The organism is Amycolatopsis sp. NPDC028719, assembly GCF_055565395.1.
The window spans coordinates 115,923-173,593 of sequence record NZ_JBVHUL010000008.1 but is presented as its reverse complement, the minus strand read 5'-3'; the positions used below and the strand labels follow the sequence as shown (position 1 = coordinate 173,593).

At 73.6% G+C, this 57,671-nt stretch carries 18 protein-coding genes and 1 pseudogene (2 of these 19 cut by a window edge); 13 read left to right on the top strand and 6 right to left on the bottom strand.

Annotated features, from left to right (window positions below; genetic code table 11):
* Both ACZ4TR_RS33450 and ACZ4TR_RS33445 read left to right on the top strand, forming a co-directional pair.
* Positions 1-8,458, top strand: the 3' portion of a protein-coding gene (locus ACZ4TR_RS33450) for an SDR family NAD(P)-dependent oxidoreductase (protein ID WP_465291669.1). The gene continues 7,358 nt to the left of window position 1, outside the view; 8,458 of the gene's 15,816 nt are visible here — the last part of the coding sequence; its start codon lies beyond the left edge, outside the window; the stop codon is at positions 8,456-8,458.
* Positions 8,455-13,740 (top strand): type I polyketide synthase, encoded by a 5,286-nt coding sequence (locus ACZ4TR_RS33445; protein WP_465291667.1) that lies wholly within the window; start codon positions 8,455-8,457, stop codon positions 13,738-13,740. The genes ACZ4TR_RS33450 and ACZ4TR_RS33445 overlap by 4 nt, the downstream gene beginning before the upstream one ends.
* Before the next feature lie 279 nt (positions 13,741-14,019).
* Here the strand turns inward: ACZ4TR_RS33445 and ACZ4TR_RS33440 are convergent, their stop codons facing one another.
* Both ACZ4TR_RS33440 and ACZ4TR_RS33435 read right to left on the bottom strand, forming a co-directional pair.
* Positions 14,020-14,286, bottom strand: coding sequence for a hypothetical protein (locus ACZ4TR_RS33440; RefSeq protein ID WP_364515405.1), 267 nt, complete (start codon positions 14,284-14,286; stop codon positions 14,020-14,022).
* Positions 14,287-14,403: 117 nt separating this feature from the next.
* Positions 14,404-15,171, bottom strand: a complete 768-nt coding sequence (locus ACZ4TR_RS33435) for a thioesterase II family protein (RefSeq protein ID WP_465291666.1) — start codon at positions 15,169-15,171, stop codon at positions 14,404-14,406.
* 163 nt (positions 15,172-15,334) lie between these two features.
* Here ACZ4TR_RS33435 and ACZ4TR_RS33430 point away from each other — a divergent pair, with 163 nt between their 5' ends.
* A complete protein-coding gene (locus ACZ4TR_RS33430) occupies positions 15,335-17,920 on the top strand; it encodes a helix-turn-helix transcriptional regulator (RefSeq protein WP_465291664.1) in 2,586 nt (861 codons plus the stop codon).
* On the top strand, positions 17,917-18,078 hold the full coding sequence (locus ACZ4TR_RS33425; RefSeq protein WP_465291662.1) for a hypothetical protein: 162 nt from the start codon (positions 17,917-17,919) through the stop codon (positions 18,076-18,078). Before ACZ4TR_RS33430 ends, ACZ4TR_RS33425 begins: the two co-directional genes overlap by 4 nt.
* Positions 18,079-18,285: 207 nt before the next feature.
* Here ACZ4TR_RS33425 and ACZ4TR_RS33420 read toward each other — a convergent pair whose 3' ends face one another.
* The 3 genes from ACZ4TR_RS33420 to ACZ4TR_RS33410 are packed head-to-tail and all read right to left on the bottom strand — an operon-like array spanning position 18,286 to position 21,269.
* The gene (locus ACZ4TR_RS33420) at positions 18,286-19,248 is read right to left on the bottom strand and encodes an NAD-dependent epimerase/dehydratase family protein (protein WP_465291660.1); all 963 of its coding nucleotides are present in this window, start codon (positions 19,246-19,248) and stop codon (positions 18,286-18,288) included.
* An 11-nt stretch (positions 19,249-19,259) separates the two neighbouring features.
* Entirely contained in the window at positions 19,260-20,552 is a 1,293-nt protein-coding gene (locus ACZ4TR_RS33415; RefSeq protein ID WP_465291658.1) for a nucleotide sugar dehydrogenase, read from the bottom strand.
* Between the two features lie 33 nt (positions 20,553-20,585).
* Positions 20,586-21,269, bottom strand: coding sequence for a PIG-L deacetylase family protein (locus ACZ4TR_RS33410; RefSeq protein WP_364515388.1), 684 nt, complete (start codon positions 21,267-21,269; stop codon positions 20,586-20,588).
* A 292-nt stretch (positions 21,270-21,561) separates the two neighbouring features.
* Here ACZ4TR_RS33410 and ACZ4TR_RS33405 point away from each other — a divergent pair, with 292 nt between their 5' ends.
* The gene (locus ACZ4TR_RS33405; protein WP_465291656.1) at positions 21,562-32,421 is read left to right on the top strand and encodes an SDR family NAD(P)-dependent oxidoreductase; all 10,860 of its coding nucleotides are present in this window, start codon (positions 21,562-21,564) and stop codon (positions 32,419-32,421) included.
* Between the two features lie 54 nt (positions 32,422-32,475).
* Here the strand turns inward: ACZ4TR_RS33405 and ACZ4TR_RS33400 are convergent, their stop codons facing one another.
* Positions 32,476-33,201, bottom strand: coding sequence for a TetR/AcrR family transcriptional regulator (locus ACZ4TR_RS33400; RefSeq protein ID WP_465291654.1), 726 nt, complete (start codon positions 33,199-33,201; stop codon positions 32,476-32,478).
* Between the two features lie 76 nt (positions 33,202-33,277).
* Here ACZ4TR_RS33400 and ACZ4TR_RS33395 point away from each other — a divergent pair, with 76 nt between their 5' ends.
* From ACZ4TR_RS33395 to ACZ4TR_RS33360, 8 genes and pseudogenes are all read left to right on the top strand, one after another.
* Entirely contained in the window at positions 33,278-33,724 is a 447-nt protein-coding gene (locus ACZ4TR_RS33395) for a hypothetical protein (protein WP_465291652.1), read from the top strand.
* 97 nt (positions 33,725-33,821) lie between these two features.
* On the top strand, positions 33,822-34,058 hold the full coding sequence (locus ACZ4TR_RS33390; protein ID WP_465291650.1) for a hypothetical protein: 237 nt from the start codon (positions 33,822-33,824) through the stop codon (positions 34,056-34,058).
* A 5-nt stretch (positions 34,059-34,063) separates the two neighbouring features.
* A complete protein-coding gene (locus ACZ4TR_RS33385) occupies positions 34,064-34,822 on the top strand; it encodes an ABC transporter ATP-binding protein (protein ID WP_465291648.1) in 759 nt (252 codons plus the stop codon).
* On the top strand, positions 34,819-37,374 hold the full coding sequence (locus ACZ4TR_RS33380; protein ID WP_465291646.1) for an FtsX-like permease family protein: 2,556 nt from the start codon (positions 34,819-34,821) through the stop codon (positions 37,372-37,374). The genes ACZ4TR_RS33385 and ACZ4TR_RS33380 overlap by 4 nt, the downstream gene beginning before the upstream one ends.
* Before the next feature lie 98 nt (positions 37,375-37,472).
* Positions 37,473-38,318, top strand: a complete 846-nt coding sequence (locus tag ACZ4TR_RS33375; RefSeq protein ID WP_465291644.1) for a nucleotide disphospho-sugar-binding domain-containing protein — start codon at positions 37,473-37,475, stop codon at positions 38,316-38,318.
* A 160-nt stretch (positions 38,319-38,478) separates the two neighbouring features.
* A pseudogene (locus ACZ4TR_RS33370) lies at positions 38,479-43,611 on the top strand (type I polyketide synthase); the annotation flags it as partial.
* Entirely contained in the window at positions 43,596-48,320 is a 4,725-nt protein-coding gene (locus ACZ4TR_RS33365; protein ID WP_465292003.1) for a type I polyketide synthase, read from the top strand. The pseudogene ACZ4TR_RS33370 and the gene ACZ4TR_RS33365, both read left to right, overlap by 16 nt.
* A gap of 14 nt (positions 48,321-48,334) precedes the next feature.
* Positions 48,335-57,671 carry the 5' portion of an SDR family NAD(P)-dependent oxidoreductase gene (locus ACZ4TR_RS33360; protein WP_465291642.1) on the top strand. 971 nt of this gene lie beyond the right edge of the window, so 9,337 of the gene's 10,308 nt are visible here — the first part of the coding sequence; its start codon is at positions 48,335-48,337; its stop codon lies off the right edge, out of view.

Here is a 57,671-nt window from a genome sequence, read left to right as displayed (position 1 = left end):
GGCGGCGCTAGTGGCCGCGCGCGGCCGCCTGATGGGCTCGCTGAGCGAGCCGCCGGGTGCCATGGTTTCGCTGGCCACGACCGAGGAAGCCGCGCGGGAGCTGCTGCGCGGGCACGAGGACGAGGTCAGCATCGCCGCCGTCAACGGCCCGGAGTCGGTCGTCGTCTCCGGTGTCGCCGAGGTCGTGGCCCGGATCGAGCGGGCGGCCACGGTCGCCGACGTCCGGACGCGCCGGCTGCGCGTCAGCCACGCGTTCCACTCGCCGCTGATGGCCCCGATGCTCGACGAGTTCCGCGAGATCGCCGCCGGGCTGACGTTCCACGCGCCGGCGATCCCGATCTTCTCCACGGTCTCGCCCGGCGCGGACCTGACGTCGCCGGAGTACTGGGTCACCCACGTCCGCGAAGCCGTGCGCTTCGGGGACGCGGTCGCGGCCCTGGAAGCCGACGGCGTCGAGACGTTCCTCGAGCTGGGACCGGACAGCGTGCTGTCCGCGCTCGGCCCGCAGAGCGTCGCGAACCCCGACGCGGTCGCGTTCGTGCCGTTCGGCCGCCGCGACCGGGACGAGGTGCGCACGGCGCTGGCCGCGCTCGGCCGGCTCCACACGCGGGGTGCGGCCCAGCTGGGCCGCGTGCTCGGCGACGGCCCGGTCCGGCTCGACCTGCCGACGTATGCCTTCCAGCACAAGCGCTTCTGGCTCGACGCGACACCGTCCGGCGACGTGACGGCGGTCGGCCAGCAGCCGCTGCCGCACCCGATGCTGGGCGCGGTCGTGCCGCTGTCCGGTTCGGACACCACGGTGCTCACCGGCCGGCTGTCGGCGGGGTCGGTGCCGTGGCTGGCGGACCACGTCGTCAAGGGCGCGATCCTGGTGCCCGGCACCGGGTTCGTCGAGCTCGCCATCGCGGCCGGCGACCAGGTCGGCCACTCGACGGTCGAAGAGCTCACGCTGCAGGCGCCGCTCGTCCTGCCGCCCGATGGTGCCGTCGCGCTCCAGGTCGTGGTCGGCCCCGCCGACGGCGACCGCCGCCCGGTCACCGTGTTCTCCCGCGCGATCGACGGCGACGAGTGGACCCAGCACGCGATCGGCACGCTGTCCGCGGCGCCGCGGCCCGAGCCCGCCGGGCTCACCGAATGGCCGCCGGCCGGGGCGACCCCGATCATCGTCGAGGGTGCCTACACCCTGCTCGTGGAGCGCGGCTACGGCTACGGCCCGTCCTTCCAGGGGCTCAAGGCCGCCTGGAAGCGGGGCACCGAAGTCTTCGCCGAGGTCGCGCTGCCGGAACCAGCGGCGGCCACGGCGAACCTGTACGGCCTGCACCCGGCGTTGCTCGACATCGCCATGCACGCCGACCTCCTCGGCGACCCGGGCGGCGCGACGCTGCTGCCCTTCGTCTGGAACGGCGTCACGCTGCACGCCGCCGGCGCTTCGGTGCTGCGGGTGCGGATCGAGCGGCTGAACGGCGACGAGGTGTCGGCCATCGAGGTGGCCGACAGCGAGGGCCGTCCGGTCGCGACCATCGACTCGCTCGTCTCGCGTCCGGTCCGCCGGGAGCTGACGGCGTCGTCCGAAGTGGACGGATCGCTGCTCAAGATCGCCTGGCAGCCCGTCTCCGTGCCGCAGTCCGACGCCGAAGTGGTCGCCATCGGCCGCGGCCGCGTCGGGGTGGCCGCCACCTACGCCGGCTTTGCCGACCTCACCGCGGCGATCGACCGCGGCGAGCCGGTGCCGACCCTGATCACGCTGACCGTGCCGGGCGCCGAGGGCGACGTCCCGGCCGCGGCTCGCGAGAACGCCGCGTGGCTGCTCGCCGAGCTGCAGGCCTGGCTGGCCGAGCCCCGGTTCGGGATCACCAAGCTGGCCGTGGTGACGCAGGACGCGGTGCCCGCCGGTCAGTCCACTGTGGACGTGACGCAGGGGCTGCTGTGGGGCCTGACCCGCGGGGCCCAGGCCGAGCACCCCGGGCGCGTGTTCGTCGTCGACGCCGACGAAGCCGCGACGGCCGGGTCCCTCGCGGCGGTCATCGCCTCCGGCGAGCCGGAGGCCGCGATCCGCGACGGCGCGGTGCTCGTGCCGCGCTACGCCAAGACCGAGTCCGGCGACGCTTCGCCGTGGCAGGGCGGCGGTGCCGTGCTGATCACCGGCGGCACCGGCGGGCTCGGCAGCCTGCTGGCCCGCTACCTGGTGGCCGAGCACGGCGTCACCGACCTGGTGCTCACCAGCCGGCGCGGGCTCGGCGCGCCGGGCGCCCGGCAGCTGGTCGAGGACCTGGCCGACCTGGGGGCCCGGGTGCGGGTCGCCGCGTGCGACGTCACCGAGCGCGCCCAGGTCGAGAGCCTGCTCGGGGCGATCGACAACCTCACCGCCGTGGTGCACGCGGCGGGCACGGCCGACAGCGGCGTCTTCGACTCGCTGACCCCGGATCGGCTCGACTCGGTCCTGCGGGCCAAGGTCGACGCCGCCTGGCACCTGCACGAGCTGACGCAGGACCTCGCCGCGTTCGTGCTGTTCTCCTCTGCCGGCGGCCAGGTGCTGCCCGCGGGCCAGGCGAACTACGCCGCGGCCAACGCGTTCCTCGACGGCCTCGCCGCGCACCGGCGGGCCGCGGGCCTGCCGGCGACGGCGCTGGCCTGGGGCCTGTGGGCCGAGAACACCGGCCTCGGCGGCGACCTGGCCGAGGCGGACCTCGCCCGGATGGCGCGGCTCGGCCTCCCCGCGGTCACCGCGGAGCAGGGGCTCGCGCTGTTCGACGCGGCGACCGCCACCGAAGACGCCGTGATCGCCCCGCTGCGGGTGGACGTCGCGGCGCTGCGGGCCCGGACCGACGACCTGCCGGCGCTGCTGCGCGGGTTCGTCCCGCCGAAGGCGCGCCGGACCGCCAAGGCGGCGAAGGCGGCCGACAACGCGCTGGCCGCCGAGCTGGCCTCGCTGGCCGACAACGAACGTGACCGCGTGCTGCTGGACATCGTCCGCACCCAGGTCGCCACCGTGCTCGGCTACGCGGACAAGTCCGAAGTGGACGGCACCCGCGCGTTCAAGGAGCTCGGCTTCGACTCCCTGGCCGCGGTCGAGCTGCGCAACCTGCTCGGCACCGCGACCGGCCTGACCCTGCCGGCGACGCTGATCTTCGACCACCCGACCGCCAAGGCGGTGGCGGACTTCGTCAAGGGCAAGCTGCTCGGCGCGGTCGCGAAGGTCCCGGCCACCACGACCCGGACGAACGCGTCCATGCAGGAGCCGATCGCGATCGTCGGCATGGCCTGCCGGTACCCCGGCGGCGTCCGGTCGCCGGAGGACCTCTGGCAGCTGCTGGTCGACGAGGTCGACGCCGTGTCGGAGTTCCCGACCAACCGCGGCTGGGACATCGAGAGCATCTACGACCCCGAGCGCGGCAAGCGGGGCAAGACCTACGCCCGCGAAGGCGGCTTCCTCCACGAAGGCACCTTGTTCGACCCGGCGTTCTTCGGCATCGGCCCGCGCGAGGCGCTGGCCATGGACCCGCAGCAGCGGCTCCTGCTGGAGACGGCGTGGGAGGCCATCGAGCGGGCCGGCATCGACCCGACCGCGCTGCGCGGCAGCATGACCGGCGTCTTCACCGGCGCGATGTACGACGACTACGGCAGCCGCGTCCCCGGCGCGCCCCTCGACGTCGCCGCCTACATCCCCAACGGCAGCTCGGGCGCGGTCGTCTCCGGCCGCATCTCCTACCTGCTGGGGCTGGAAGGCCCGTGCATGACGGTCGACACCGCGTGCTCGTCCTCGCTGGTCACGCTGCACCTCGCGGTGCAGGCGCTGCGGGCGGGGGAGTGCGGGCTGGCGCTCGCCGGCGGCGTCACGCTGCTTTCGCAGCCGGATCTCTTCGTCGACTCCAGCCGGCAGGGCGTGCTTTCGCCCAACGGCCGGTCGAAGTCCTTCTCCGCGGCGTCCGACGGCGTCGGCTGGGCCGAAGGCGCGGGCCTGCTCCTGCTGGAGCGGCTGTCCGACGCGCAGCGCAACGGGCACGAGGTCCTCGCCGTGGTCCGCTCCAGCGCTGTCAACCAGGACGGCGCGTCCAACGGCCTCACCGCGCCGAACGGGCCGTCGCAGGAACGCGTGATCCACGCTGCCCTCGCGGCCGGCGGCCTCACCCCGTCCGAAGTGGACGCCGTCGAGGCGCACGGTTCCGGCACGAAGCTCGGTGACCCGATCGAGGCGCAGGCGCTGCTGGCCACCTACGGCCAGGACCGTCCGGACGGGCGGCCGCTGTACCTGGGCTCGGTGAAGTCCAACATCGGCCACGCGCAGGCCTCCGGCGGCGCGGCGGGCGTGATCAAGGTCGTCCAGGCGCTGCGGCACAACACGCTGCCGAAGTCGCTGCACATCGACGCGCCGTCCCCGGTCGTCGACTGGACCACCGGCGACATCGAGCTGCTGAGCGAGGCCCGGCCCTGGCTGCCCAACGGCCGCCCGCGCCGCGCCGGCGTGTCGTCGTTCGGTATCAGCGGCACCAACGCGCACATCATCATCGAGGAAGCTCCTCCGTCCACTGTGGAGCGCCCGCGCCGGACCGCCGCGCCGCTGCCGTCGGTGCCGCTGCCGATCGCCGGGGCCACGGCCGCCGCGCTCGCCGACCAGGCGGCCCGGATGGCCGCGTGGATCCGGTCCAACCCGGAGCTGGACCTGACCGACGTCGGCTACTCGCTCGCCACCGGACGGGCCGCGCTCGACCACCGCTCGGTGGTCCTGGCGGCCGGCCGCGAGGCCGCGCTCAAGGCCCTCGACGGTCTCGCCACCGGCGGGAGCCCGGCGGGCACGGTGACCGGCACGACCAGCGCGGCCGACCTGACCGCGTTCCTCTTCACCGGCCAGGGCGCGCAGCAGCCGGGCATGGGCCGCGAGCTCTACGAGGCCTTCCCGGTCTTCGCCGGTGCCTTCGACGAAGCGTGCGGCCTGCTCGACACCGACGTCCCGCTCAAGCAGGTCATCTGGGCCGAGAAGGGCTCCGAAGACGGCGAGCTGCTGAACAAGACCGCGTACACGCAGTGCGCGCTCTTCGCGATCGAGGTGGCGCTCTACCGCCTGGTCGAGTCGTGGGGCCTCGTGCCGGACTACGTCGCCGGGCACTCGATCGGCGAGCTGGCCGCGGCGCACGTCGCCGGGGTGCTCTCCCTGGCCGACGCGTGTGCGCTGGTCGCGGCTCGCGGCCGGTTGATGCAGGCCCTGCCTTCCGGCGGGGCGATGGCAGCCATCGCGGCGACCGAGGACGAGGTGCGCGCCGCGCTCCCGGCCGAAGGCGACACTGTGGACATCGCCGCGGTCAACGGCCCGCGCTCGGTGGTCATCTCCGGGCCCGAGGACGCGGTGAAGGCGGCCATGGCGGCCTTCAAGGCAGCCGGACGGCGCGTCAAGCAACTGGTCGTCTCGCACGCCTTCCACTCCTCGCTGATGGAGCCGATGCTGGCCGACTTCGCCGTGGTGGCGGAGAAGCTGACGTACTCGGCCCCGACCATCCCGGTCGTCTCCAACGTGACCGGCCGCATCGCCACGGCCGGGCAGCTCTGCTCGCCGGAGTACTGGGTCGACCACGTGCGGGAGGCCGTCCGGTTCGCCGACGGCGTCGGCGCGCTCCTCGCGGCCGGGGTGACCCGGTTCGTCGAGCTGGGCCCGGACGCGGTGCTGACCGGCATGGCCCGCGAGTGCGACACGTCGGCCGCCGACCGGCCCGACCGCGTCGTGGGCGTGCCCGCGCTGCGCCGGGGCCGCGACGAGGTCCAGACGCTGTTCACCGCGGTGGCCACGCTGTACTCGCGCGGCGCGAAGCCCGACTGGAGTGCGGTGTACGCCGGACGCGGTGCGTCCACTGTGGACCTGCCGACGTACGCCTTCCAGAACAAGGAGTACTGGCTCAACGCGACGAAACGGGCCGGCGACGTCGGCTCGCTGGGCGCCAAGGCCGCCGGGCACCCGCTGCTGGGCGCGCTGGTGGAGCTGCCCGACGGCGGCGCCGTGCTCACCGGCCGGCTCGCGGTCGACCGGCAGACCTGGCTGGCCGACCACGTGGTGCTGGGCCGGACGATGCTGCCGGGCACCGCGTACGTCGAGCTGGCCCTGCACGCCGCCGACCAGGTCGGCTGCGACGTCCTGGAGGAGCTGACCCAGCAGGCCCCGCTGCTGCTGCCCGAGGAGGGCGGCGTCGACCTCCGCGTCGTCGTCGGCGCTCCCGGTGCGGACGGCCGCCGTGAGCTGTCGGTGCACTCCCGCACCGAGGACGCCTGGACCCAGCACGCGGCCGGCACCCTGGCCGCCGGTGCGCGGCCGGCGGAGTTCGACCTCTCGGTGTGGCCACCGGAGGGCGCCGAAGCCGTCGACCTCACCGGGCTCTACGACGACCTGGCCGGGCTCGGCTTCGGCTACGGCCCGGTGTTCCGGAACCTGCGCGCGGTCTGGCTGCGTGACGGGGAGGTCTTCGCCGAGGTGGCGCTGCCCGAGGGCACCGCGGCGAGTGAGTTCGGGCTCCACCCGGGTCTGCTCGATTCGGCGCTGGGCGCGACGGACTTCCTCGTCCCCGGTGGCCCGAAGGCGCTGACCGAGACGACGATCCCGTTCGCCTGGAACCAGGTCTCGCTGCACGCTTCCGGGGCCACCGCGCTGCGGGTGCGGGTCCGCAAGGAAGGAAAGGACGCGTCGCTCGCGCTGGCCGACGCGACCGGTTCGCCGGTCGCCTGGATCGAGTCGCTGGTGACGCGGCCGGTGTCGGAAGGGCAGCTGGGCGCGAAGGTGCCCGACTCGCTCTACCGGATCGACTGGCAGCCCGCCGCGGGTGTCCGGCTGGTCAAGTCCCTCGAGGGCTGGGCCGTGCTCGGCACCGACGACCTCGGCTTGGGCGTTCCGACGCACGAGCAGCTGGTGGCGGCCGACGTCCTGGTCCTGCCGGTCGGCTCGGCCGAAGGCGATGTCCCGGCCCGGGTCCACGCGACCGTCCAGGAAACCCTGGGACAGCTGCAGACCTGGCTCGACGGGCCTTCCGACGGCAAGCTCCTGGTCGTCACGCGCAACGCCGTGGCGGACAGCCCGGACCTCGCGCAGGCGCCGGTCTGGGGACTCGTGCGGGCCGCGCAGGCGGAGAACCCCGGCCGGATCCAAGTGGTCGACGTCGACGACCTGCCCCAGTCCATGCGGGCGCTGCCCGCGGTGGTCGCCTCCGGCGAGCCGGAAGCGATCGTCCGGGTCGGCGAGGTCCGCGTGCCCCGGCTGGCCAAGGTCACCACGGTCGGTGACCCGGTCGAGTGGAACACCGGCGGCACGGTGCTCATCACCGGCGGCGCCGGCCTCCTCGGCGGGCACCTGGCCCGGCACCTGGTCGCCCGCGGCGCCCGGAACCTGGTCCTCACCAGCCGTCGGGGCCTGGACGCCCCGGGGGCGCGTGAACTGGTCGAGTCGCTGGACGCTTCGGTGACCGTCGCGGCCTGCGACGTCACCGACCGGGACGAGCTGGCGGCCCTGATCGGGTCGCTGCCCGGCCTCACCGCCGTGGTGCACGCCGCCGGCCAGATGGACAGCGCGGTGCTGAGCGCGCTCACCCCGGAGCAGGTCGGGAACGTCCTGCGGCCCAAGGTGGACGCGGCCTGGCACCTGCACGAGCTGACCGCTTCGCTGGATCTCGAGGCGTTCGTCCTCTACTCGTCGGCGGGCGGCCTGCTGCTCGCCGCCGGGCAGGCGAACTACGCCGCCGGCAACGTCTTCCTGGACGCGCTGGCCGAGCACCGCACGGCGCTGGGCCTCCCGGCGACATCGCTGGCCTGGGGTCCGTGGGAAGGCAGCGGCGACGCCGTCGACCTGACGCACGTCGCCCGGTACGGGGTCGCGGAACTGGCCGTCGCCGACGGGCTCGCGCTCTTCGACGCCGCGCTCGCGGCCGGCGAACCGGCGCTGGTGCCGGTGAAGCTCGCCGACCTGCGCGAGGCCGACCGGATCGCGCCGCTCCTGCGAGGCCTGGTCACGGCCACTCCGCGACGCGCCGCCGCGGCGGCGGGCGGTGTGACGGCGGCACCCGAAGCCGGGTTCGCCGAGAAGCTGACCGGGATGTCGGCCGACGACCGGGAATCGGCTCTGCTGCAGCTGGTCTGCGAGCACGCGGCGGCCGTCCTCGGCTACGACGACGCTTCGGCCGTCGGCGTCGAGAAGGGCTTCACCGACCTGGGCATCGACTCCCTGGCCGCGCTCGAACTGCGCAACCGGCTCGGAGCCGCCTGCGGGCTGCGCCTGCCGGCGACGCTGATCTTCGACTACCCGAGCCCGCTGCCGCTGACCCGGTTCCTGCTCGGGGAGCTGCTGCCCGAGCTCGGCGAGCCGGTCGGAGAGGTGGCCGAGGCCAACGGAACCGACGAGGTGGCGGCGATCGCCGGGATGGACCTGGCCGACCTGGTCCGGTCCGCGATGGCCGGCACCGACACCGACGAACGAGGGGACTCCCAGTGACTCAGGCGCCGTCCACCGAGCAGATCGTCGCCGCGCTGCGCCAGTCCATGATGGACAACGAGCGGCTCAAGGCGGACAACCAGAAGCTCACCGCGGCGATGAGCGAGCCGATCGCGATCATCGGGATGGGCTGCCGTTACCCGGGCGGAGTCACCACGCCCTCGCAACTCTGGGACCTCGTCGCGAGCGGCACCGACGCCGTCGGCGAGTTCCCGGAGGACCGGGGCTGGGACACCGCGTCGCTCTTCGACCCCGCCGGCCGGCCCGGGACGACGTACTCGAAGGAGGGCGGCTTCCTCTACGACGCCGCCGACTTCGAGCCGGAGTTCTTCGGGATCTCCCCGCGCGAGGCCCGCACGCTCGACCCGCAGCAGCGGATCGTGCTGGAGACGGCGTGGGAGGCCGTGGAACGCGCCGGCATCGTGCCCTCGACGTTGCGGGGCAGCAAGACCGGCGTCTTCGCGGGTGTGATGTACCACGACTACGGTGCCGGCAGCAGCGACGGCAGTCTCATTTCGGGCCGCATCTCCTACACCCTCGGGCTGGAAGGCCCGTCGGTGTCGGTGGACACGGCGTGCTCGTCGTCGCTGGTCGCCCTGCACTGGGCGGCGCAGGCGCTGCGCCGCGGCGAGTGTTCGCTGGCGCTGGCAGGCGGCGTGACCGTGATGGTGACGCCGGACATGTTCGTCTACTTCAGCGAACAGCAGGGGCTGTCGCCGGACGGCCGGTGCAAGGCGTTCGGCAGCGGCGCCGACGGCGTCGGCTGCTCCGAGGGCGCCGGGATGCTGCTGCTGGAGAAGCTTTCCGACGCGCGGCGCAACGGCCACCACGTGCTGGCCGTGCTGCGCGGCAGCGCGGTGAACTCCGACGGCGCGTCCAGCGGCATCACCGTGCCGAACGGGCCCGCGCAGCAGCGGGTGATCCGCGCGGCGCTGGCCGACGGCGGGCTGGAGCTGTCCGATGTGGACGCCGTCGAGGCGCACGGCACCGGCACCAAGCTGGGCGACCCGATCGAGGCGCAGGCCCTGATCTCGACCTACGGCAAGGCGGCGACGCCGGAGCGGCCGCTGCACGTCGGGTCGTTCAAGTCGAACGTCGGCCACACGCAGGCGGCCGCCGGCGTCGGCGGCGTGATCAAGATGGTGGAGGCGCTGCGGCGCGGCGTCCTCCCGCGCACGTTGCACGCCGAAGAGCCGTCGCCGCACGTCGAGTGGACGGACACGATCTCGCTGCTCACCGCGGAACGACCGTGGCCGGAGACCGGACGGCCGCGCCGCGCCGGGGTGTCGTCGTTCGGCATCAGCGGGACCAACGCGCACGTGATCGTCGAACAGGGCGACCCGGTGCCGGTCTCTTCTTCTCCGGAAGAAGGCCCGGTGGCCTGGCTGCTGTCCGCCAACGACCCGGAGGCCCTGCGGGCGCAGGCGGCCAAGCTCGCCGCGTCCGTGGGTGACGAGTCCGCGGTGGACGTCGGGTATTCGCTGGCGACCACCCGCGCCCTCGCCGAGCACCGCGCCGGGGTCGTGGCCACCGACCGGGCGGGCGCGATCCGCGCGCTCACCGAATACGCGGCGGGCCGGCCGGCGGGTGTCGTCGAGGGGGTGGCGGGAACCGGCCGCACGGCGTTCCTGTTCACCGGCCAGGGCGCGCAGCGCGCCGGGATGGGCCTGGAGCTGGCGGCCGTGTTCCCCGCGTTCTCCGAGGTCTTCGACGTCGTGGCCGCCGAGCTGGACAAGCACCTGGACGTGCCCCTGAAGACCGTGCTCGGCTCCGACGAGACCGGGTACACGCAGCCCGCGTTGTTCGCGATCGAGGTCGCGGTGTTCCGCCTGCTCGAGTCGTGGGGCGTCCAGCCGGACTACCTGCTCGGACACTCGATCGGTGAGCTGGCCGCGGCGCACGTCGCCGGGGTGCTCTCGCTCGAAGACGCGTGCACGCTCGTTACGGCCCGGGCGCGGCTGATGCAGGCGTTGCCCACCGGGGGAGCGATGGTCGCCGTGGCGGCGGCCGAAGCGGACGTCCTGCCGCTGCTGACCGACGGCGTGTCGATCGCCGCCGTCAACGGGCCCACGTCCGTGGTGCTCTCCGGGGACGAGGACGCGGTGCTCGCCGTGGCGTCGAAGTTCTCGAAGACCACGCGGTTGAAGGTTTCGCACGCGTTCCACTCGGCGCTGATGGAGCCGATGCTGGCGGACTTCGCGTTCATCGCCCGGAACCTGACCTACCGCGCGCCGGAGATCCCGATCGTCTCGACGGTTTCGCCGGACGCGGATCTGACTTCGCCGGAGTACTGGGTGAGCCAGGTCCGCGACGCCGTCCGGTTCGCCGACGGGATCCGCACGCTGCTCGACGCGGGCGTCACGACGTTCGTCGAGGTCGGCCCGTCGGCGGTGCTCACCGCGATGGGCCAGACGTGCCTGGACGCGGACGACCACGCCACGTTCGTCCCGGTGCTGCGCAAGGACCGGCCCGAGGCCGAGTCGGCGGCGGCCGCGGTGGCGGCGCTGTTCGCCAGCGGGTCCACTGTGGACTTCTCCGCGTTCTACGCCGGGGGCACGGTGGTGGAACTGCCGACGTACGCGTTCCAGCGCAAGCGTTACTGGCTCGAGAATCCGACCGGCGCCCGCGTCCGCGGCGTCGCCGAGGTGGGGCAGCGCGACGCCGGGCACCCGCTGCTGGGTGCCGTCGTCGTCGCGGCCGACTCCGGTGGTGCCGTGCTGACCGGCCGGCTTTCGGCGCGGACGCAGCCGTGGCTCGCCGACCACGTCGTCCAGGGCTCCCTGGTGTTCCCCGGCACGGCGTTCGTCGAGCTGGCGGTCCGCGCCGGTGACGAGGTCGGCTGCGGACGGCTCGACGAGCTGACCCTGGCCGCGCCGCTGATCGTGCCTCCGGAAGGGGCGGTCCGGCTGCAGGTGGTCGTCGGTGCTCTCGAATCGGAGCAGCGCTCTCTGTCGATCTATTCCCAGGCCGAGGACGCCTCCGAGTGGGTGCAGCACGGCACGGGCCGGCTGTCTTCCTTCGTCTCGAGTCCGGCGGCCTCGCCGGAGTGGCCGCCCGCGGGGGCGGTCGAGATCGACGTGACCTCGCGCTACGACGACCTCGCCGCCCAGGGCTTCGACTACGGGCCGGTGTTCGCCGGGCTGCGCCGCGTGTGGCAGGACGGCGACCGGCTGGCCGCCGAGGTGGCCCTGCCGGCGGACGCGGACGCCTCGGCGTTCGGCCTGCACCCGGCGTTGCTCGACGCCGCACTGCACACGATCGGCCTGGCCGGGCCGACCGAGGACAAGCCGGTGCTGCCGTTCGCGTGGTCGGGCGTGTCACTGCACGCGGCCGGGGCCTCCGAGCTGCGGGTGCTGATCTATTCGGACGTCGAGAACACCGTCTCGCTGAGCGCGACGGACGCCACCGGTGCACCGGTGCTCAGCGTCGAATCGCTGTCGCTGCGGCCGATCGCGGCCGACGCGTTCCGCGCCACGCGCTCGGCGGTCGACGACTCGCTCTTCCGCGTCGAATGGCAGCCGTTCGCGGGCGACGCCGTGCCGGGAGTCTCGTCCGCGGTGCTCGGTGCGGGATTCGGGCTGCCAGGTGAGTCCTATGTGGACCTTCCGGCTCTGGTCTCCGCCGAGGTGGCGCCGGATGTGGTGTTCGCGCCGTTCGTGGCGCCGGACTCCGCTTCGCCGGTGACGGCCCGTGCGGCGACGCACCGGCTGCTGGCCCTGGCCCAGGCCTGGGTCGCCGAGGAGACTTTGGCGTCTTCCCGGCTGGTCGTGGTCGCTTCGCACGCGATCGGGACGCGTCCCGACGAGGGTGTCGACGACCTGACGCACGCTGCCCTGTGGGGCGTGATCCGGACCGCTCAGCTGGAGTACCCCGACCGGTTCATGATCGTTGATGTCGATGGTGGTGAGCTGCCCCTCGATGAGGTGCTCGGGGCGATGTACGCCGACGAGCCCGGTGTCGCGGTGCGGAACGGTGCGGTGCTGGTGCACCGGCTGGCGAAGTTCGTGCCCACGCCGCTCGTCACCGGCTTGGACCCCGCCGGCACGGTGCTGGTCACCGGCGGTACCGGGGTGCTGGGGCAGCTGATCGCGCGGCACCTGGTGACCGAGCACGGCGTCAAGAACCTGCTGCTCACGAGCCGTCGTGGTGCTTCGGCGCCGGGCGCCGCGGAGCTGGTTTCGTCGCTGACCGCGCTGGGTGCGTCCGTTGCCTTGGAGGCGTGCGATCTCGCCGACCGGGACGCGGCGGCCGAGCTGCTCGCGGGAGTCGAGCCGGCGGCGGTCGTGCACACGGCGGGTGTCGTCGACGACGGCGTCCTGCTGGCGTTGACGCCGGAGCGGATGGACGCGGTGCTGCGGCCCAAGGTGGACGCGGCGTGGAACCTGCACTCGCTCACCGCTTCACTGGACATTCCTTTCGTCCTGTACTCGTCGGCGGGCGGCACGCTCGGCGCGGCGGGGCAGGCGAACTACTCGGCGGCGAACGTCTTCCTCGACGCGCTGGCCCACCACCGGGCGGCGTCCGGGCGGCACGCGGTGTCGCTGGCGTGGGGGCTGTGGTCCGAGGGCGGCATGTCGAACGAGCTGGCGGACACCGACCTGATCCGGATGGCGCGCTCGGGCGTGCTGGGCTTGTCGTTCGCGGACGGGCTTTCGTTGTTCGACGCGACGTTCGGCACTTCGGAGCCGTCGCTGGTGCCGGTCCGGCTGGACATGTCCGGGGTGCGAGCCGACGCGCACAGCGTCCCGGCGATGCTCCGGGGCCTGGTCCGCGGCGGCACTCGACGTCGCGCGGAGGCCGTCGACGACTCGTGGGCCCGGGTGGTGGCGTTGCCGGCGGCGGAACGGGACCGTGCGCTGCTGGACGTGGTCTGCGGCACGGCGGCGGTGGTCCTCGGCCACGAACGCCGCGACGCGATCGACCCGCGCAAGGGCTTCATCGAGCTGGGCTTCGACTCCCTGACGGCGATCGAGCTGCGCAACCGGCTGGAATCCCTGACGGGGCAACGGCTCCCGGCGACGCTGATCTTCGACCACCCGTCGGCTTCGGCGCTGGCCGGGTTCCTCGGTGCGGGACTGGCCGACCCGCCGTCCGCGGTGGAGGTCCGGCTGGCGGACCTGGAGACCGAGCTGCGTGCTCTGGACTCCTCGGCCCGGGCGTCGGTCGTGGGCCGGCTGCGCGAGCTGGTGGCGACGTTCTCCCCGGCCGACCGCGAGCTCGAGGAAGCGGGCGCGGACGAGTTGTTCGCGATGCTGGACGAGGAACTGGAGTCACAGGGCTGAGGCTCCCGGCCACCTCCCCCGGCCGGGTCCAGGGACCGCTTCCGCCAACGGCGTCGGAAGCGGTCCCTTTTCGTTGTCCGTGAAGGCTTTCTCGTGGGGGCGCGAGGGCCGCGGAGCGCCGGGGTGGGCGCTCGACGCGGGGGAGGGCACGCGGCTGGAGCGGTAGCGCTGTCGCAGACCTTCGTCGGCCGGGCTCGCGGATCGCCGCACGAACAGGGGCGCTCGACGCGAGCCGAAACACTCCCGGACGAACGCCCCCAGGCGTCCGCCGCGGGATCGTCACACCTCGGCGAGCAGCCCCAGCGAGCACAGCGAACCCGCCAGCAGCACCATGTCGTAGCGGGTGTCCTCGACGTCGGTCTCCCACAGCGCCGCCAGCACCGCGCTGGCCCGGTCCACGTCGCCGTTGTGCTGCTTCAGCGCGATCCACATCGCCGCGGCCACCGGCTCGCAGTCGATCTGGCGGCTCGTGGCGCGGCAGCTCAGCTGGAGGTGACCGTTGGGGAGCATCCGCTGGGTGACACCGGGAACGGTCTGGATCGCCATCATGACTACCTCCGAGGGGCGGGTCGTTTTCTCGATGTACTCAGTTTCGCGGACCGGGGCCCGCCGGACCATGGGGTCCGCACCTGAACTCCGCCTGGGGTTTCCCCACCCTGCCCCCTAGGGGCTCCAGTCACCCAGCCGGGCCTTGACACTGGCCAGAACGCCCTCGAGCTGCGCGTTCAGGTAGAAGTGCCCACCGGGGAACACCTCCACGACGCAGCCGCCGGTCGTGTGGGTGCGCCAGGCGTCCGCCTCGGCGATCTCCGTCACCGGGTCGTCGTCGCCCACCAGCACGTGGATCGGGCACGCCAGCTCGCGTCCCGCGCGGTGGCGGTACGTCTCGACCGCGGTGTAGTCGCCGCGGACCGCGGGCAGCACCATGCGCAGCAGCTCGTCGTCGCCCAGCACCGCGCTGTCGGTGCCGCTGAGCTCCTTGAGCGCCGCGATCAGGCCGTCGTCGTCGCGCTGGTGGACGTACTCGATGCGCTGGGCCGACGGCGCCCGGCAGGCGGACGCGAACAGCCCCAGCGGCCGCGCGCCCCGCGCTTCGAGCCGGCGGGCGACCTCGTAGCCGAGCGTCGCGCCCATGCTGTGGCCGAACAGCGCCACCGGCCGGTCGAACCACGGGCCGAGGTCGTCGGCGATCGCGTCGGCCATGGCGCCGACGTCGTCATAACACCGTTCGCCGAGCCGGTCCTGGCGGCCGGGGTACTGGACGGCGACGACGTCGGCGTCCAGCCCGGCGGCGACGGCCGCGCGCGAGAACGGGAAGTACGCCGTCGCGGACCCGCCCGCGTGCGGCAGGCAGACGAGCCGCACGGCGGCGTCGTCGGCCACGTGGAAGCGCCGGATCCACCGGCTCGTTCTTTCGTTCAGGGCAGTCACAGTTTCCGAAGTGTTCGGGGCTTTCCCCGGCCTGGCAACCCCTACCGGAACTGTGTCGGATTCACTCCGTTGGGTGACTTTAGATTGCGGTTGGCCCTGCTTAGGCGCCTGCTGCGAACGTCGTAGGGGCAGGAAGACAACCGCCTGCTTCGAGGAGCTTGCGATGGGCGCGATCTGGGGGCAGAACCGCCGCGAAAATCCGCAGGGGGCCTTGGCTTTTCTCGAGGACCTGTTGATCGAATGCGACGCCGGTGTGGGAGAGACGGTGCTGGTCGGTGGGGGACCGGCCAGCGGGAAGACACACCTGCAGCACCAGGTGGTGGTGCGGGCCAAGGAACTGGGCATCGTCACGCTGACCGCGTCCGGTGCCGCCGACGAGCGTGCCGTGGACGGCGGGGTCATCGACCAGCTGCTGGCGAGCCCGCTGCTGCCGCCGTCGCTGACCGGCAGTCCAGCCGGCGGCGACGGCAGGGATGTCGACGAACGGATTGCCGCGCTGTGCAACGCGATCCACCGGCTGGCCCGCGAACGCGCGGTGCTGGTGGCGGTCGACGACCTGCACCACGTGGACGAGACCTCGGCGCGGCTGCTGCTGCGCCTGCAACGGCGGGCGCCGTCCGCCGCGCTGCTGCTGGTCCTGAACCACGCTGACGGGTCGTACGCGGATTCGCCGTTCACGTCGCTGCCGCACCGGCACGTCGAGCTGACGCCGCTGTCGGTCCAGGCCATCGCGGAGCTGGTGCAGGGCGACGGGCTGCCCGAGCGGATCCACGAGCTGAGCGCCGGGAACCCGCTGCTGGTCCGGGCGCTGGTCGACGCCCACCGCGGCAGCGCGGACACCGGCTCGGCGTACTCCGAGGCCGTGCAGCGGCTGCTGCACCGCTACGGCTCGCCGCTGCGCGAGGTGGCGACCGCGATCGCCGTGCTGGACAGCGACGTCACGACCGAGGCCGTCGCCATCGTCGCCGGGGTCGACCCCCTGGAGGCCGAGGCGTCCACCGGGCGGCTCGCCGACGCGGGACTGGTCGCGGGCGTCCGGTTCCGGCCGCCGGCCGCCGCCGCGGTGGTGGGCGGGCTGCGCGGGCCGGAGAAGGTCCGGCTGCACGCCCGGGCCGCCGAGGTCAAGCACGCCCGCGGGCTCAGTCCCGCCGAAGTCGCCCGGCACCTCGTCGCCTCAGGCGAGGCGGAGGCCGACTGGGCGCTGCCGGTGCTGGTCGCGGCGGCGGAGCAGGTGATGCTCGCCGACGACATCGACTTCGCCACCCGCTGCCTGGTGCTCGCCGCGTCGGTCGCGAAGGCGCGCTGGGAGCAGCAGACGATCTCCCAGCTGCTCGCCAAGATCACCTGGCGCGTCAACCCGGCCGCCGCCGCGCCGCACCTGAGATCCCTGCGCGAGGCGGGTTCCCTGGACTCCTCCGACCGGCTCGGGCTCGCACGGCAGTCGCTGTGGCTGGGCGACCGGGACACCTTCGAGCGCTCGTTCGCCGCGCTCGAGAACGACGTCGAACCGCTCGACCCGCGCACCTCGGCGGAGCTCATCCTCGCCGGCTACTGGCACTACGGCGTCTCGACGACGACGGCCGACCCGGGCGATCCCTGGCTGCACACGGCGAACACGCTGGCTTCGATGTGGCGCACCGGCGGCACCGAGGCGACGTCGGCGTGCGCGGAGCGGATCCTGCAGAACTGCCGGCTTTCGGACACCTCGCTCGAAGCGCTGGCCACGGCGATCCTCGCGCTGGCCCACGACGACAAGGCCGACCGCGCGGAAGGCTGGTGCACGTCGCTCAGCGAGGAAGCCGAATACCGCGGCGCGATCACGTGGAAGGCGATGCTCGACGCGATCGGCGCGAGCCTGCGGCTGCGCCGGGGCGACGTCCCCGGTGCCGTGGACCTCGGCACCCGGGCGCTGGGCATGCTGGACGCGCCGAACTGGGGCGTCGCGATCAGCTACCCGCTGGCCACGCTGCTGATCGCGCACACCGCGGCCGGGGCGTTCAAGGACGCGGCGGCGGTGCTGCGGCACCCGCTGCCGGAGGCGGCGTGGACGACCCTGGGCGGCGTCCGGTACCTGCGCGCCCGCGGGCACTTCCACCTGGCGACCAACCGCGGCCTCGCGGCCGTGAGCGATCTGCAGCAGTGCCGGCGGATCCTGCACGAGCAGGACCTCGAGCTGCCGGCGGTCCTGCCGTGGCAGGCCGACCTCGCGGAGGCGAACCTCGGCCTGGGCAACACGGCCATCGCGGTCGAGCTGGCCAGGCAGTCGCTGGCCGGCCCGGCCGACGCGTACTCGCGCGGGTCGGCCCTGCGGGTGCTGGCCCTGGCCGGCGACGCGGCGGCCCGCCCGGGCCTGCTGAACCGGGCGGCGGAGGCGTTCAAGGCGTCCGGCGACCGGCTGGAGCTGGCGAAGACGATGCGCACGATCAACCACCTCAGCCAGCGCGCGGAGCGGGCGGGCAGCCTGGTGAAAGCGGTCCACGTACCGCGCCAGGGCCGCTCCCGGCCGCCGGTCCCCCGGCCGGTGCCGCGCCCGGAGCCGGCGTCGCCGTCGGCGTCCGTGCTGAGCGAGGCGGAGCTGAGGGTGGCCGAGCTGGCCGTCGAGGGCCGGACGAACCGGCAGATCGCGGAGACGCTGTACATCACGGTGAGCACGGTCGAGCAGCACCTGACCCGCGTGTACCGCAAACTGGGCGTCGGCGGCCGGGCCGCGCTGGCGGGCGAGTTCGCCGACGCCGAGGGCGGGCAGTGAAGGTGCTGCTCACCGAGACCGAGCTGCGGGTCGCCGAGCTCGCCGCGGACGCGACGGAGATCGACGCGATCGCGGCGGTGCTGGGGGTGCGGCCGGCGGAAGCGGCGGGGCTTTTGGAGACGGTGTACCGGAAGCTGGGCCGGGCTGGGAGCGCGTGAAAGGGTCGTTCACGGCGTTTCCGCGGCGTGCGAGCGGGCGGGAGCGCGCGGCTCGAACGTCTTGAATGACTCATTCCTGGCGTCGGATGAGGTGAATGACTCATTCAAGGCATCGGGGCCGGCCGCCACCGAAGAACCCAGGGAACCCGAAACGCAGCGAAGGCCACCCCGGGCGAAACCCGGGATGGCCTCCGAAAGCAAAGCGGCTCAAGAACCGCGCTGATCCGCGACCACCGCCGCGATGATGTCGTCCAGCGTCCGCTTGGGCGAGAACCCGATCTGCCCCAGCGCCTTCGTGCAGTCCGGGATGCGGCGCTGCATGTCCTCGTACCCGTCGCCGTAAGCCTCCTCGTAAGGCACCTTCGCGATCGTGCTCGAAGAACCCGTCGCCGAGATCACGCGCTCGGCGAGCTGGGCGATCGTCGTCTGCTCGGTGCTGCCGAGGTTGAACACCTTGCTGTACGCCGACTCGTCGGCCAGCAACGCCACCAGCGCCGGCACGACGTCGTGGACGTGGCAAAAGCACCGCGTCTGCTGGCCGTCGCCGAAGACCGTGATCGGTTCGCCCGCCAGGGCCTGCTTCACGAACCGGGGGATCACCATGCCGTAGCGCCCGGTCTGGCGGGGGCCGACCGTGTTGAACGGGCGGACGATCACCGTGCGCAGGCCGTGCTCGACCGCGTACAGGTAGGCGAACGTCTCGTCCAGCGCCTTCGCCTCCGCGTACGACCAGCGGTTCTTCAGCGGCGAGCCGATGATCCGGTCGGCGTCCTCGGTGAGGCCGTCGGCCGTGTTCTTGCCGTAGATCTCGCTCGTGGACGCGACCAGGATCGGCACGTCGTGCTGCAGCGCCGCGTCCAGCATGGTCTCCGTGCCGTGCAGGTTGGTGCGCAGGCTTTCCATCGTCTTGTCGAGGATGGTGAAGACGCCGACCGCGGCCGCGAGGTGGAAGATCGCGTCGATGCCGGCCATGCACGCCTCGACCGCCGAGGGGTCGGTCACCGAGCCGCGCACGAAGCGGAACGCCGGGTTGTCCCGGACGCCGGCGAGGTTGTCGAGCGTGCCGGTGCTGAGGTTGTCGAGCGCGACGACCTCGTGGCCGTGCTCCAGGAGGTGCTCGGTCAGGTGGGAGCCGATGAAACCGGCGCCGCCGGTGATGAGGTAACGCACGTCGTGTCCTCTCAGTTCGCGAACAGCGAAGGGTCGAAGCGGTACGTGGCATCGATGACGACCGGGCACTGCCCGAGCCAGTCGTACCCGTGGCCGGGCTGGACGGTGTGGATCAGCGCGACGTCCCAGCCGTCGCCCTCAGGCTCGGCGACGCTGTCCAGCTGGCCGCCGGTGACGCGGATGGTCGGCACCAGCGGGTCGTGGTAGCCGACCTTCGCGCCCTTCGCCGCCAGCAGGTCGATGATGTCCAGCGCCGACGACGACCGGACGTCCTGGACGCCGGGCTTGTACGTCACGCCGACCACCAGCACCCGCGCGCCGGCGAGCCCCTTTCCGTTGCGGGACAGGGTACTCACGACGCGGTCGACGACCTGCTTCGGGCGTTCGGCGATGGCGTGCATGGCCTGCGTGACGAGCGGCGCGTTCTGCTGCGTCGCGCGCAGCTGCCAGAGCAGGTAATGCGGGTCGCACGGGATGCAGTGCCCGCCGACACCCGGGCCGGGGTGGAAGGCCATGAAGCCGTACGGCTTGCTCGCCGCCGCGTCGATCACCTCGATCGGGTCGATCGAGAAGCCGTCGCTGATCTCCGCGAACTCGTTGGCCAGCGCGATGTTCACCGCGCGGAAGGTGTTCTCGTACAGCTTCGTCAGTTCGGCGACCTCCGCCGAGCTGACGCAGTGCACCGCCGGGGTCAGCAGGTTGATCACGCGCTGCGCCATCGCGGTGCACGCCGGCGTCACGCCGCCCAAGACGCGCGGAGTCTCCTGCTGCGTGTGCGTGACGTTGCCGGGGTCGATGCGCTCGGGGCTGGACGCGACGAAGATGTCGCGGCCGACCTTGAACCCCTTGGCGGCCAACGGCTTCACCAGCAGCCGGCCGGCGGTGCCGACGTAGCTGGTGGAGGTGAGGATCAGGGTCTGGCCGGCCCGGGCGTGGGCGATCAGCGCGGTGCAAGCGCTTTCCAGCGGGCCGAGGTCGGGCATCAGGTACTCGTCCAGCCCGGTCGGCACGCACACCAGGACCGCGTCGGCCTCGGCCATCCGCGCCAGGTCGGCGGTGAGCTGGAAGTCCTCCTGGTGCACGGCTTTCTCCAGCCGGCGGTGGTCGGCCTCGATCAGGTCGACCTCGCCGGAGCGGATCGCGTCGAGGCGGTTCTGCGAGAGGTCGATGCCGATGATGCCGACGCCGCTCTCGTGCAGGCCGAGGGCGGTCGGCAGGCCGACGTACCCCATCCCGATGACGGCGACGGAGGTCAGTTCGTTCAGCTCGGCCAGGATTTCGTATTCGGCGACAGTACTCGTCATTGCGGTTCACCCGTCTCTTGCACGGTGGAAGGGTCAGTGCACGACCCGGACGATTTCGAAGGCTTCGGCGAGTTCGGTGGAGATCTGCGAGCCGCGGTACTCGGCCAGGGCGCGGACGCCCCGCTCGCTGCGCGGGTGGGGCCAGGGCTCGAGTTCCTTGCCGTACGCGCGCAGCGCTTCGATCTTGCGCTCGACGTGCGTCTCCTCGAGGCGCTGCCAGCAGTTGGGGCGGAAGGTGACCGGCAGCCCCGACGCCTCGCCGACGTCGGTGGCGGAGCGGATTTCGAAGGTCCGCACTTCCTGCACGCTGCCCTTGCCCGGCCGGCCCGCGACCCGGGCGGCGCGGCTGACCAGCGCGTGGTCGGTGCTCAGGTCGCACATGCTCGTGGTGAGGATGGTGTCGGGCTCGAAGTCCCGGACCTCGTTCTCCACCGTGCGGTTGAGCTCGAGGTGGCTGACGGTGTCGAGGCGGTTGTCCCCGAACTCGTGGATGCGCACGCGTTCGATGCCCAGCGTCTTCGCGGCCAGCTCGATCGCGGCGGTGCGGTTGACGACCCCGGCGCCGGTGGACGAGCGCGAGCCGTCGTCGTTGGTGAGGATGCAGAGCGAGATCGTCACACCCTCGTCGGCGAGCCGGGCGATGGTGCCGCCCGCGCCGAGCGTCTCGTCGTCGCCGTGCGCTCCCACGACCAGCAGCTTGCCAATTTTCCTGTGCATACCGGATCCCCAGTCTTCGTGCTGATGGAAGTGCCTTCGTACGGCCGTCACGAGCAACGGAAGTGTCTTCGCAGAAATCTGACATCCGCCGGTCGCGACCGACAACCCCTAAAGACCGTCTAAAGCGGACCTTGGCGGGGCCGCGGGACGGCGGCTAGGGGCGCGGTTCCCGCGTCATCCGGGGCCATTAGGGGTGGGGGTGCCCGCGGCGCGCTCGTATCGTCAGCCGTATTGCTGTGGGGGCGCGCGATCCCCCTTTCCAGCGCAGGCGACGTGGAAGGAAAGAGGACTCGTGGGCAACTCCGAAGACAAGCTGGTCGGTGCGCTCCGTGCCTCCCTCAAGGAGAGCGAACGGCTGCGCGAGAAGAACCGGCGGCTGACCGAAGCCGCGCGGGAACCGATCGCGATCATCGGCATGGCCTGCCGGTTCCCGGGTGGCGCCACGACTCCGGAAGAACTCTGGCGGCTGCTGGACGGCGGCGTCGACGCGATCGGCGAGTTCCCCGCGAACCGCGGCTGGGACCTGGACCGGCTCTACGACCCGTCCGGGGAGCGCCCGGGCTCCAGCTACGTCCGCGAAGGCGGTTTCCTCCACGACGCCCTGGACTTCGACGCCGACCTCTTCGGCATCAGCCCGCGCGAGGCCCTGCTCATGGACCCGCAGCAACGGCTCCTGCTGGAAACCTCGTGGGAAGCCTTCGAACGCGCGGGTATCGCGCCGCATTCGGTGAAGGGCAGCGCCACCGGTGTCTTCGCCGGCACGATGTACCACAACTACCAGGGCAGCTACGGCTCTTCCGGCGTCATCTCCGGCCGGCTCGCCTACACCTTCGGCCTGGAAGGGCCCGCCGTCACCATCGACACGGCGTGCTCGTCGTCGCTCGTCGCGCTGCACATGGCCGTGCAGGCCCTGCGTTCCGGCGAGTGCTCACTCGCGCTCGCGGGCGGCGTTTCGGTGATGTCGACGCCGCGCACCTTCGTCGAGTTCAGCCTCGACGGCACGCTCGCGCGCAGTGCCCGCTGCCGCGCCTTCGCCGACTCCGCCGACGGCACCGGCTGGTCCGAGGGCTGCGGGATGCTGCTGGTGGAAAAGCTGTCCGACGCCCGCCGCAACGGCCACCCGGTGCTCGCGATCGTGCGCGGCACCGCGATCAACCAGGACGGCGCGTCCAACGGCATGACCGCGCCCAACGGTCCCGCCCAGCAGCGCGTCATCCGCCAGGCGCTCGCCAACGCCCGCGTCAGCGCGGACGAGGTCGACGTCGTCGAGGCGCACGGCACCGCCACCAAGCTCGGCGACCCGATCGAGGCCGGCGCGCTGCTGGCCACCTACGGCCAGGAGCGCACTTCGCCGCTGTGGCTGGGTTCGGTGAAGTCCAACCTCGGCCACACGCAGGCCGCGTCCGGCGTCGCCGGCGTGCTGAAGATCGTGCTGGCGTTGAACAACGAGGTGCTGCCACAGACCCTGCACGTCGACCAGCCGACGACGCAGGTCGACTGGAGCGCCGGACAGGTCGAGCTGCTCACCGAACGGCGGCCGTGGGAGCGGGGCGGCCACCCGCGCCGCGGTGCCGTCTCCTGCTTCGGCTTGAGTGGCACCAACGCCCACGTCATCCTCGAAGAAGCCCCGGACCCCGACGACGCCGCCGAGGAGACGCCGCGCGACGACGCCGCGATCCCGTTCGTGCTGTCCGGCCGGACGCCGCAAGCCCTGCGGGCGCAGGCCGTGCGGCTGCTCGCGGACCTCGACGGGAACCCCGCCGGGCCGCTCGACGTCGCCGCGACGCTGGCCGCCGGGCGCACGCACCTCGACCACCGCGCCGCCGTCGTGGCCCGCGACCGCGACGAGCTGATCGCCGCGCTGCGCGGGTTCGCCGACGGCGAGCCGGGTGCGCTGACCGGCGTCGCCCGCGGCGAGACGAACACGGCTTTCCTGTTCTCCGGCCAGGGTTCCCAGCGCGCCGGGATGGGCGCGGTACTCGGCGCGAAGTACCCGGCGTTCGCCCAGGCGTACGCCGAGACCTGCGCCGAACTGGACAAGCACCTGGATCGCCCGATCCGCGAAGTGATCGACACCGACGCGGAAGCCCTGTCGCAGACCGGGAACACCCAAGCCGCCCTGTTCGCCTTCGAAGTCGCGCTGTTCCGGCTCGTCGCGTCGTGGGGCCTGGTCCCGGACGCGGTGTGCGGCCACTCCATCGGCGAGCTGGCCGCCGCGCACTGCGCCGGCGTGCTTTCCCTCGCCGACGCGGCGAAACTCGTCGCCGCCCGCGGCCGGCTGATGCAGGCGTTGCCCACCGGGGGCGCGATGGTCGCCGTCGAGGGCACGGCCGAGGAGGTCGCCGCCCACGATCCCCACGGGACCGTCGACATCGCCGCCGTCAACGGCCCGCGATCCGTCGTCATCTCCGGCGCCGAAGACGCGGTGATCGCGATCGGTGACCGGTTCGTCGACGCGGGACGCCGGACGACGCGGCTGAAGGTTTCGCACGCGTTCCACTCGCGGCTGATGGAGCCGATGCTCGCCGAATTCCGCGCTGTGGCCAAGAGTCTCACCTACGCGCAGCCCGAGCTGACCGTCGTCTCGAGCGTCACCGGCGGCGAGGTCTCCGCCGAGCTGACCGATCCCGAGTACTGGGTGACCAACGTCCGGCAGCCGGTCCGGTTCGCCGACGCCGTGCGCGCGCTGGCCGCCGAGGGCGTCAACCGGTTCCTGGAGCTGGGCCCGGACGCGCCGCTGACCGCCGCCGTTCCGCAGTCCGCCGACGCCGCGGTCGCCGTCGCGGCGCAGCGCCGGGACGTCCCGGAGGACGTCGCGCTGGCCACCGCGCTCGCGACGCTGCACGTCCGTGGCGTCGTGCCCGGCTGGGCCGCGCACTTCGCCTCCCGCGGCGCGGGCCGCGCGGACCTGCCGACCTACGCCTTCCAGCACCAGCGGTACTGGCTGGAGGTGTCGAACGAATCCGGCGACGTCTCCTCGATCGGCCTCGACCCGGTCGACCACCCCCTGCTCGGCGCGGCCACGCTGCTGGCCGACGCCGACGGCGTGCTGCTGTCCGGCCGGATCTCCGCCGCCACCCACCCGTGGCTCGACGACCACGTCGTCGGCGGCGCGATCCTGTTGCCCGGCACGGCTTTCGTCGAGCTGGCCGTCCGCGCCGGCGACGAAGCCGGCTGCGGCCGCGTCCGCGACCTGACCCTGCACGCGCCGCTGGTGCTGCCCGCGAAGGGCGCCGCGCGGATCCAGGTGCGGATCGGCAAGCCCGCCGCCGACGGCTCCCGCCCGATCAGTGTCCACTCGCGACCGGACGACCTCGCCGCGGCCGCCGGCTGGACCCGGCACGCCGACGGCACCCTCGCGCCCGCCACGGCCGCCGCCGCGTTCGACCTGAGCGCGTGGCCGCCCGCCGGTGCCGAGGTCGTCGACCTCGACGGCATGTACGACCTGCTGGCCGAGGCCGGCATGGCCTACGGCCCGGTCTTCCGGGGCCTGCGCGCGGCCTGGCGGTCCGGCGACGACATCTTCGCCGAAGTCGCCCTGCCCGAGCAGGACCGGCTCGGCGCCGAAGCGTTCGGCCTGCACCCCGCGGTTTTCGACGCGTCGCTGCACGCCGTGGGCTTGAGCAGCGCCGCGGGGGAGGGCACCACGCTGCCGTACTCCTGGTCCGACGTCGAGCTGCTGGCCGCGGGCGCCGCTTCGCTGCGGGTGCACGTCCACCCGACCGGGCCGCAGACGGTCGAGCTGCGCCTGGCCGACTCGACCGGGGCACCCGTCGCCCGCGTCGGGCAGCTGGGACTGCGCCGGATCAGCGAGGAACAGCTCGCCGCGGCCCGCGCGAAGCCCGGCGGCACCGACTCCCTCTACCGCGTCGACTGGGTTCCGGCGACACTGCCGGACGCGGCCGAAGCGGACTTCACGGTGTACGAAGTCAAGCCCGGCACGACCGCCGCCGCGGCGAAGAAGGCCGTCCACAGTGCACTGGCCGAACTCCAGGCGTGGTCGTCCGGCCTGCTGGTCGTCGTCACCCCCGCCGACCTGGCCGGGGCCGCCGTCGCCGGGCTCGTCCGCTCGGCCCAGGTGGAGAACCCGGGCCGGATCGTGCTGGTCGAGGGCACCGCGACGGCGGAGCAGCTCGCCGCGATCGCCGTCGCCGACGAGACTTCCGTGCGCGTCTCCGATGACCAGGTGACCGTGCCGCGGCTGACCCGCGCGACGCCCGAAGCCGGGGAGACGCCGGACTGGGGCACGGTTCTCGTCACCGGTGGCACCGGCGCGCTGGGCAAGCTCGTCGCGAAGCACCTCGTGCGGCAGCACGGCGTCAAGGACCTCGTGCTCGTCAGCCGCCGTGGCCCGGAGGCCGGAGGCGCGGCCGAGCTCGTCGCCGAACTGGCGGAGCTGGGCGCCGAGGCGACCGTCGTCGCCGCCGACCTCTCCCACCGGCCGAAAGTCCGCACGCTGCTGAAGAAGTACCCGGTGAACTCGGTCGTCCACGCGGCCGGCGTGCTCGACGACGGCGTCCTCGCCTCGATGACACCCGAGCGCGTCGACGGCGTCTTCGACCCGAAGGCCCTGGCCGCCTGGCACCTGCACGAGCTGGCCGGCGACCTCACCGCGTTCGTCACGTTCTCCTCGGCCGCCGGCGTGCTCGGCGCGCCGGGCCAGGCCAACTACGCCGCCGCCAACGCCTTCCTCGACGCGCTCACCGCGGTCCGCCGGGCCGAAGGCAAGCCGGCGCACTCGCTGGCGTGGGGCATGTGGGAGTCGGCGGCCGGCATGGCCGGCGAGACCCACGGCAAGCGCGGCCTCGGCGCTTTCGGCGTCGACGAGGGCCTGGCGCTGTTCGACGCCGCGGTCGGCGCGGCCGGCGACCTGTACGTCCCGATCAAGCTCGACCTGCCCGCCTTGCGCGACGCGGGTGGCGGGGTCCCGGACCTGCTGCGCGGCCTCGTCCCGGCGTCCCGGCGGACGGTGTCCGGACGCGAAGCGGGCGCGGACTCGTTGCTGGGCAAGCTGATCCGGCTGCCCGCCGAGAAGCGCCTCGACCACCTGCTCGAGCTGGTGGTCCAGCACTCGGCCGCGGTCCTCGGCCACGGCTCGGCCGACCTGGTCGACGCCGACCGCGCGTTCAAGGACCTCGGGTTCGACTCGCTGACGGCGGTCGAGCTGCGCAACGCGCTCAACGAGGCCACCGGCCTGAGCCTGACCGCGACGCTCGTCTTCGACTACCCGACCGCGGGCGACCTCGCCGCCCACCTGCACGAATCGCTGCTCGGCGAGCTCGGTGACGCGGGGGAGGCGCAGGAAACCGCCGTCGTCGCGAGCACCGACGAGCCGATCGCGATCGTCGGCATGGCCTGCCGGTTCCCCGGCGGCGTCACGACCCCGGACGAACTGTGGGACCTGGTAGTGGCCGGCCGCGACGGCACTTCGCGGTTCCCGGAGGACCGCTCGTGGGACCTCGGCTACTGGCTCGGCATGGCGGCGGCTTCGGGCAAGGAGCCCAACGGCGGGTTCGTCACCGGCGCCACCGACTTCGACGCCGGCTTCTTCGGCATCAGCCCGAACGAAGCCGTGATGATGGACCCGCAGCAGCGGATGCTCCTCGAAGCGTGCTGGGAGGCGTGCGAGTCCGCGGGCATCGACCCGTTGTCGCTCAAGGGCACCGACACCGGCGTGTTCGCCGGCGTGATGCAGTCCGACTACGACCCGGGCCCCCTCGGCACGGTCGAGCACAACGGCCTCTTCCGCGGCTCCGGCGCGCTCGGCAGCGTCGTCTCCGGCCGGGTCGCCTACACCTACGGGCTGGAAGGCCCCGCGGTCTCGATCGACACCGCCTGCTCGTCGTCGCTGGTGGCGCTGCACCTGGCCGTCCAGGCGCTGCGGCAGGGCGACTGCTCCCTGGCGCTCGCCGGCGGCGTGGCCGCGCTGGTCTCGCCGGAGCCGTTCGTGCACTTCGACAACAGCGGCACCGCCTCCGACGGCCGGACGAAGGCCTACTCGGCCGCGGCCGACGGCGTCGGCTGGGCGGAAGGCGTCGGCCTGCTCGTGGTCGAGCGGCTCTCCGACGCCCGGCGCAACGGGCACGAGGTGCTCGCCGTGGTCCGCTCCAGCGCGGTGAACTCCGACGGCGCGTCCAACGGCCTCACCGCCCCGAACGGCCCGTCGCAGGAGCGCGTGATCAAGCGCGCGCTGAAACTGGCGGGCCTGACGACGTCCGAAGTGGACGTCGTCGAGGGCCACGGCACCGGCACCACGCTGGGCGACCCGATCGAGGCCAACGCCCTGCTCGCCACCTACGGCCGCGACCGGCCCGGAGACGAGCCGCTGTGGCTGGGCTCGGTCAAGTCGAACATCGGGCACGCGCAGGCCGCGGCGGGCGTCGCCGGGGTGATCAAGATGATCCTCGCGATGCGCCACGGCGAGCTGCCGATGACCCGCCACGGCGACGACCCGTCACCGCACGTCGACTGGTCCGCGGGCGCCGTGCGGCTGCTCGCCGAGACGATCCCGTGGCCCGACCGGGGACACCCGCGCCGCGCCGGCGTGTCGGCCTTCGGCTACAGCGGCACCAACGCCCACGTGATCCTGGAGCAGGCGCCGCCGTCCGAAGCGGCCGAGCCGGTGCGTGCCGCGGGTGAGCGTCCCGCCGTGCTCCCGCCGTGGCTGCTGACCGCGCGCACACCGGAAGCCCTGCCGCTGCAGGCCGCCGCGCTGCTGACCCACCTGGCCGGGAACCCCGGCCTGGACCCCCTGGACGTGGGCTTCTCCCTCGCTGTGCGCGAGCCGGTGCTGCCCTACCGCGCCGCGGTGGCCGGGGACGACCGTGAAGAGCTCATCGCCGGGCTCACCGCGCTGGCTGGCGGCGAGGACTCGCCTGCGGTCGTGCGGGCGACCGCCCGCGGCGGCAAGACGGCGTTCCTGTTCCCCGGTCAGGGGACCCAGCGGCCCGGCATGGGCCGCGAGCTGTGCGCCGCGTTCGGCGTCTTCGAACATGCCTTCACGCAGACGAGCGCGCTTTTCGACGGCCACCTCGGCCGGTCGCTGCGGCAGGTGATGTTCGCCGAGGAGGGCTCGGCCGACGCGCAGCTGCTCGACCGGACGGCGTTCACCCAGGCCGCGCTCTTCACCATGCAGGTCGCGCTGTACCGCCTGGTCGAGTCGTGGGGCTTGCGCCCCGACGTGCTGCTGGGTCATTCCGTCGGCGAGATCGCCGCGGCCCACGTGGCCGGGGTGCTTTCGCTGAAGGACGCGGTGAAGCTCGTCGCCCACCGCGGCCAGCTCATGCAGGAGCTTTCCGGCGGTGCCGTCGTCGCGGTCGAAGCCGTCGAGGACGAGGTGACGCCGCTGCTCACCGCCGCCTGCGGGATCGCGGCGATCAACGGACCCGCGTCCCTGGTGGTTTCCGGTGCGGAGACCGACGTCCTCGCGATCGCCGAGCACTTCACGGCGCGCGGCCGCCGCACCAAGCGGCTGGCGATCAGCCAGGCGATCCACTCGCCGCTGCTCGACGAGATCCTGGACGAGCTGCGGGAGATCGCCGAAGAACTGACCTACGAGCCCGCCCGGATCCCGGTCGTGTCCACAGTGGACGGCGCGGCGGTGGAGCCGGAACGCTGGGCCGACCCGGAGTACTGGGTGGCCAACTGCCGGCAGTCCGTCCGGTTCCTCGACGGCGTCCGTGCCCTCGAAGCGGCGGGCGTCAGCCGGTACGTCGAACTCGGCACCGACGGCACCCTCGCGGCGATGACCCAGGGCTGCCTGGCCGGAGACCCGCGCGACGCCGTCGTGATCCCGCTGCGGGCCAAGACCCAGGCGGAGGTCCGGGGCGCGCAGCTGGCCGCCGGCCGGTTCTTCGCCCACGGCATCGGCTTGGCCGGCGCGAAGCTGTTCCGCGGCGCCGAGCGCGTCGCGCTGCCGCCGTACGCCTTCCACCGCAGCCGGTACTGGCCGGACGTCGACATGGAAGCCTTGCACGCGACCGGCGACCTCACCGCGACCGGCCTGGACTCGACCGAACACCCGCTGGTCTCCGCCTCGCTCGCCGTGGCGGGCTCCACGCAGGTGGTGCTGACCGGGCAGATCTCGGTGCACACGCACCCGTGGCTGGCCGACCACACCGTCGGCGGCACGGTCATCTTCCCCGGCGCGGGTTTCGTGGAGCTCGCGGTGCGGGCCGGTGACGAAGCCGGCTGCTCGCGGCTCGACGAGCTGACCCTGGAAGCGCCGCTGGTACTGCCCGAACTCGGCAAGGTCCGCCTGCAGGTCGTCGTCGACGAACCGGACGCTGCCGGCCACCGTGCCGTTGCGGTGTACTCGCAGACCGGCGCGGACGACCCGTGGGTCCGGCACGCGGCGGGCCGCCTGGCGCCCACCGCCGGTGCGGAGCCGGCCGGGCTGACGGCCTGGCCGCCCGCCGGTGCCGAGCCGCTGGACCTCGACGGGCTGTACAAAGGGTTCGCCGCCGCCGGGCTCGGCTACGGGCCCGCGTTCCAGGGCCTGACCGCGGCTTGGAGCCGAGACGGCGAGGTGTTCGCGGAGGTCGTCCCGACCGAAACCGGCACCGCCGGGTTCGGGCTGCACCCGGCCGTCTTCGACGCCGCGCTGCACGCGATCGGCCTCTGCGACACGGTCACGGTCGCGGGCGGGCTGCCGTTCGCGTGGACGGGGGTCGAGCTGCACGCGGCGGGGGCGTCCCGGCTGCGGGTGCGGGTCGTGCCGCTCGGCGCCGACTCCGTTTCGCTCGAGCTGGCGGACCAGACGGGCCGCGCGGTCGCTTCGGTCGGCTCGCTCGTGCTGCGGGCCGGAGCGACGGGCGCCTCGGTGGTCCGGCCGCCCAAGTCGCTCCACGGCTGGGCGTGGCAACCGGTCCCGGTGCCCGCCGGGCCGGTGTCCGACGTCGAAATCCTGGACCTGCCCCCTGCGGACTCGGTGGCGGAAACCCTGGTCCGGGTGCTCGACCGGGTGCGGGACCGGCTGACCGGGTCGCGGGCCACGATGGTCGTGGTCACCCGCGGCGCGGTCGCGCTCGACGGCGAGGACGTCATCGACCTGGCCGGCGCCGCGGTGTGGGGCCTGATCCGCTCCGCGCAGTCGGAAAACCCGGGCCGGCTCGTGCTCGCCGACATCGACGACCACGCCGGTTCGGCGGTCCTGCTGCCGCGGCTCGCGGCCGCCGGGGAACCGCAGCTCGTCGTCCGCGGCGGCGTCGCGTACGGCGGGCGGCTGACGCGCCTCGCGCCGTCGGCCGACGCGTCCGCGACGACGTTCGACGCCGACGGCACCACCCTCGTCACCGGGGCCACCGGCGCGCTCGGCTCGCGGCTGGTGCGGCACCTGGTCACCGAGCACGGCGTGCGGAACCTGCTGCTCGTCAGCCGCCGGGGTGCGGCACCCGGCCAGGTCGAGGACCTGACCGGCCTGGGCGCTTCCGTCACGGTCGCCGCCTGCGACGCCGCCGACGCCGACGCGCTGGCGGGCGTGCTGGCCGCGATCCCGGCCGAGCACCCGCTGACCGCGGTGGTGCACCTGGCCGCGGTCGTGGACGACGCGACGATCCCGTCGCTGACCCCCGACCGGCTCGCCGCGGTGCTGCGGCCGAAGGTCGACGCCGCGCTCAACCTCCACCGGCTGACGTCGAACCTCGGTGCCTTCGTGCTCTTCTCGTCCGTCGCGGGTCTGCTCGGCAACGCCGGCCAGGGCGCTTACGCCGCCGCGAACAGCTTCCTGGACGGGCTGGCCGCGCACCGTCGCGCTCAGGGCGTTCCCGCGCAGTCCCTCGCGTGGGGGCTGTGGGACGCCACGGCGGCGCTGTCGGAGGCCGACCGGGCGCGGATGGCGCGCACCGGCCTGTCACCACTGTCCACTGAGGAAGGTCTGGCGCTGTTCGACGCGGCGTCGGCCCGGCCGGAGGCGCTGCTGGTGCCGATGAAGGTGGACACCGCCGCGGATTCCGGCGACGTGCCGCCGGTGTTCCGGGCGCTGGTCCCGCCCACGCGGCGGACGGCGTCGCGGGCCGAGGGCGGTCCTGCGCTGAAGGAGCGCCTGGCCGGGCTCGAACCGCTGCGCCGGGAACGGGCCGTGCTCGACCTGGTCCTGGACCGGACGGCGGGCCTGCTCGGCTACTCCGGGGGCAGCGCGATCGAGCCGCAGCGGCACTTCCTCGAGTCCGGTCTGGACTCGCTGACGGCCGTCGAGCTGCGCAACGGGCTCAACGAGGACACCGGGCTGCGGCTGCCGCCGACCGTCGTCTTCGACCACCAGACCCCGGCGGGGCTGGCCGCGCACCTGCTGTCCGAACTGGACGGTTCCGGGCCGGTCCCCGAGCCGGCCGGGGAACCGGACGCGCTGGCGGACGTGTTCGCCGACGCGGTGCGGGCCGGGCGGGTCGAGGACGGGCTGAGCATGCTGGCCGCGGTGGCGAACCTCCGTCCCGCGTTCACCTCCTCCGCCGACATCGACGGCCTGCCGGCTCCGGTGCGGCTCAAGGAGGGCACGGCCGGGGCGCAGGTGTTCTGCTTCAGCACGCCGGTCGCGACCGGCGGCGTCTACCAGTACGCGAAGCTGGCCGCCGGGTTCGGCGACGACCGGGAGCTGCACGCCGTGCCGATGCCCGGTTTCCTGCCGGGGGAGGCGCTGCCGTCGTCCCCGGAGGCGATCGTCGAGGTGCTGGCGGAGAGCCTGCGCAAGTCCGCCGGCGACCGGCCGTTCGCGCTGCTCGGGTATTCCTCGGCGGGGATCCTGGTGCACGCGGTGGCGGAGTGCCTGGAGCGTGCCGGAACCCCGGCGGCGGGCATCGTGCTCCTGGACACGTACGTGATCAACGGCGACGACGCGATCGGCGACGGCGCGGCGGATCTCGCGAAGGGCATGCTGGCGAACGAGTCCCAGTACGGCTCGTTCGACCGGGCGAAGCTGACGGCGATGGCCCGGTACATGGACCTGCTGCCCGGCATCGCGATCGGCGGTATCGCGACCCCGTCACTCCTGGTCCGGGCGGGCGAGCCGTTCGACGCGGAGGCCCGCAACTGGCAGACGACGTGGTCGCACGCCGACGACGTGAAGATCGCGCGGGGGCACCACTTCACGCTGATCGACACGGACGCGCCCACGACGGCCGCCGCGGTGGCCGAGTGGCTCGCGGCGCTGGACTGACGTGTCGTGAGTGGGAAACAGCGTTCCCACCCTGTTTCCCACCCACGACCGGAGTCAGTAGATGCCGGCCATCCCGGCCACTCCGGCCAGCACGGGTTCGAGCCCCGCGGTCAGAAACGCTTCCCGGTCCTCCGCGGTGACCGGGTACCGGCCGTCGGACACGAGGGCCGCCAGCTCCACCGCGTCGTGCCGGGCCAGGTTGGGTGCGAGATGGTCCCGCACGGCCGACGCCTCCGCCAACGTCGCCGGGGTGGCCAGGCGGACCGCCGCGGCGGTCGCGAACCCCGTCACCATCGTTTCGCAGCCGAGCAGGTGCTCACCGCGGACGCCCGCGGCCGCGCACGCCCGCAGGAGGAGCTCGGTCCACGCCAGGCGGTTCGGGGTCACCGGGTCGCCGCGCATCGGCAGGTCCAGCAGCCAGGGCCGGCTCAGCAGCCGGTCGAGCACCGCCCGCGTCCACGCGCGGACGTCGGCGCGCCAGTCACCCGACGAGGCGAGCCCAGGGGGCGGCGGGCCCCAGCCCGCGTCGGCGAGCAGGACCGTCAGCTCCTCCTTGGAGCTGACGTAGCGGTACAGCGCGTTGGTCGTCACGCCCACCTCGTGGGCGATGTTCGGGAGCGAGGCGTTGGCGACGCCGTCGGCGTCGGCGAGGCCCACGGCCGCCGCGACGATCTGCGCCACCGAGTGCGACGGCTTGGGCCCGCGGCGCGGCGGCGGCGTGCCGCCCCAGGCCAGTGTCATCCCGGGGGGCAGCTCCGGTGTGGTGTCCCTGTCCAGCATGGTGCGTCTTCCCTGGCGAGTGCTCCGGCAGTAAACTGTGAGAGTCTTACACTGATTTGGGCGGAGGGCGAGCGACGTGAGCGAGAACAGGCCGGTGGCCACGGCCGTCGGCCGGCTCCTGTGGCCGGAGCGTACGCGGGTCACCGAGCTGGATCGCAAGCTCGCCGTCACGCGGATCGAGCACGACCGGGCCGAGGGCCGGTGCCCGGACGCCGAGGTCAGGCTGGCCCGCGTCCGGCTGGCGACCACGCACGCGGCGCTGGACAGCGCCGTCGCCGGGCGGTCCGAATCCGCGGTGCCGCCGATCCTGGAGGCCGCCCCGCGGGTCGGGCTGGCGGTCTGGGTCGTGGTCAGCCTGGTCAACGTCGCGGTCTACCTGACCCTGGGGTGGGCCAGTGGCCAGTGGGACGGGCCGTGGGTGCTGTGGCCGGTGCTCGGCGGCGGCCTGCTCGTGCTCGGCCTGTGGTCCACGCGGGAGCGGGACCGCCGGATGCGCGTCGGCGACGGTCAGACCGGAACCTGAGCCCGGTCGTAGGGGTCCGGGTTCCCCTCGGAGCTCCGGTGGGTTAAACTGTGTAACCCATACACAGATTTGTTCGTACCTGAGATCGGGGGCCGACATGGCCGAGACGACAGACGGTTCCACGGCCGGGGGGCGCACGGCACTGAAAGTGGTCACGATCGTGTGGCTCGCCGCCACCGGCATTCACCTGCTGATCTGGCTGATCATGTGCTTCGCGACGCTCAGCCTGCACTCGCCGTTCTTCATCTGGCCGCTGATCGGCGGCGCGCTCATCGTGGTGCCGTGGCACTTCGCGACGCGCAACCGCTCGAGTGAGCGGATCGCGCGGGGATGACGACCATGACGACCACCGGGTCGCCCGTCCGGCTGGACTCGGTGAAGAAGACCTACGGGCGCGGCGAGAGCGGTGTGGTCGCGCTCGCCGGGGTCAGCGTGGAGTTCCCCGCCGGCAGCTTCACCGCGGTGATGGGACCGTCGGGGTCCGGCAAGAGCACCCTGCTGCACTGCGCCGCCGGGCTCGACCGGCCCGACCAGGGCAGCGTCACGCTCGTCGGCGTCGACCTCAAGGGCCGCAACGAAACCCAGCTGACCGAACTGCGCCGCGAGCACGTGGCGTTCGTGTTCCAGTCGTTCAACCTGATGCCCGCGCTCGACGTCGAGGAGAACATCACCCTCCCGATGCTGCTGGCGGGCAAGGAACCGGACCGGGCGTGGATCGCCCAGGTCGTCGAGCGGGTGGGCCTGTCGCAGCGGGTCGGGCACCGGCCCGGCGAGCTGTCCGGTGGCCAGCAGCAGCGCGTGGCGATCGCCCGCGCGCTCGCCGGCCGCTCGGCGGTGACCTTCGCCGACGAGCCGACCGGTGCGCTCGACACGACCACCGCGCTCGAGGTGCTCGGGCTGCTGCGCGAGCTCGCCGACGCCGGTCAGACGATCGTCATGGTCACCCACGACCCGGTCGCCGCGTCGTTCGCCGACGAGGTGCTCTTCCTGGTGGACGGGCAGATCGTGACCAAGATGGCCGCCCCGGCCGTCGAGATGGTGGCGGCGGAGCTGGCGCGTCTCGGTGCCCAGGCCAAGCAGGCGAGGGGGCGGCAGTGAGCCCGCGGCGGGTGGTCCTGCGGATGGCGCTGGCCAGCCTGCGGTTCCGCGCGGCCGCCTCGCTGGCGACGTTCGTCGCGGTCCTGGTCGGCTGCTCGCTGCTCATCGCGTGCGGTGGCCTGTTCGAAACCGCGCTGTCGCTCGACGCCCAGCCGCAGCGGCTGGCGGCCGCGCCGGTCGTGGTGACCGGATCGGCCGGGTTCAAGCTGCCGGACGAGGAGTCGCAGGTCGTTCCCTACGGGGAGCGCTCGGGCATCCCGGCCGGGCAGCTCGCCCAGCTCGCGTCCGTGCCGGGTGTGCGGCAGGTCGTGCCGGACACCACCTTCGCCGCGGTCGTGGTCGGCGCGTCCGGACCGCAGAGCGCCGACGCCCCGCTCGCCGGGCACGGCTGGGACTCGGCCGCGCTCGCGCCTTACTCCCTTGTGGACGGTGCGCAGCCGCGCGCCACGGGCCAGGTCGTGCTCGACGAAGCTTCGGCCCAGGCCGCGGGAGTCCGCACCGGGGGCCAGGTCGGCATCGCCGTGAACGGCGCGCCGCCGCGGGACTTCGTCGTCGCCGGCGTCGCGCACGCGGACACGACCGGGCCCGCCCTGTTCTTCTCGGCCGCCGACGTCCAGCAGTTCGCGGTGCACCCCGGCACGGTCGACCTGGCCGGGATCTTCCCGGCGGACGGCGTCGACGCCGGTGAGCTCGCCGCCCGGATCGCCGAGCAGGTGCCCGGGCTGAACGTGCTGACCGGCGCGGACCGCGGGTCCGCCGAGTTCCCCGGCATCGACGGCGCCCAGCTGCCGCTGATCCTGCTCGCCGGCGTGTTCGGCGGGATGGTCCTGGTGGTCATGGCGCTCGTGGTGTCGGCGACGATCAGCCTCACCGTGCGGCAGCGCCAGCAGGAGCTCGCGCTGCTGCGGGCGACCGGCGCGACCCCGCGTCAGGTGCACCGGATGGTGCTCGCCGAGACGATGGTGGTGGCGGCTTTCGGCGCCCTCGTCGGGCTGGTCGGCGGCCGCTTCATCGGCGCCGGGATCTTCGGTTTCACCACGGGCAACGGGATGCTCCCGCCCCAGCTGGAGTTCCAGCAGGGGATCATCGCCTTCGGCGGCGGTCTCGTGCTTTCGCTCGGCATCTCGTTCGCCGCCGCGTGGTTCGCCGCGCTGCCGGCGGCGCGGGCCCGGCCGCTGCAGGCGCTCGCCGAGGCGTCCATCCCACCCGCGAAGGTGAACGACGTGCGCCGCTTCGGCGCGAAGGTGTTCGCCGGGGTCACCGTGCTGCTGGCGGTGGCGACCCTGTTCATGCCGGTGGACATCGCGTCGGCCGTGTGCGGTCCCGCCGTGCTCACCGGCTCGATCGCCGTCGCGCTGATCGGCCCGGAGCTGATGGCGTTCGTCGCCACCCGCTTCGGCCCGCTGATCCGGCGGGTCGGCGGCCGGGACGCGGTGCTCGCGGTGATCAACTCGCGGACGCGGGCGGTGGCGTTCGCCGCCGTGCTGACGCCGATCACGCTGGCCACCGCGGTCGCACTCGGCAACGTGTACGCCGAAACCACGCAGCAGCACGCCATCATCGGCGCCTACGCCGACCAGCTGCGGGCCGACGCGGTGGTGACCAGCGGCACGGGTGCGGTCTCGCCGGCGCTGGCCGACGCCGTCCGGCAGGCGCCGGGCGTCGGGTCGGTGTCGCCGCTGGTGACCAGCCAGGGCTGGATCGAAGAGCCCTACGACGGCAACGGCAGCGACCCGGGGCGGCTGCTCGGCCTCGACGTCCGGGACGCCAACGGGGTGCTGGCGACCCCGGTGACGTCCGGTTCGCTGGGTGAGCTCACCGGGGAAACGGTGGCGCTGCCCGAGGGCATCGCGGACGACCTGGACCTGAAGCTCGGCGACCGGATCACCATGCGGCTCGGTGACGGCGCCCAGGTCAAGGTGAAGATCGTCGCGCTGCTGGACAGCCCCTCGGGCTACCCCAGCATCGTGCTGCCGGCCGCGCTGCTCGCCCCGCACACGACGTCGGGCGTGGCGAACCGGCTGCTGGTCCGCGGGGCGGACGGACAGGACGCGGCCGCGGTCGTCTCGGCGGTCACTTCGGTGACCGCCAACTGGGCCGGGGCCACCGTCGGGGACTCCGACGCGGTGACGGAGAGCTTCGCGGCCAGTGCCGACATCGAGGCGATGATCCACTACCTGCTGGCCGTGCTCGCGATCGCGTACGCCGCGATCGCGGCGGTGAACACGCTGGCCGTGGCGGTGCTTTCGCGGCGTCGGGAGTTCGGCGTGCAGCGGCTCGCGGGTGCGCGACGCGGGCAGGTGCGGTCGATGCTGATGATCGAGGGCGGCATCCTGGCCGTGCTCGGCCTGGTGCTCGGGACGGGGATCTCGCTGTTCACGGTGATTCCCATGGCGCTCTCGTCCGGCACCATCGTGCCGATCGGCCCGCTGTGGGTGTTCCTCGCGGTCATCGCCGCGGTGTTCCTGATCGTCTGGCCGGTCACCGCGCTTTCCGCGCGGCTCGCGATGCGGCGCAGCCCGATCGAAGCGGTGACGTTGCCGGGGCAATAACGATTTTGTAGGGGTTAGCGGGCCGGCCCGGTGCGGATAGTGTCGAAATCGACCATCCGCACCGGGCCGGCCCGGTTTCCTTTTCTGGAGTGGATCCCATGCGCGTACTCCTGGCCGCTCCGCCGTCGCCCGCGCGGCTGCACAACCTGGTGCCGCTGGCGTGGGCGCTGCGGACCGCCGGCCACGACGTGAAGATCGCCGGGCAGGCGTCGTTCGTCGGCGAGATCCTGCGCACCGGCTGCGTCGCCGTCGACCTCGGCACCGAGGACACCGAAGCCGCGGCACTGGCGGAGTTCGCCGAGCTGTGGCGGCCCGACGTCGTGGTCTCCGGCGCGCAGGCACCGGTGGCCGACGCCGGCACGGTCCGGCTGCTGGGCCCGCTCGACGAGTCCGGCCCGGCGGACTTCGACACCGTTCCGCCGTCGCTGCGGGACTCCTCGGACGCCCGTCCGGTGCGGCACGTGCCCTACTTCGGCCCGGTCGTGGTACCGGAATGGTTGCGCCGCAAGGCAAGGCGCAGCCGAATCCTGCTGTCGCTCACGGACGCGACCCTGGCCGGACCCGTGTTCGACGCCGTCGCCGGGGTGGCGGCCGAAGTGGTCTGGGCGACCGATGCGGCGGGGATCCCGGCCGGCGTCACGATGCCGCCCAACGTGAGGCTGGTCGACACGGCACCCCCGGCGGCGCTCCTGCCGGCGTGCAGTGCGGTCGTCCACGACGGTGACGCGTCCCTCGCCCTCGCGGCGGCGACGCACGGCGTGCCGCAGCTTTCCCTGACGGAGACGGCGATCGGGGCTCGCATCGCCGCTTTCGGTGCCGGGCGCGTGGGCTCGGCCGACGGCATAGCGGAGCTGGCTTCGCTGAGTGGCGCGGCGACCGCGCTGCGGGACGAAATCGCCGCCCTGCCCGCGCCGCGCGAACTGGTCGCCGCCCTGACCCGCTGATTGTGGGGCCGTTAGGGGTGGGGCGGCACGAAGTCCCTCGGTAGCGTTTTCGGCGTGGCACCTTCCACCCCATTCGCGGTTAGGTGGTCGATTACGTGAATACCGTTCTTCCTGCCATTTTCCAGGGGGTAATGGCGTGAGCGCCGAGAACGAGCGGAAACTGCTCGACTACCTCAAGCGCGCGACGGCCGACCTGCGCGAGGCCAAGGGTGCTTTGCACGAGGTCCGGCGGCGCGACAGCGAGCCGATCGCGATCGTCGGCATGGACTGCCGCTTTCCCGGCGGAGTCGCGAGCCCCGACGACCTCTGGGAGCTGGTCGGCACCGGGACCGACGCCATCGGCGCGTTCCCGGCCGACCGCGGCTGGCCCCTCGACCGCCTCTACGACCCGGCGGGGGAGCGGCCCGGCACCACGAACACCCGCGAGGGCGGCTTCCTGCGTGACGCCGCGGAATTCGACCCGGAGTTCTTCGGGATCTCGCCTCGCGAAGCGCTCACCATGGACGCCCAGCAGCGGCTGCTGCTCGAGACGTCGTGGACCGCGCTGGAGCGCGCGGGCATCGTCCCGGAATCCCTGCGCGGCAGCAGCACCGGCGTCTTCGCCGGCGTGATGTACCACGACTACCTCGGCCACGCGGCCGCCGGCAGCGTCGTCTCCGGCCGGGTCGCCTACGCGCTCGGGCTGGAAGGCCCCGCGGTCTCGGTCGACACCGCCTGCTCGTCCTCCCTGGTCGCCCTGCACTGGGCCACGCAGGCGCTGCGCCGCGGCGACTGCTCGCTGGCCCTCGTCGGCGGCGTCACGGTGATGGCGACCCCCGAGACGTTCGTCTACTTCACCGAGCAGCGCGGGCTGTCCGACGACGGCCGCTGCAAGGCCTTCGCCGCCGGTGCCGACGGCACGGGCTGGGGCGAGGGTGTCGGCGTGCTCGTCGTCGAGCGGCTTTCCGACGCCCAGCGCCTGGGCCACGACGTCCTCGCCGTCGTCCGCGGCAGCGCGGTCAACTCCGACGGCGCGTCCAGCGGCCTGACCGTCCCCAATGGACCGGCGCAGCAGCGCGTGATCCGCCAGGCCCTCGCCACCGCCGGACTGTCCACAACGGACGTCGACCTCGTCGAAGGGCACGGCACCGGCACGAAGCTCGGCGACCCGATCGAGGCGCAGGCCCTGCTGGCCACCTACGGCCAGGACCGTGCCGCGGACCGGCCGCTGTGGCTCGGCTCGCTCAAGTCCAACATCGGCCACACCCAGGCGGCCGCCGGCGTCGGCGGCGTGATCAAGGTCGTCCAGGCCATCCGGCACGGCGTGCTCCCGAAGACCCTGCACGTCGACGAGCCGTCGCCGCACGTCGACTGGTCCGCCGGCGCGGTGGAGCTGCTCACCCAGGCCCGCGAGTGGCCCGAGGCCGAGCGGCCCCGCCGCGGCGCGGTGTCGTCGTTCGGCATCAGCGGCACCAACGCCCACGTGATCATCGAGCAGGCCGAACCCGTCGCCGAGGAACCTTCGGGAGCCGAGCTCCCGGTCGTCGCGTGGCCGGTTTCGGCGGACTCCGCGGACGCCGTCGCCGCGCAGGCTCGGCAGCTCGTGGACCACGCCGGCGACCTGGCGGACGTCGGCTACTCGCTGGCCACGACCCGCTCGGCGCTGGACCACCGCGCCGTCGTCGTCGGAGCCGACGCCGCCGAGCTGCGCGCCGGGCTGGCCGCGCTCGCCGCGGGCGAGGACGCGCCGAACGTGGTCCGCGACCGCCGGGGCACCGGCCGGACGGCCTTCCTCTTCACCGGCCAGGGCGCCCAGCGCGCCGGCATGGGCCAAGCCCTCGCCGCGCAGTACCCCGTCTTCGCCGAAGCCCTCGGCGCCGTCTGCTCCCGGCTCGACCTCGACCGCGCGGTCTTCGACGACACCGAAGCTCTGGCACAGACCGGTTTCACGCAGCCCGCGCTGTTCGCGTTCGAGGTCGCGCTCTACCGGCTGATCGAGTCCTGGGGCGTCCGGCCCGACCACCTGCTGGGCCACTCGGTCGGCGAGCTGGCCGCGGCTCACGTCGCCGGGATCCTCTCGCTCGACGACGCCTGCACGCTCGTCGGGGCCCGCGCCCGGCTCATGCAAGAGCTGCCGGCCGGAGGGGCGATGGTCACGATCCCGGCCGCCGAGGCCGACGTGACCCCGCTGCTGACCGCCGGGGTGAGCATCGCCGCGATCAACGGCCCGCGCTCCCTGGTGGTCTCGGGCGCCGAAGACGAGGTCGCCGCCGTCGTCGCGCACTTCGAGCGGCCGAAGGAACTGCGCGTTTCCCACGCGTTCCACTCGCCGCTGATGGAACCGATGCTCGACGAGTTCGCGGTCGTGGCGGAGAAGCTCACCTACGCGAGGCCCGAAATCCCGATCGTGTCCACGGTCGCCGCCGGGGCCGACCTGGCTTCGCCGGAGTACTGGGTGGAGCAGGTCCGCGCGACCGTCCGGTTCGACGACGGCCTGCGCGCGCTCGCCGCCGAAGGCGTCCGGACGTTCGTCGAGATCGGTCCGGCGCCGGTGCTGACCGCCGCCGCGAGCACCGCCTTCGACGACGAATCGCTCGCCTTCGTCCCGGCCCTGCGCAAGGACCGCGACGAAGCCCACGCGGTCGTCACCGCGGTCGCCACCCTGCACGCCCGCGGAATTCCCGTGGACTGGAAAGCGTTCTACGCCGGCGCACGCCGCGTCGAGGTGCCGACCTACGCCTTCCGCCGCACCCGTTACTGGCTGCCGGCCACCACCGCGACCGGCGATGCCGCCGACCACGGCCAGCAGGCCGCCGCGCACCCGATGCTCAGCGCCGTCGTCCGCGTGCCCGAGTCGGACACGGTCGTGCTGACCGGGCGGCTCTCGGCGGACACCGTGCCGTGGATCGCCGACCACGTGGTGCTCGGCACGATCCTGCTGCCGGGCACGGCGTTCGTCGAGCTGGCGCGGGCCGCCGCCGACGAGGTCGGCTATGCGGGCATCGAAGAGCTGACGCTGCAGGCTCCGCTCGCCCTGAGCAAGGGCGCCGCGCTGCAGGTGTTCCTCGGCGCCGAGGAGGACGGACGCCGTCGCGTCACCGTCCACTCGCGACTCGATGGCGAGGACGCCTGGACACTCCACGCCGAAGGCTTCGTGACCGCCGAAGCGGCCGAGCCGTCGTTCGACCTCACCGAATGGCCGCCCGCGAGCGCCACCGAGGTCGCCCTGGACGACCCCTACGCGCAGCTCGCGGACCTGGGCTACGACTACGGCCCCGCGTTCCAGGGGCTGAGCAGGATGTGGCGCCACGGCGACGACGTCTACGCCGAGGTCGCCCTGGCCGACGCCCGCGACTACGGCCTGCACCCGGCCCTGCTCGACGCCGCCCTGCACGGCCAGCTGCTCGGCCCGGTCCCGGAGGACGGCGAGACGAAGCCGATGCTGCCGTTCGCCTTCAGCGGCACCACCTGGCACGCCGCGGGCACGTCCGCGCTGCGCGTCCACGTGTCGCCGGCCGGTCCGGACACCATCACGCTGCGGATCGCGGACACGACCGGCGCCCCGGTGCTGTCCGTCGACTCGTTGGCCGCCCGACCGATTTCCCTGGACAAGCTGGCGCCCAGCTCACTGTTCCGCGTGGCTTGGGAACCCGCCTCCGGCACCGGCGACCCCGTGGCGCCCATCTCGCACTTTCACGTGAAAGTGCGGGATGGGGTGAAAGTGCCGGAGCGGGCTCGGGCGGTCACCCGGCAGGTGCTCGGTGCGATCCAGGAGACCTTGACCGGCGAGACGCGCCTGGCCGTCGTCACGCGCGGTGCGGTGTCGGTGAACGGCGAGGACGTCGACCCGGCCCTCGCCCCGGTGTGGGGTCTGGTGCGGGCGGCCGAAGCCGAGAACCCGGGCCGGTTCGTGCTCATCGACGGAGAAGACGTCGAAGCGGCCTTGGCCACCGGCGCGCCCGAGGCGGCCGTCCGCGACGGTGAGGTCCTGGCGCCGCGCCTAATCGCGGCGACGCCGTCCGGCGACCTGGGCTGGAACCTCGACCGCACAGTGCTGATCACCGGCGGCACGGGCGGGCTCGGTGCCGTCGTCGCGAGGCACCTGGTGACGAACCACGGCGTCCGGCACCTCCTGCTCACCAGCCGCCGGGGCGCCGACGCACCCGGCGCTCTTGAATTGCGCGACGAACTCACGAGTCTGGGCGCGGACGTCACCATCGCGAGCTGCGACGTCACCGACCGCGCGTCCGTGGCGGCGCTGGTCGACGGCGTCGAGCTGACCGCGGTGGTGCACGCGGCGGGCGTCCCGTCCGCCGGTCGCGTCGAGAACCTCACCGCGGAAGAACTCGACCGCGTCTTCGCCCCGAAGGTCGACGGCGCCTGGCACCTCCATGAACTCACGAAGGACCTCGACGCGTTCATCCTGTTCTCCTCGGCCGCGAGCACGGTGCTGGCCGCCGGGCAGGCCGGGTACGCCGCGGCCAACGCGTTCCTCGACGAACTGGCCCGCCACCGCCACACCCAGGGCCTCCCGGCGACGGCCCTCGATTGGGGTGCGTGGGCCGAAGACGGCGGCATGGCCGGCGAACTCGGCGAGGCCGACTTCCGTCGCCTGCGCCGCCTGGGCACCCCGCCGATGGCCACCGCCGACGCGCTCGACCTGTTCGACGCGTGCCTCGTCGCCGAGGACGCCGTCCTCGCGCCGGTGAAGCTCGACGTCGCGGCCCTGCGGTCGCGCGCGGACTCGCTCCCGCCGGTCCTGCGCGGCATGGTCCGGCCCGCGGCCGCCCGCCGCACGACGGCTAAGAACGACGGCGCCGTCACGGCCCGGCTCGCGGCGCTGCCGGAGCCCGAGCGCGAGGCGTACCTGCTGGAAGTCGTGTCCGGCCAGGTCAAGGCCGTGCTGGGGCTGGGGTTCGTCGAGCCGGAGCGAGCGTTCCAGGAGATGGGGTTCGACTCCCTGACGTCGGTGGAGCTGCGCAACCAGCTCGGCGCCCTGACCGGCCTGAAACTGACCGCGACGATCGTGTTCGACCACCCGACCCCGGCGGCCCTGGCCGCCCGGCTGCACGCCCTGCTGGGCCCGGGCCGCGGCGCGGCGGACTCGCTGCTGGCGGAGATCGACCGCCTGGAGGCGCTCCTGGCCGGCGCGGGATCGCTCAACGGCTCGACGGCGAAGGTCACCGCCCGCCTCGAGGCGCTGTCCCGCAAGTGGACCGAGGCGAACACAGGCGTCCCCGAGGCGGCCGACCTGGACGAAGCCACCGACGACGAGCTCTTTGCCGTGCTGGACACAGAATTGGGTATTTCATGAGCAACGAGGACAAGCTCCGCGACTACCTGAAGCGCGCGACGGCGGATCTGCAGGCGGCCCGGCGCCGGGTGCAGGAGCTGGAAGCCAAGAACGCCGAACCCATCGCCATCATCGGCATGAGCTGCCGCTACCCCGGGGACGTCCGCTCGCCGGAGGACCTCTGGGACCTGGTCGACCAGGGCCGGGACGTCATCGGGGAGTTCCCCGCCGACCGCGGGTGGGACCTCGAGGGCATCTACGACCCCACCCCCGACCGGCCCGGCAAGACCTACACGCGCCACGGCGGGTTCCTCTACGGCGCCCCGGGCTTCGACGCCGAGTTCTTCGGCATCAGCCCGCGCGACGCCCGCCGCGCCGACCCGCAGCAGCGGATCCTCCTCGAGGCCTCGTGGGAGGCCTTCGAACGCGCCGGGCTCGACCCGCACGCGCTCAAGGGCAGCCCGACCGGGGTCTACGCCGGCGTCATGTACCACGACTACAGCGGTGGCAGCCCCGACGGCAGTCTCGTCTCCGGCCAGGTCTCCTACACCCTCGGCCTCGAAGGCCCGTCCGTGTCGGTCGACACCGCGTGCTCGTCTTCGCTGGTCGCGCTGCACATGGCCGCCCAGGGCCTGCGGGACGGCGACTGCACCCTCGCGCTGGCCGGCGGCGTCGCCGTGATGGGCACCCCGGAGATGTTCGTCGACTTCAGCGGCCGGCGCGGGCTCTCGGCCGACGGCCGCAGCCGGTCCTTCTCGGACGATGCCGACGGGACGTCGTGGGCCGAGGGCGTCGGCGTCCTCGTGCTGGAACGGCTGTCCGACGCGCGCCGCAACGGCCACCGCGTCCTCGCGCTGCTGCGCGGCTCCGCGATCAACCAGGACGGCGCCAGCAACGGCTTCTCCGCGCCCAACGGCCCGTCGCAGGTCCGGGTGATCGAGGCCGCGCTGGCCGACGCCGGGCTGTCGCGGTCCGATGTGGACCTCGTCGAGGCGCACGGCACCGGCACCGCGCTCGGCGATCCGATCGAAGCGCAGTCGCTGATGGAGACCTACGGGCAGCGCACCACCGGTGCACCGCTGCTGCTCGGCTCGATCAAGTCCAACATGGGTCACCCGCAGGCCGCGGCCGGTGTCGCGGGCGTGATCAAGGTGGTGCAGGCGCTGCGGCACGGCAAGGCGCCGCGCACCCTGCACGTCGGCACGCCGTCGACGCACGTCGACTGGACCGCCGGCGCGGTCGAGCTGCTCACCGAGCCGCGCGACTGGCCGGAGGTGAACCGGCCGCGCCGGGCCGCCGTGTCGTCGTTCGGCGTCAGCGGCACCAACGCGCACGTCATCCTGGAGCAGGCACCGGCCGAAGACGTCGTCGAGCCGCCGAAGCCCGCGGTCTGCCCGCTGGTCCTGTCGGCGAAGACCCCGGCCGCGCTCGCCGAAGCCGCCGCGCGGCTCGCGTCCCGTGTGGACGAGGACCTCGTCGACGTCGCCCACACCCTCGCCACCGGCCGCGCGCGGCTCGACCACCGCGCGGTCGTGCTGTCGACCGACGCCAAGCAGGCCCTGGAGACGCTGGCCGCGGGTGGTTCGCGGCCCGACGTCGTCACCGGGACCGCCGACGTCCGCGGCAAGACCGTGTTCGTCTTCCCCGGCCAGGGTTCCCAGTGGACCGGCATGGCGATCGACCTCATCGAGCAGTCGCCGGTCTTCGCCGCGCGGATGACCGAATGCGACGGGGCGCTGCGGGAGTTCACCGGGTGGTCGGTTCTCGCCGTGCTGCGCGGTGAGCCCGGCACCCCGCCGGCCGACCGCGTCGACGTCGTCCAGCCGATGCTGTGGGCCGTCATGGTCTCGCTGGCCGCGCTGTGGCGTGCGCACGGCGTGGAACCGGACATGGTGATCGGCCACTCGCAGGGCGAGATCGCCGCCGCGAGCGTCTCGGGCGCACTGTCCCTTCAGGACGGTGCCCGTGTGGTCGCGCTGCGCAGCAAGGCGATCGGGGACGTCCTCGGCGGACGCGGCGGCGGCATGCTGGCCGCCGGCCTCCCCGCCGCCGAACTGCGGAAGCGGCTCGGCACGTGGGACGGCCGGATCTCCCTGGCCGCCGACAACGGCGCCACCTCGGCCGTGCTGTCCGGCGACGGCGACGCCCTCGACCAGCTGCGTGACCAGCTCGTCGCCGAAGGCTTCCGCGCCAAGCGCGTCCCGGTGGACTACGCGTCGCACTCCGCGCACGTCGAGCACCTCGCCGACCGCCTCCTGGAAGACCTCGGCCCGATCACCCCCGGCGCCGGGAGCGTCGCGATGACGTCCACGGTGACCGAAGAGACCGGGTCCACTGTGGACGCGAAGTACTGGTTCACCAACCTGCGCACGACGGTCCGGTTCGCCCCGGTCGTCGCGAAGCTCGCCGAGGCGGGTTACACGCGGTTCATCGAGGTCAGCCCGCACCCGGTGCTCGCCATGAGCATCCAGGAGACCCTCGACGAAGGCGGGCACAGCGGTTCCGTCACCGGCACCCTGCGCCGCGACGAAGGCGGCCTGACGCGGTTCGCGACCTCGCTGGCCGAGCACTCGGTCCGCGGCGGCGCGGCGGACTGGGCCTCGCTGGTGCCCGGCGGCCGGATCACCGACCTGCCGACCTACCCGTTCCAGCACAAGCGCTTCTGGCTCGAGGAAGAGACCACCGGCCAGGCCGCCCCCGCGACCGTCGCCGACCAGGACTTCTGGCAGGACGTCACGGCCGGCGACGTCGATGCGCTGGCCTCGAGGCTCGGCGTCGAGGCCGCGCCCCTGGGTGAGATCGTCCCGGCCCTGGCCGCGTGGCACGGCCGCCGTACCGAGCTGTCCACAGTGGAATCCTGGCGCTACAAGGTCTCGTGGGCGCCGGTGAGCGTCACGGGCGGGCTGGCCGGCACCTGGCTGGTCGTCGTGCCCGCGGACGTCCCCGCGGCGGCCGAGCTGGCCGACGCGCTCGCCGAGCAGGGCGACGTCGTGCGCGTCATCGCCACGGCCGACCGCGAAGCCCTGGCCGAGCTGGTCACCGGAGCCACGGCGCTGCGGCCGTTCGACGGCGTCCTGTCGCTGCTCGCCCTCGACACCCGCGAACACCCGGAACACCCCGCGCTCAGCACCGCGGTCGCCGCCACCATCGCGCTGCTGCAGGCTCTGCGCGACACCGGCGTCGATGCTCCCACCTGGGTCGTGACCCGCGGCGCGGTCGCGGTGGACGCCTTCTCCGACGCCGACCCGGCCGCCGCGGCGGTGTGGGGCCTCGGCACGGTCGCCGCGCTCGACCTGCCCGCCACCTGGGGTGGCCTGGTCGACGTCGACGGCCCCGCCGACGCCGCCCGCCTGGCCGCCGTGGTGTCCGGAGTAGACAGTGAGGACCAGGTCGCGATCCGGCCGTCCGGCGTGTTCGCCCGGCGCATGGTTCATGCCCCGCTGACCGGCACCGCGGACGAGTGGAAGCCGCGCGGGACGGTCCTGGTCACCGGCGGCACCGGCGCGGTCGGCGCGCACGTCGCCCGGTGGCTGGCCGGCCGCGGCGCCGGGAAGATCGTGCTCACCAGCCGTCGCGGGCTCGATGCCGACGGAGCGCGTGAACTGGCCGACGAGCTGGGGGTCATCATCGCCGCCTGCGACGTCTCCGACAAGGAGCAGCTGAAGGCGCTGCTGGCCGAGCACCCGCCGACCGCCGTCGTGCACGCCGCCGGCGTCCTCACCGCGGAGTCGCCGCTGGCCGACGTCACGCCCGCGGAGTTCGCCGCGGCCACCCGCGCCAAGGTCACCGGCGCCGCGCTGCTCGACGAGCTGCTCGGCGACACCGAGCTGGACGCGTTCGTGCTGATGTCCTCCGGCGCCGCCGTGTGGGGCACCTCGGGCCAGCCCGCCTACGCCGCGGGCAACGCCTACCTCGACGCCCTCGCCCGGCGCCGCCGGGCCGCGGGCCGCACCGCGACCGCGATCGCCTGGGGCTCCTGGGGTGGCGGCGGCATGGTCGACGCCGAGGCGAGCGACCTGCTGCGCCGCATGGGCCTCGCCGAGATGGCGCCGGAACTGGCCGTCGAAGCACTGGGCCAGGCCCTGGACCACGACGAAACGCAGCTGGTCGTCGCGGACATCGACTGGGCCGCGTTCGCCCCGGTCTACCAGCTCGCCCGCCCGCGGCCCCTGCTGCGCGCGCTGCCGGAGGTCGCCGAGGACAAGACCGAAGCCGCCGGGAACACCGGTGACCTCAAGGCGAAACTGGCTGCGCTCACCCCCGCCGAACAGCAGCGGACGCTGCTGGAGCTGGTCCGCGGCCAGGTCGCCGTGGTCGCCGGCTACGACGGCGGCTCGGCGGTCGAACCGGCCCGCGCGTTCAAGGAGCTCGGCTTCGACTCGGTGACCGCGGTCGACCTGCGCAACCGGCTCGGCGCCGCCACCGGGCTGAAGCTCCCGGCGACCGTCGCCTTCGACCACGTCAACCCGCAGGCCCTGGCCGAGCACCTGTGGACGCAGCTCGGCGGCGGTGAAGCGGCCGTCCCCCTCGAAGTGGAGCTGGACCGCCTCGAAGCGGTCGCGGCCGGACTGGACGCCGCCGAGATCGACCGGTCCCGGATCGTCGCCCGGCTGCAGGCGATGGTCACCACCCTGCACAAGACCCTGTCCGGCACCAAGTCCACCGACGTGCTGGAGACCGCGACCACGGATGAGCTGTTCGCCCTCATCGACAACGAGCTCGGCGCCTGAGAGGTATCCCCACGATGACTGACGAAAGCAAGCTGGTCGACTACCTGAAGCGGGTGACCGCCACCCTGCAGGAGACGCGGGAGCGGCTGCGCGAGGTCGAAGCCGCGGACGCCGAGCCGATCGCCATCGTCGCGATGGGCTGCCGGTACCCGGGCGACGTCCGCTCACCGCAGGACCTCTGGGACCTGGTCGCCGAGGGCCGCGACGCCATCGGGCCGTTCCCCGCCGACCGCGGCTGGGGTCTGGACTCGATGTTCGACGCCGACCCCGACAGCCCGGGCACGAGCTACGTGAGCGAGGGCGGCTTCATCCACGACGTCGCCCAGTTCGACGCGCCCTTCTTCGGCGTCTCGCCGCGCGAGGCGCTCGCCATGGACCCGCAGCAGCGGCTCGTGCTGGAGCTGGCGTGGGAGACCTTCGAGCGCGGCGGCATCGCCCCGCATTCGCTGGCGAAGCAGCAGGTCGGCGTCTTCCTCGGCAGCGGCGACCAGGACTACTACGACGAGCTGCCGCCGTCGGTGCTCGCCGGTGAGGTGCAGGACTACCTGAGCACCGGCAACGCCGGCTCGGTCATCTCCGGCCGGATCGCCTACGCGCTGGGCCTGGAAGGCCCGGCCATCACGATCGACACGGCCTGCTCGTCTTCGCTGGTCGCGCTGCACCTGGCCGTGCAGGCGCTGCGGCAGCGCGACTGCGCGCTGGCGCTGGCCGGCGGCGTCATGGTGATGTCGCGGCCCGGCCCGTTCGTCGCCTTCAGCCGCCAGCGCGGGCTCGCCGCGGACGGCCGCTGCAAGCCGTTCTCCGACAGCGCCGACGGCACCGGCTGGGCCGAGGGCGCGGGCACGCTCCTGCTGGAGCGCCTGTCCGACGCGCGCCGCAACGGTCACCCGGTCCTCGCCGTCGTGCGCGGGTCCGCGGTCAACTCCGACGGCGCGTCCAACGGCCTCACCGCGCCCAACGGTCCTTCGCAGCAGCGCGTGATCCGGCAGGCCCTGGCGAACGCGCAGCTGTCGGCGTCCGATGTGGACGCCGTCGAAGGCCACGGCACCGGCACCACGCTCGGCGACCCGATCGAGGCCCAGGCCCTGCTCGCCACCTACGGCCAGGACCGCGACCGCCCGCTGTGGCTCGGGTCGATCAAGTCGAACATCGGCCACGCCCAGGGCGCGGCCGGGGTCGGCGGCGTGATCAAGATGGTGCAGGCGCTCCAGAACGGCGTCCTGCCGAAGACCCTGCACGTCACCGAGCCGACCACCGAGGTCGACTGGACGGCCGGGAACGTCTCGCTGCTGACGGAGGAACAGCCGTGGGCTGCGGGCGACAAGCCGCGCCGCGCCGGCGTTTCCTCGTTCGGCGTGAGCGGCACCAACGCGCACGTGATCGTCGAAGAGGCACCGCCGGTCGACGTCGAAGAGACGACGCCGAGCTGGCCCGCCGAAGTGCCGATCCCGTGGCCCCTTTCCGGGCACGGCACCGCGGCCCTGAAGGCGCAGGCCTCGCGACTGCTATCCGTTGTGGACGGTGTTTCACCGCTCGACCTCGGCTTCTCGCTGGCGACGTCCCGCTCGCCGCTGTCCCACCGCGCCGTCGTGCTCGACGGGACGGCCGGGGTCGCCGCGCTCGCCGATGGTGAGCCGTCGCCGGACGTGGTCACCGGCACGCCGGTCGAAGGGCTGACCGCGTTCCTGTTCTCCGGCCAGGGCGCGCAGCGCGCCGGCATGGGAGCGGAGCTGGCCGCCGCGTTCCCGGTCTTCGCCGCCGCGTTCGACGAGGTCTGCGCGGAGCTGGACCAGCACCTCGACCGTCCACTGAAGACGGTCGTCTTCGACAAGCCGCGCCTGATCAACCAGACCGGCTACACCCAGCCCGCGCTGTTCGCCATCGAGGTCGCGCTGTTCCGGCTGCTGTCCTCGTGGGGGCTCAAGCCCGACTTCCTGCTCGGCCACTCGGTCGGCGAACTGGCCGCCGCACACGTCTCCGGGGTGCTGTCGCTGGCCGACGCCTGCACGTTGGTCACCGCCCGCGCGAAGCTCATGCAGGCGCTTCCCGCCGGAGGCGCGATGGTCGCGCTGCAGGCGACCGAGGACGAGGTCACCCCGCACCTGACCGCGGACGTGAGCATCGCCGCGATCAACGGCCCGGACTCGGTCGTGCTGTCCGGTACCGAAGACGCCGTCGCCGCCGTGGTCGCGGAGTTCGAGGGACGCAAGTCGTCGAAGCTCAAGGTGTCGCACGCGTTCCACTCGCCGCTGATGGAACCGATGCTGGCCGAGTTCGCCGAGGTCGCCCGCACGCTCACCTACTCCGAGCCCACGATCCCGCTGGTCTCCAACGTCTCCGGCGCACTGGCCGGGGGAGAGGTCGCCACGCCGGAGTACTGGGTCTCGCACGTCCGCGCGGCCGTCCGGTTCCACGACGGGCTCACCGCGCTCGGCGCCCAGGGCGTCTCGCGGTTCGTCGAGGTCGGGCCGGACGGCGTGCTGTCCGCACTCGCCCGCCAAAGCTTGGACGCCGTGGTCGTGCCGGTCCTGCGCAAGGACCGCCCCGAGCCGCGGGCCGCGCTCACCGCCTTGGCCGAGCTGTACGTCAGCGGACTGGCCCCGGACTGGGCCGCGGTGTTCGAGGGCCGCGGCGCCCGGCGCGCCGACCTGCCGCCGTACGCCTTCCAGCGCAAGCGCTACTGGCTCGACGCCCGCGCCAACCGCGACGAGGTGACCGCCGCGGGCCTCACCTCCGCCGGGCACCCGCTGCTCGGCGCGGCCATCGCGCTCGCCGACACCGACGGCGTCGTGCTCACCGGCCGCCTGTCCCTCGAGACCCACGCGTGGCTCGACGGGCACCGCCTGGGTGACGTCGCCACCGTGCCCGGCACGGCTTTCCTGGAGCTGGCGATCCGCGCCGGCGACCAGGTCGGCTGCGGCCGCATCGAGGAGCTCACGCTCGGCAGCCCCCTGGTCGTCCCGGACCGCACCGGCGTCCAGGTGCAGGTCACGGTCGGTGCCGCCGACGAAAACGGCGTCCGCGCCGTCCAGATCCACTCGCGCCCCGAAGACTCCGGCGAGCCGTGGGTCCTGCACGCCGGCGGCACCGTCGCGCCGCAGTCCCACCGCGGCACCGCACTGACCGAGTGGCCGCCGCCGGGCGCCGAGCCGGTCGCCATCGACGGCCTCTACGACGACTTCGCCGACACCGGCCTCACCTACGGCCCGCTGTTCCGCTCCCTGCGCGCGGTCTTCAAGCGTGGCCGCGAGGTCTTCGCCGAGGTCGCCCTGCCCGAAGACAGCGACGCCGAACGCTTCGGCCTCCACCCGGCCGCGCTCGACGCCTGCACGCACGCCCTGCGCGTCGCGGGCGGGGGAGACGGCGGAGTCGGCCGTGTCCCGTTCTGCTGGACCGGCGTCGAACTGCACGCCACCGGCGCCTCGGCGCTGCGGGTGCGGTTCACCCCGACCACCGAGGACGGCTTCGCCCTGGACCTCGCCGACACCACGGGTGCGCCCGTCGCCACCGTCGCGGAGACGGTGTTCCGCGCGTTCACCACGCCGGTCGCGGCGGAGGCACCGCTCTACCGCATCGAGTGGCAGCGGATCCCCGCCGAGTCCACTGAGTCCACTGTGGACGTGTCGAACGTCGGGATCTTCGACTGCGCGGGGCCCGAGACCCACGAGCTGACCCACCGCACGCTCGGTGCGCTGCAGGACTGGCTCGCCGCGGAGCACCCGGAGGACGCGCGCCTGGTCGTCGTCACGCGGGGTGCCGTCGCGGCGGCCGGGGGCGTCACCGACCTCGCCGCGGCCGCGGCCTGGGGGCTCGTGCGCTCGGCGCAGGAGGAGAACCCCGACACGTTCGTGCTGCTGGACCTGGACGCCGAGGCCGAGGTCGACGCGGTCCTGCCGCAGGTCCTCGCCACCGGGGAGCCCCAGGCCGCCGTCCGCTTCGGCACCGTCCTCGTCCCGCGGCTCGTCCGCACCGCGGCGGCGGCCGAACCGGCGTACTTCCACCCGGGCGGCACCGTGCTCGTCACCGGCGCGTCCGGCGCGCTCGGCGGCGCGCTCGTCCGGCACCTGGCCGGACACTACGAGGTCCGGCGCTTTCTGCTGGTCAGCCGCCGAAGCACACCCGAGCTGGAGAGCCTGGCCGCCGAGCTGGACGCCCACGTCGACCTCGCGCAGTGCGACGTCGCCGACCGCGCCGCGCTGGCCCGGGTGCTGGCCGCGATCCCCGCCGAGCACCCGCTCACGTCCGTGGTGCACGCCGCCGGCGTCCTCGACGACGGCGTCATCACCGCACTGACGCCCGAGCGCCTCGACACCGTGCTGCGGCCGAAGGTCGACGGCGCGCTGAACCTGCACGAGCTGACCCGCGACACCGCGCTCTCGGCGTTCGTGTTGTTCTCCTCGGTCTCCGGCGTGCTCGGCGCCCCGGGCCAGGGCGGGTACGCCGCCGCCAACGCGTTCCTCGACGCGCTCGCGAGCCACCGCGTCGCCCGGGGCCTGCCCGCGCAGTCGCTGGACTGGGGCCTGTGGGGCGAGGCCGGCGGCATGGGCGGCACCCTGACCGAGGCCGAGGTCGCCCGCTTGGGCACGAGCGGCATCGTGCCTCTGTCCACTTCGGACGCACTCGATCTCTTCGACCGCGCGCTGGCGTCCCGGCAGGCCGCCGTCGCGCCGGTGAAGCTCGACCTGCCCGCGTTGCGGAAGCTGGACCGGATCCCCAAGACCCTGGAGGAGCTGACCGGCCGGCCCACCCGGCGGGTGGCGGCCACGGCGACCGCACCGGAAGACTCCTTCGCGGCCCGCGTCCGTGCGCTGCCGGAAGCGGACCGGGCCGATGCCGTGCTCGAGCTGGTCCGCGGCCACGCCGCGACCGTGCTCGGCTACGGCGGCGCGCACGAGATCGAACCGGCCGCGCAGTTCCAGTCGCTCGGCTTCGACTCGCTCACCGCGATCGAACTGCGCAACGGCCTGACCGCGGCGACCGGGCAGCGGCTGCCCGCGACTCTGATCTTCGACCACCCGACGCCGTCGGCCCTGGCCACGCACCTGCTCACCGAGCTGACGGGTGGGCCGGACCAGGTCGTCACCACGGCTGTGGGGTCTTCGGCGGCTCACGACGAGCCCATCGCGATCGTCGGCATGGCCTGCCGGCTGCCCGGCGGGGTCACCTCGCCCGAGCAGCTGTGGGAGCTGGTCGCCAACGGCCGCGACGCCATCGGCGACTTCCCCGCCGACCGCGGCTGGGACGTCGACGGCCTGCTCGACCCGACCGGCCGCCGTCCCGGCACCACCTACGTCGCCCGCGGCGGGTTCGTCCACGACGCCGGCGACTTCGACGCCACGTTCTTCGGGGTCTCGCCGAAGGAAGCCCCGGCCATCGACCCGCAGCAGCGGCTGCTGCTGGAGGCGTGCTGGGAGGCCCTGGAGCGCGCGGGCATCGACCCGTCCTCGCTCAAGGGCAGCCCGACCGGCGTCTACGCGGGCGTCCAGTACCACGACTACGTGGGCGCCAACAGCGCCGGCTCGATCGTCACCGGCCGGGTGTCCTACACCCTCGGCCTGGAGGGCCCGGCGGTCAGCGTCGACACGGCGTGCTCGTCTTCGCTGGTCGCGATGCACATGGCCGCCCAGGCCCTGCGCGGCGGCGACTGCACCCTGGCCCTGGCCGGCGGGGTGACCGTGATGGCGACGCCGGAGACGTTCGTCGAGTTCAGCCGCCAGAAGGGCCTGGCCGCCGACGGCCACTGCAAGGTCTTCTCCGACGACGCCGACGGCACCACCTGGTCCGAGGGCGTCGGCGTGGTCGTGCTGGAGCGGCTGTCCGAGGCCCGCCGCCTCGGCCACCCGGTGCTCGCGGTGCTCAAGGGCAGCGCGGTCAACCAGGACGGCACGTCCAACGGCCTCACCGCGCCCAACGGTCCCGCCCAGCAGCGCGTGATCCGGGCCGCGCTGGCCGACGCCGGCATCACCGCGGCCGACGTCGACGCCGTCGAGGCGCACGGCACCGGCACGAAGCTGGGCGACCCGATCGAGGTCCAGGCGTTGCTGGCCACCTACGGCAAGGAGACCTCGGCCGACCGTCCGCTGTGGATCGGCTCGGTCAAGTCGAACCTCGGCCACACGCAGGCCGCGGCCGGCGCGGCCGGGGTGATCAAGATGGTGCTGGCGATGCGTCAGGGTGAGCTGCCCGCGACGCTGCACGTCGGCCGCCCGTCGACCGAGATCGACTGGTCGTCCGGCACGGTCCGGGCGCTGGTGGAGCCGGTGAAGTGGCTGCCCAACGGGCACATCCGCCGGGCCGGCGTCTCGTCGTTCGGGGTCAGCGGCACCAACGCCCACGTGATCCTCGAAGAAGGCGATCGCCGGGAAGTCACCGGCGGCCACGACCACGAAGGCCCGGTCGCCTGGCCGGTGTCCGGCCGCGGTGCCGCCGCGATGCGGGCCCAGGCCGAACAACTCATGTCCTATGTGGACGAAGAGCCGGACGGCAGCCTCGCCGACATCGGGTTCTCGCTGGCCACCACGCGCAGCGCGTTCGACCGGCGGGCCGTGGTGATCGGGCAGCGGTCGCCGCAGTTCGTCCGCGGTCTCGCGGCGCTGGTCGACGAAGAGGAGGCGCGCGGGGTCGTCAGCGGCATCGCGACCGCGGGCGGCCGAACGGCGTTCCTGCTCGCCGGCCAGGGCGCGCAGCGCGTCGGCATGGGAGCCCGGCTCGCCGAGCAGTTCCCGGCCTTCGCGGCCGCGCACGACGAGGTCTGCGCGGAACTCGACCGGCACCTCGACCGCCCGATCCGCTCGGTCACCGACGAGCTGGACGAAACCCGCTACACGCAGCCCGCGCTGTTCGCGCTGGAGGTCGCGCTGTTCCGCCTGGTGCAGGCGTGGGGAGTCAAGCCGGACGTCCTGATCGGGCACTCGATCGGCGAGATCGCCGCGGCCCACTGCGCGGGCGTGTTCTCCTTGGCGGACGCGGCCAAGCTGGTGGTCGCCCGGGGTGCGCTGATGCAGGCGCTGCCGACCGGCGGCGCGATGGTGGCGATCGAAGCGACGCCGGAGGAAGTTCGCGACGACAGTGTCGACATCGCCGCGGTCAACGGGCCGAACTCCGTCGTGATCTCGGGAGCGGCCGGCGCCGTAGCCGCGGTGGCGGCGAAGTTCGAGCGCACCAAGCAGCTGAAGGTGTCGCACGCGTTCCACTCCCGCCTGATGGAGCCGATGCTCGAGGAGTTCCGCGCGATCGCCGCGAAGCTGACCTACGCGTCGCCGCGGATCCCGGTCATCTCGACGGTCGCCGAGGGCGCCGATCTGACCTCGCCGGAGTACTGGGTCCAGCAGGTGCGCGAAGGCGTCCGGTTCGCCGACGCGGTCACCCGCGCCGCGGCCGAGGGCGTCAACCGGTTCCTGGAGCTCGGTCCGGACACCACGCTCGCCGCGATGACGGCCGCGTGCTTCGACGAACGGCCGGAGGTGCTGGCGTCCATGCTGCACAAGGAGAACGACGAAGCCGTGGCCGCCCTGACCGGCGTCGCGCAGCTGCACGTCAGCGGCGTCGACGTCGACTGGGCCGCGATCTACGAACCCACCGGGGCCCGGCCGGTCTCGCTGCCGACCTACCCGTTCCAGCGGCAGCGCTTCTGGCTGGAGAGCACCACCGGCGCGGTGAGCCAGGACGACCACCCGCTGCTCGGGTCGGCCCTCGAGCTGGCCGGCGCCGACGGGCTGCTGTTCACCGGGCGGCTGTCCGTGGGCACGCACCCGTGGCTGGCCGACCACGTCGTCGGCGGCGCGATCCTGTTCCCCGGCACCGGGTTCGTCGAGATGGCGATCCGCGCGGGGGACGAGGCCGGCTGCCCGCGGCTCGACGAGCTGACCCTGGAGTACCCGCTGGTCGTGCCGGAGCGGACCGGCGTCCGCGTCCAGTTCGCCCTCGAGGCGCCCGGCGCCGACGGCACCCGCGCGTTCAGCGTCCACTCGCGGCCCGAGGGCGCGAGCGGCGCGTGGACGCGGCACGCCACCGGCAAGCTCGCCAAGGCTGCTCGGAAGGCGGACTTCGACCTGACGGCCTGGCCGCCCGCCGGCGCCGAGCAGGTCGACCTGGAAGGCACCTACGAGGAGCTGGCCGCCGACGGGCTCGCGTACGGTCCGGCGTTCCGCGGGCTCGTCGCGGCCTGGAAGCGCGACGGCGAGGCGTTCGCCGAGATCCGGCTCCCGGCTTCGGTGTCCGATGTGGACCGCTACGGCGTCCACCCGGCCGTGCTCGACGCCGCGCTGCACACCATCGGCGTCTCCGGCGCGGCGGGCGACGAGCCCGCCCTGCCGTTCGCGTGGGAAGGCGTGCGGCTGCACGCCGTCGGGGCGACGACCCTGCGGGTCCACGTCCGCCCGGTCGGTTCCGGCGCGGTCGCGCTGGACGTCGCCGACGGTGCCGGAGCCCCGGTCGCGTCGGTGGAATCCCTGCTGCTGCGCCCGATGTCCGCCGTGCCGCAGGCCGCTCCGGCCGGTGGCGGCGACACGCTGTTCCGGCTCGCGTGGGAACCCGCCGAGCTCGACGCGGTCGCCGAGGTCACCGACTGGTCCGTGCTGGGCTCCGACCCCTTCGGCCTCACCGAAGCTCTGGGTGCGAAGGCGGTATCGGCCGCGGAGGCGACCGGCCTGGCGGTGCTCGCTGCGGGCGGGGACGACCTCCACGCCGAACTGCACCGCGTGCTCGGGCTGCTGCAGTCGTGGCTGGCCGGGTCCGGGGAGTCGCTGATCGTCGTGACCCGCGGCGCGGTGGCGGCCGAGGCGGGGGAGGACCCCGACCCGGTCGGCGCCGCGGTGGCGGGCCTGGTCCGCTCGGCGCAGGCCGAGCACCCGGACCGGATCACCCTCGTCGACCTCGGGGCGGGCACCCCGGCGGGCCGGACGCTCGCCGCGGTGGCGGCCTCCGACGAGCCGCAGGTGGCGCTGCGGGCGGGCGCGGTGCTGGTGCCGCGGCTGGCCCGGGCGGCCGACGCGGTGGCGGCCCCGGTGTGGGACGCGGGAGGCACGGTGCTCGTCACCGGGGCCACCGGCGCGCTCGGCTCGGCCGTGGCGCGGCACCTGGTCACCGAGCACGGCGTGCGGAACCTGCTCCTGGTCAGCCGGCGGGGAGCCGACGCTCCCGGCGCGGCCGAACTGGCCGCGCTCGACGCCGACGTCACCATCGCCGCCTGCGACGTCGCCGACCGCGACGCGGTGTCGGCTCTGCTCGCCGGAATCCCGGCGGAAGCGCCGCTGCGGGCCGTGGTGCACGCCGCCGGCGTCCTCGACGACGGCATCCTGACGTCGCTGACCCCGGACCGGCTCGACACCGTGCTGCGGCCGAAGGCCGACG

Coding starts and splice junctions, on each gene's coding strand:
- ACZ4TR_RS33375 (WP_465291644.1), top strand. CDS start 37,473: ATGCGCGTACTCCTGGCCGCTCCGCCGTCGCCCGCGCGGCTGCACAAC.
- ACZ4TR_RS33400 (WP_465291654.1), bottom strand. CDS start 33,201: ATGCTGGACAGGGACACCACACCGGAGCTGCCCCCCGGGATGACACTG.
- ACZ4TR_RS33440 (WP_364515405.1), bottom strand. CDS start 14,286: ATGGCGATCCAGACCGTTCCCGGTGTCACCCAGCGGATGCTCCCCAAC.
- ACZ4TR_RS33385 (WP_465291648.1), top strand. CDS start 34,064: ATGACGACCACCGGGTCGCCCGTCCGGCTGGACTCGGTGAAGAAGACC.
- ACZ4TR_RS33430 (WP_465291664.1), top strand. CDS start 15,335: ATGGGCGCGATCTGGGGGCAGAACCGCCGCGAAAATCCGCAGGGGGCC.
- ACZ4TR_RS33410 (WP_364515388.1), bottom strand. CDS start 21,269: ATGCACAGGAAAATTGGCAAGCTGCTGGTCGTGGGAGCGCACGGCGAC.
- ACZ4TR_RS33390 (WP_465291650.1), top strand. CDS start 33,822: ATGGCCGAGACGACAGACGGTTCCACGGCCGGGGGGCGCACGGCACTG.
- ACZ4TR_RS33415 (WP_465291658.1), bottom strand. CDS start 20,552: ATGACGAGTACTGTCGCCGAATACGAAATCCTGGCCGAGCTGAACGAA.